47 protein-coding genes, 2 tRNA genes and 1 pseudogene are annotated in these 49,835 nt (G+C 66.5%); 23 read left to right on the top strand and 27 right to left on the bottom strand.

Going from position 1 to position 49,835, the window contains the following annotated elements:
* Positions 1 to 63: 63 nt before the first annotated feature.
* Positions 64 to 1,176, top strand: a pseudogene (larC, locus tag OQF71_RS02110) (nickel pincer cofactor biosynthesis protein LarC); the annotation flags it as partial.
* 36 nt (positions 1,177 to 1,212) lie between these two features.
* Here the strand turns inward: larC and OQF71_RS02105 are convergent.
* Positions 1,213 to 1,497, bottom strand: coding sequence for a hypothetical protein (locus OQF71_RS02105; RefSeq protein WP_280585493.1), 285 nt, complete (start codon positions 1,495 to 1,497; stop codon positions 1,213 to 1,215).
* Between the two features lie 573 nt (positions 1,498 to 2,070).
* Here OQF71_RS02105 and aspS point away from each other — a divergent pair.
* The 3 genes from aspS to OQF71_RS02090 all read left to right on the top strand — a co-directional run bounded on the left by aspS (position 2,071) and on the right by OQF71_RS02090 (position 4,629).
* Complete coding sequence (aspS, locus tag OQF71_RS02100; RefSeq protein ID WP_280585492.1) at positions 2,071 to 3,375, top strand: aspartate--tRNA(Asn) ligase; 1,305 nt, start codon at positions 2,071 to 2,073, stop codon at positions 3,373 to 3,375.
* Between the two features lie 200 nt (positions 3,376 to 3,575).
* A complete protein-coding gene (locus OQF71_RS02095) occupies positions 3,576 to 3,881 on the top strand; it encodes a hypothetical protein (RefSeq protein WP_280585490.1) in 306 nt (101 codons plus the stop codon).
* 1 nt (position 3,882) lies between these two features.
* Entirely contained in the window at positions 3,883 to 4,629 is a 747-nt protein-coding gene (locus OQF71_RS02090) for a DUF4382 domain-containing protein (RefSeq protein WP_280585489.1), read from the top strand.
* A gap of 430 nt (positions 4,630 to 5,059) precedes the next feature.
* Here the strand turns inward: OQF71_RS02090 and OQF71_RS02085 are convergent, their stop codons facing one another.
* Positions 5,060 to 5,737 (bottom strand): VTT domain-containing protein, encoded by a 678-nt coding sequence (locus OQF71_RS02085; protein ID WP_280585488.1) that lies wholly within the window; start codon positions 5,735 to 5,737, stop codon positions 5,060 to 5,062.
* Positions 5,738 to 5,803: 66 nt separating this feature from the next.
* On the bottom strand, positions 5,804 to 6,631 hold the full coding sequence (locus OQF71_RS02080; protein ID WP_280585487.1) for an NAD(+)/NADH kinase: 828 nt from the start codon (positions 6,629 to 6,631) through the stop codon (positions 5,804 to 5,806).
* Positions 6,632 to 6,752: 121 nt separating this feature from the next.
* Here OQF71_RS02080 and OQF71_RS02075 point away from each other — a divergent pair, with 121 nt between their 5' ends.
* Positions 6,753 to 8,192, top strand: a complete 1,440-nt coding sequence (locus OQF71_RS02075) for a KaiC domain-containing protein (protein ID WP_280585486.1) — start codon at positions 6,753 to 6,755, stop codon at positions 8,190 to 8,192.
* 77 nt (positions 8,193 to 8,269) lie between these two features.
* The gene (locus tag OQF71_RS02070) at positions 8,270 to 9,124 is read left to right on the top strand and encodes a mechanosensitive ion channel family protein (RefSeq protein WP_280585485.1); all 855 of its coding nucleotides are present in this window, start codon (positions 8,270 to 8,272) and stop codon (positions 9,122 to 9,124) included.
* A gap of 109 nt (positions 9,125 to 9,233) precedes the next feature.
* Here OQF71_RS02070 and OQF71_RS02065 read toward each other — a convergent pair.
* From OQF71_RS02065 to OQF71_RS02045, 5 genes are all read right to left on the bottom strand, one after another.
* Positions 9,234 to 9,304 (bottom strand) — tRNA-Gly (locus OQF71_RS02065).
* A 375-nt stretch (positions 9,305 to 9,679) separates the two neighbouring features.
* Positions 9,680 to 10,645, bottom strand: a complete 966-nt coding sequence (locus OQF71_RS02060) for a hypothetical protein (RefSeq protein WP_280585484.1) — start codon at positions 10,643 to 10,645, stop codon at positions 9,680 to 9,682.
* A complete protein-coding gene (locus OQF71_RS02055) occupies positions 10,646 to 10,987 on the bottom strand; it encodes a hypothetical protein (RefSeq protein ID WP_280585482.1) in 342 nt (113 codons plus the stop codon). It lies immediately after the preceding gene.
* A gap of 21 nt (positions 10,988 to 11,008) precedes the next feature.
* On the bottom strand, positions 11,009 to 11,497 hold the full coding sequence (locus tag OQF71_RS02050; protein WP_280585481.1) for a hypothetical protein: 489 nt from the start codon (positions 11,495 to 11,497) through the stop codon (positions 11,009 to 11,011).
* Between the two features lie 152 nt (positions 11,498 to 11,649).
* Entirely contained in the window at positions 11,650 to 12,792 is a 1,143-nt protein-coding gene (locus OQF71_RS02045) for a site-specific integrase (RefSeq protein WP_280585480.1), read from the bottom strand.
* Positions 12,793 to 13,105: 313 nt separating this feature from the next.
* Here OQF71_RS02045 and OQF71_RS02040 point away from each other — a divergent pair, with 313 nt between their 5' ends.
* Complete coding sequence (locus OQF71_RS02040) at positions 13,106 to 14,548, top strand: M28 family metallopeptidase (RefSeq protein ID WP_280585479.1); 1,443 nt, start codon at positions 13,106 to 13,108, stop codon at positions 14,546 to 14,548.
* Between the two features lie 31 nt (positions 14,549 to 14,579).
* On the opposite strand, the gene OQF71_RS02035 is transcribed toward OQF71_RS02040, so the two are convergent.
* Positions 14,580 to 15,548, bottom strand: a complete 969-nt coding sequence (locus tag OQF71_RS02035; RefSeq protein ID WP_280585478.1) for an NAD+ synthase — start codon at positions 15,546 to 15,548, stop codon at positions 14,580 to 14,582.
* Between the two features lie 418 nt (positions 15,549 to 15,966).
* Here OQF71_RS02035 and OQF71_RS02030 point away from each other — a divergent pair, with 418 nt between their 5' ends.
* Positions 15,967 to 16,533, top strand: a complete 567-nt coding sequence (locus OQF71_RS02030) for an Rrf2 family transcriptional regulator (protein ID WP_280585477.1) — start codon at positions 15,967 to 15,969, stop codon at positions 16,531 to 16,533.
* On the opposite strand, the gene truA is transcribed toward OQF71_RS02030, so the two are convergent.
* The 3 genes from truA to OQF71_RS02015 form a co-directional block, all read right to left on the bottom strand.
* On the bottom strand, positions 16,530 to 17,450 hold the full coding sequence (truA, locus tag OQF71_RS02025; protein WP_280585476.1) for a tRNA pseudouridine(38-40) synthase TruA: 921 nt from the start codon (positions 17,448 to 17,450) through the stop codon (positions 16,530 to 16,532). The two genes, OQF71_RS02030 and truA, sit on opposite strands and share 4 nt — an antisense overlap.
* Positions 17,447 to 17,959 (bottom strand): universal stress protein, encoded by a 513-nt coding sequence (locus tag OQF71_RS02020; protein ID WP_280585475.1) that lies wholly within the window; start codon positions 17,957 to 17,959, stop codon positions 17,447 to 17,449. The genes truA and OQF71_RS02020 overlap by 4 nt, the downstream gene beginning before the upstream one ends.
* A 226-nt stretch (positions 17,960 to 18,185) precedes the next feature.
* Positions 18,186 to 18,386, bottom strand: a complete 201-nt coding sequence (locus OQF71_RS02015) for a DUF1427 family protein (RefSeq protein WP_280585474.1) — start codon at positions 18,384 to 18,386, stop codon at positions 18,186 to 18,188.
* 115 nt (positions 18,387 to 18,501) lie between these two features.
* On the opposite strand from OQF71_RS02015, the gene OQF71_RS02010 reads away from it, so the two are divergent.
* The gene (locus OQF71_RS02010; protein WP_280585473.1) at positions 18,502 to 19,068 is read left to right on the top strand and encodes a peptidylprolyl isomerase; all 567 of its coding nucleotides are present in this window, start codon (positions 18,502 to 18,504) and stop codon (positions 19,066 to 19,068) included.
* Between the two features lie 44 nt (positions 19,069 to 19,112).
* Here OQF71_RS02010 and OQF71_RS02005 read toward each other — a convergent pair whose 3' ends face one another.
* From OQF71_RS02005 to OQF71_RS01995, 3 genes are all read right to left on the bottom strand, one after another.
* Positions 19,113 to 20,060 (bottom strand): D-2-hydroxyacid dehydrogenase, encoded by a 948-nt coding sequence (locus OQF71_RS02005; RefSeq protein WP_280585472.1) that lies wholly within the window; start codon positions 20,058 to 20,060, stop codon positions 19,113 to 19,115.
* Between the two features lie 93 nt (positions 20,061 to 20,153).
* Positions 20,154 to 21,329, bottom strand: coding sequence for a cystathionine gamma-synthase (locus OQF71_RS02000; RefSeq protein ID WP_280585471.1), 1,176 nt, complete (start codon positions 21,327 to 21,329; stop codon positions 20,154 to 20,156).
* A 93-nt stretch (positions 21,330 to 21,422) separates the two neighbouring features.
* Positions 21,423 to 21,533 (bottom strand) — tRNA-Glu (locus tag OQF71_RS01995).
* Positions 21,534 to 21,955: 422 nt separating this feature from the next.
* Here OQF71_RS01995 and OQF71_RS01990 point away from each other — a divergent pair.
* From OQF71_RS01990 to OQF71_RS01965, 6 genes are all read left to right on the top strand, one after another.
* Positions 21,956 to 22,954, top strand: coding sequence for a phosphate uptake regulator PhoU (locus OQF71_RS01990; protein ID WP_280585470.1), 999 nt, complete (start codon positions 21,956 to 21,958; stop codon positions 22,952 to 22,954).
* 126 nt (positions 22,955 to 23,080) lie between these two features.
* Positions 23,081 to 23,464, top strand: a complete 384-nt coding sequence (locus OQF71_RS01985) for a hypothetical protein (protein WP_280585469.1) — start codon at positions 23,081 to 23,083, stop codon at positions 23,462 to 23,464.
* A 96-nt stretch (positions 23,465 to 23,560) separates the two neighbouring features.
* Positions 23,561 to 23,842 (top strand): ubiquitin-like small modifier protein 1, encoded by a 282-nt coding sequence (locus OQF71_RS01980; RefSeq protein WP_280585468.1) that lies wholly within the window; start codon positions 23,561 to 23,563, stop codon positions 23,840 to 23,842.
* Positions 23,839 to 24,201 (top strand): hypothetical protein, encoded by a 363-nt coding sequence (locus OQF71_RS01975; RefSeq protein ID WP_280585467.1) that lies wholly within the window; start codon positions 23,839 to 23,841, stop codon positions 24,199 to 24,201. The genes OQF71_RS01980 and OQF71_RS01975 overlap by 4 nt, the downstream gene beginning before the upstream one ends.
* Positions 24,201 to 24,620: a hypothetical protein gene (locus OQF71_RS01970; RefSeq protein ID WP_280585466.1), complete on the top strand. Its 420-nt coding sequence runs from the start codon at positions 24,201 to 24,203 to the stop codon at positions 24,618 to 24,620. Before OQF71_RS01975 ends, OQF71_RS01970 begins: the two co-directional genes overlap by 1 nt.
* A gap of 74 nt (positions 24,621 to 24,694) precedes the next feature.
* Positions 24,695 to 25,414, top strand: coding sequence for a fumarylacetoacetate hydrolase family protein (locus tag OQF71_RS01965; protein WP_280585465.1), 720 nt, complete (start codon positions 24,695 to 24,697; stop codon positions 25,412 to 25,414).
* A gap of 420 nt (positions 25,415 to 25,834) precedes the next feature.
* On the opposite strand, the gene OQF71_RS01960 is transcribed toward OQF71_RS01965, so the two are convergent.
* The 4 genes from OQF71_RS01960 to OQF71_RS01945 form a co-directional block, all read right to left on the bottom strand.
* Positions 25,835 to 27,055: a DUF418 domain-containing protein gene (locus OQF71_RS01960; protein WP_280585464.1), complete on the bottom strand. Its 1,221-nt coding sequence runs from the start codon at positions 27,053 to 27,055 to the stop codon at positions 25,835 to 25,837.
* Positions 27,056 to 27,139: 84 nt separating this feature from the next.
* A complete protein-coding gene (locus tag OQF71_RS01955; protein WP_280585463.1) occupies positions 27,140 to 28,210 on the bottom strand; it encodes a Gfo/Idh/MocA family oxidoreductase in 1,071 nt (356 codons plus the stop codon).
* Positions 28,211 to 28,296: 86 nt separating this feature from the next.
* Positions 28,297 to 28,746, bottom strand: a complete 450-nt coding sequence (locus OQF71_RS01950; RefSeq protein WP_280585462.1) for a hypothetical protein — start codon at positions 28,744 to 28,746, stop codon at positions 28,297 to 28,299.
* A gap of 140 nt (positions 28,747 to 28,886) precedes the next feature.
* The gene (locus OQF71_RS01945; protein ID WP_280585461.1) at positions 28,887 to 30,632 is read right to left on the bottom strand and encodes a thiamine pyrophosphate-binding protein; all 1,746 of its coding nucleotides are present in this window, start codon (positions 30,630 to 30,632) and stop codon (positions 28,887 to 28,889) included.
* 154 nt (positions 30,633 to 30,786) lie between these two features.
* Between OQF71_RS01945 and OQF71_RS01940 the strand changes: the two genes are divergently transcribed.
* The 3 genes from OQF71_RS01940 (at position 30,787) to OQF71_RS01930 (ending at position 32,558) form a co-directional block, all read left to right on the top strand.
* Positions 30,787 to 31,551, top strand: a complete 765-nt coding sequence (locus OQF71_RS01940; protein WP_280585460.1) for a sugar phosphate isomerase/epimerase — start codon at positions 30,787 to 30,789, stop codon at positions 31,549 to 31,551.
* Between the two features lie 213 nt (positions 31,552 to 31,764).
* Entirely contained in the window at positions 31,765 to 32,004 is a 240-nt protein-coding gene (locus OQF71_RS01935; RefSeq protein WP_280585459.1) for a hypothetical protein, read from the top strand.
* Positions 32,004 to 32,558 (top strand): adenylate kinase, encoded by a 555-nt coding sequence (locus OQF71_RS01930; RefSeq protein ID WP_280585458.1) that lies wholly within the window; start codon positions 32,004 to 32,006, stop codon positions 32,556 to 32,558. The genes OQF71_RS01935 and OQF71_RS01930 overlap by 1 nt, the downstream gene beginning before the upstream one ends.
* Positions 32,559 to 32,634: 76 nt before the next feature.
* On the opposite strand, the gene OQF71_RS01925 is transcribed toward OQF71_RS01930, so the two are convergent.
* From OQF71_RS01925 to OQF71_RS01905, 5 genes are all read right to left on the bottom strand, one after another.
* Positions 32,635 to 34,524, bottom strand: a complete 1,890-nt coding sequence (locus OQF71_RS01925) for a DEAD/DEAH box helicase family protein (RefSeq protein WP_280585457.1) — start codon at positions 34,522 to 34,524, stop codon at positions 32,635 to 32,637.
* 96 nt (positions 34,525 to 34,620) lie between these two features.
* A complete protein-coding gene (locus OQF71_RS01920) occupies positions 34,621 to 35,340 on the bottom strand; it encodes a hypothetical protein (RefSeq protein ID WP_280585455.1) in 720 nt (239 codons plus the stop codon).
* A gap of 142 nt (positions 35,341 to 35,482) precedes the next feature.
* Positions 35,483 to 36,451 (bottom strand): aldo/keto reductase, encoded by a 969-nt coding sequence (locus OQF71_RS01915; protein WP_280585453.1) that lies wholly within the window; start codon positions 36,449 to 36,451, stop codon positions 35,483 to 35,485.
* A gap of 69 nt (positions 36,452 to 36,520) precedes the next feature.
* A complete protein-coding gene (locus OQF71_RS01910; RefSeq protein ID WP_280585452.1) occupies positions 36,521 to 37,573 on the bottom strand; it encodes a TrmB family transcriptional regulator in 1,053 nt (350 codons plus the stop codon).
* Between the two features lie 142 nt (positions 37,574 to 37,715).
* Positions 37,716 to 38,456 (bottom strand): PAC2 family protein, encoded by a 741-nt coding sequence (locus OQF71_RS01905; RefSeq protein WP_280585450.1) that lies wholly within the window; start codon positions 38,454 to 38,456, stop codon positions 37,716 to 37,718.
* A 125-nt stretch (positions 38,457 to 38,581) separates the two neighbouring features.
* Here OQF71_RS01905 and OQF71_RS01900 point away from each other — a divergent pair, with 125 nt between their 5' ends.
* A complete protein-coding gene (locus OQF71_RS01900) occupies positions 38,582 to 39,733 on the top strand; it encodes a mechanosensitive ion channel family protein (protein ID WP_280585449.1) in 1,152 nt (383 codons plus the stop codon).
* A gap of 67 nt (positions 39,734 to 39,800) precedes the next feature.
* Positions 39,801 to 41,438: an MATE family efflux transporter gene (locus tag OQF71_RS01895; RefSeq protein ID WP_280585448.1), complete on the top strand. Its 1,638-nt coding sequence runs from the start codon at positions 39,801 to 39,803 to the stop codon at positions 41,436 to 41,438.
* 27 nt (positions 41,439 to 41,465) lie between these two features.
* Here the strand turns inward: OQF71_RS01895 and OQF71_RS01890 are convergent, their stop codons facing one another.
* Together OQF71_RS01890 and OQF71_RS01885 are read right to left on the bottom strand one after the other, a co-directional pair.
* Entirely contained in the window at positions 41,466 to 41,693 is a 228-nt protein-coding gene (locus OQF71_RS01890; RefSeq protein WP_280585446.1) for a flagella cluster protein, read from the bottom strand.
* A gap of 89 nt (positions 41,694 to 41,782) precedes the next feature.
* Positions 41,783 to 42,604, bottom strand: a complete 822-nt coding sequence (locus tag OQF71_RS01885; protein WP_280585445.1) for a hypothetical protein — start codon at positions 42,602 to 42,604, stop codon at positions 41,783 to 41,785.
* A gap of 226 nt (positions 42,605 to 42,830) precedes the next feature.
* On the opposite strand from OQF71_RS01885, the gene OQF71_RS01880 reads away from it, so the two are divergent.
* From OQF71_RS01880 to OQF71_RS01870, 3 genes are all read left to right on the top strand, one after another.
* Positions 42,831 to 43,985: a hypothetical protein gene (locus OQF71_RS01880; protein WP_280585443.1), complete on the top strand. Its 1,155-nt coding sequence runs from the start codon at positions 42,831 to 42,833 to the stop codon at positions 43,983 to 43,985.
* A gap of 143 nt (positions 43,986 to 44,128) precedes the next feature.
* Entirely contained in the window at positions 44,129 to 46,381 is a 2,253-nt protein-coding gene (locus OQF71_RS01875; RefSeq protein WP_280585441.1) for an NADP-dependent malic enzyme, read from the top strand.
* A gap of 749 nt (positions 46,382 to 47,130) precedes the next feature.
* A complete protein-coding gene (locus OQF71_RS01870; RefSeq protein WP_280585438.1) occupies positions 47,131 to 48,333 on the top strand; it encodes an orc1/cdc6 family replication initiation protein in 1,203 nt (400 codons plus the stop codon).
* A 161-nt stretch (positions 48,334 to 48,494) separates the two neighbouring features.
* On the opposite strand, the gene OQF71_RS01865 is transcribed toward OQF71_RS01870, so the two are convergent.
* A complete protein-coding gene (locus tag OQF71_RS01865) occupies positions 48,495 to 49,055 on the bottom strand; it encodes a TATA-box-binding protein (protein ID WP_015910251.1) in 561 nt (186 codons plus the stop codon).
* Positions 49,056 to 49,835 lie beyond the last annotated feature (780 nt).

Below are 49,835 nucleotides of genomic sequence, written 5' to 3'. Positions count from 1 at the left end.
ATCCCCTCATTACATAAATAGATCTAACTCATATTTCTCATTTCCCTAGTCCTCTTCCTCTACCACGACCACAGCCACGATCACAGCCACAACCACGACCACAGCCATGACCACGCCGAGGGCGCGGGCGTCCATCGCAGCTACTCCGAGGTTGTCGCGCTCGTCGAGTCGATGGACCTCCCGGACGCCGTCGAGTCGCTGGCGCTCGACGCCTTCGAGCGCCTCGGCCGCGCCGAGGCGTCCGTTCACGGAACGGGACTCGACGAGACGCACTTCCACGAGGTCGGAGCGGACGACGCGATCGCCGACGTGGTGGGGGCGGCACTCCTGATAAACGACCTCGATCCCGACCGCGTCGTGACGACTCCCGTCGCCGCGGGCGGCGGCGAGGTCGAGATGAGCCACGGCGTCTACCCGGTCCCCGCGCCGGCGACGACCGAGATCGCGGCGGGCGCCGACTTCTCGACGGTCGGCGGCCCGGTCGACCGCGAGCTGCTCACGCCGACCGGGGCCGCGATCCTCGCCGCGGTCGCCGAGGGTGTCGGCCGCCTGCCCGCCCTCGACCTCGACGCCGCGGGCTACGGCGCCGGCAGTGCGACGTTCCCGGAGCACCCGAACGTGCTCCGCGTGCTCGTCGGCGACGGCGGTGACCCGGGCGGAGACGAGAGCGTCGCTGACGCCTCGAACGAGCCCTCCGGCGACGGTCTCGTCCGCGACGAGATCGTGGTCTTGGAGACGAACCTCGACGACGCCGCGCCTGAGGTGCTCGGCGGCCTTCAGGAAACGCTCGCACGCGCCGGCGCTCGCGACGTGACGATCGTCCCGACGACGATGAAGAAATCGCGGCCGGGGCACCTCGTGAAGGCCATCTGCAAGCCGTCAGACGCCGAGGCGGTCGCGGAGCGACTCGCCCGCGAGACGGGGACTCTCGGTGTCCGGCAGTCGAGCGCGAGCCACCGGTGGATCGCGGAGCGCGCCTTCGAGGCGGCGACGCTCGCGATCGGCGGCGACGACCACGAGGTCTCGGTGAAGGTGGCCTCGACCGCCGACGGCGACATCTACGACGTGAGCGCCGAGTACGACGACGCGGTCGCGGTCGCCGAGGCGACCGGGACCCCGATTCGAGACGTGCTTCGGCGGGCCGAGGCGCAGGTGCGCGAGGACATCGACGAGTAGCTCTCCGGGCCGGTCGCCGAACTCGTCGACTTCAGATCAGCCGCGATCCACCCGTTCGACGCGCCCCGGTTCCACGCCGAACCCGTCCGTCAGTCGTTCTCTGACCGGTCGATCGCCGTCGACGGAGAGGGTCGCGACCGCCTCGACCGTCGTGTCGTTGAGCCCCGGTTGGATGCCGGCGATAGCCAGTTCGTCGACGGACACGCCGTCGACCCGATCCAGCTGTCTGCGGGCGCCGGCGACGAGGTCCCCGCCGGCCGACTGTGAAACCCGGACTGTCACCGTCGCTTCCACCGTCTGCGTGCGGATGGCTGCTGCCATGAGCCCCTCGCCGCGAGTCGAACGCGGTGCGGCCTCGAACGCCCGACCTCGCCGTCGGCGCCCGCGGGGAACGGGCGACGGGCGCGGTCGGTGCTCGCGAGGGGAACACGGACGTGCCCGGACGATTCCGCGGTCGATACGGCGGCGGCTGGAGAGGACAGGGTGCGGTCCGTCCCGAGGGGGAATATCCCCAGCCGACGCGCGCTACGCGGTCGGCCGGACGGACCGTGTACCCGGAGTCCAGTAGCCGTTCCAGCCGCGAAACCCGTCGCCGTCGAGGGCGGCGGGCGTCGAGACGGTGGAACGGAGGCGGGTCATACGTGGGCTCCGGCGACGCGGGTGCGCCGTTAACAGACTGATATGTCGGACTGTTATTAAATCTATGGCGAGAGTGTGAGACAATTGTTCGCACGGACTCGGCGGTGGGGTCCGAGCGAGCGACCGCCCCGAATCCGATGCGAGCGACCGCCCCGAATCCGGGGCGAGACCGCCGCGCGCGACGGGTTCCGTCGACGCCGAGACGACAGGCCTATGCCGAACGCCCGACCAGATGCACCTAACACAGACACCGTCATGATCGAGCGAATCCACACGTCGGACGTCGAACCGGACGCGGACGAGGTCGCCATCGCCGGCCACGTCCACGAGATCCGCGACCTGGGAGGCCTCGTCTTCCTCATCGTGCGCGACCGCGAAGGCCTCATCCAGATCGTCTTCAAGGAGGAGCGCGAGCCGGAGCTGTTCGAGGCCGTCCAAGACGTCGGCGCCGAGGACGTGGTCCGCGTCGTCGGCGAGCCGCTGGAGAGCGACCAGGCCCCCGGGGGCGTCGAGATCGCGCCGACCGAGTACGAGGTCATCGACGAGGCCGACTCCCCGCTCCCGCTGGAGATCTCGAAGGACATCGAAGTCGACCTCTCGACCCGGCTCGACAACCGCGCGCTCGACCTCCGGAAGCCGGAGACGCTCGCCGTCTTCACCCTGCGTTCGAAGCTGATGACGGCGATGGAGGAGTGGTTCGACGACGAGGGGTTCGTCGATATCAAGACTCCGCTCATCTCGAAGGGCGGCGCCGAGGGCGGTGCCGAACTGTTCCCGATCCTCTACTACAACAAGGACGCGTTCCTCTCGCAGAGCCCCCAGCTGTACAAGCAGATGCTGATGGCGTCGGGCTACGAGGCGGTGTACGAGACGGGTACCGCGTTCCGCGCCGAGGACTTCGCGACCTCCCGTCACGTCTCCGAGATATCGATGTTCGACGTGGAGCTCGCGTACATCGACGACCACGACGACGTGATGGACGTCCAGGAGGAGTCGCTCCGGTACTCGCTTCGCGCGGCCGCCGAGAACGCCGAGCGCGAGCTCGATCTGCTCGACGTCGACCTCGACGTGCCCGAGGACGACTTCCCCCGGATCGCCTTCGAGGAGGCGCTCGACATCCTGGAGACCGAGTACGGCCACTTCCCGGACGACCCGACCGACCTCGACACGAAAGGCGAGAAACTGCTCGGCGAGCACTTCGAGGAGCAGGGCCACCCCGCCTTTTTCGTCGTCGGCTACCCAGACGAGAAGTTCTACTACATGCAAGACGTCGAGGGCGACGACATCGCCTCGCGGAAGTTCGACCTCATCTATAAGGGACAGGAGCTCTCTTCGGGCGGTCAGCGCGAGCACAACGTCGACCGCATGGTCGAGGTCATGGAGGAGGAGGGCGTCGAGACCGCCAACTTCGAGTTCTACATCGAGGCGCTCAGCTTCGGCACCCCTCCCCACGGCGGCTACGGGCTCGGCATCGACCGCCTCGTCCAGAAAGTCGCCGACCTCGACAACATCAAGGAGGCGATCATGTTCCCGCGCGACCCGAACCGGCTCGAGCCGTAAGCGGGTCGCCCGGTCCGCGGCCGCGTTCCCGACCGCAGTTCTCTCGCCGCTCTTTTATAAACTACTCTCTGTCTCCCCGTCCGAGACGGGGATCGAACTCGTCAAGCCGCGTACTTGCGATTAAGTGGAGTTAATTCGGACGCAACTGGACTGAACCGCCTGTATCGTTTAAATAGGTCTGGTGCCGAGTGGAAATCGTCATGAACGCGATCCGAACGACACTGATCGTGGCGCTCGCCACGGTGGTACTGATCGGTACCGGCGCGGCCGCCGGCGCCGTCGCGGCGACGCCCGGACCGGACGATACCTCGGGCGACGCGGGGCCGCCGAGCGACTTACCCGACCAGGTGCCGGACTTCGTCGGCGACATCCTGAGCAACGTGAACGACTTCCTGTCGGGCGGCGTCGACGACCTCGGCGAGACCGTGAGCGGTATCGCCGGTAACGGGGACGACGCCGAGACCCCCGACGCCGAGTCCGACGGGACCGCGTCCGGAGGCGCGTGACGTGACGGAGCGCACGCTCGACGCCGACGCGTCCGGTCCCGATACGATCTCTCGGCGGGCCTACCTGCAGGCGACCGGTGCCGCCGCGCTCGGGGCGACCGGCCTCGCCGGGTGCGTCGGCCGGGCGACCGGAACGCTCGCGACGCAGGTGACCGATCAGCCGGCCGACATCGCCGACTTCGAGTCGCTCGTGGTCACCGTCGAGGGGATCTGGCTCGGGCCCGAAGGCGCCGAGAGCGGCGCCGAGATGAACGGGACGGACGGCGGGAACGCGACCGATGAGGGGAAGGCGACCGACGGCGACGACGGCGGCGAGACCGACGAGGGAGGCGAGGAGGACGAACCAGCCGGCCGCGAGCACCACGAGTTCGACGAGCCGCAGGCGGCCGACCTCGTCCGGCTCCAGAACGGTGAGACGCAGCTGATCGACGAGCGAGAGCTGGCGGTCGGTACGTACCGGTTCCTCCAGCTCGACGTCTCGAACGTCGACGGCACCCTCGAAGGCGGCGACGAGGCCGAGGTCGACCTGCCGGGCAACGCGCCGCTCACGTTCAACGAGGCGTTCGAGGTCCGCGAGAGCACCCGAACGAGCTTCACCGCCGACTTCGCGCCTGTGCGGCGCGGGACCGGTGCGTACCTCCTGCGTCCGGTCCCGCAGGGGATCGAGGTCTCCTACGAGGGGAGTGACGGGAGCGAAGGCGGTGAGGGCGAGGGAAGCGACGGAGCCGGAGACGACGGCGACGCGTAGGCGGCCGCGATCGGACTGACGCAGCGCCCATTCCCCCGGTCCCCCGTTGAAGCCGCGTTCGGCCGACACCACCACGTCGGGCCGCCGCGGCTTCGGGGTTAGGGCTGGGACGGTCCCGGGAATCGGGGACCGGGGGAATGCACGCTCGCATCGGTCCTCACACAGGCACACGACTCGGGTCGACCGTTCGGAGGCATTCCGCGTCCGAGCGGTCGACAACGTCCCACGTACAGATAGCGATACGACCACGTACAGATAGCGATACGACCACGTACAGATAGCGATACGACCACGTACAGATCGCGGTCCGATCCGGGCCGCGCAGTCACGGTGACTGACTACCCCGTCGCGATCCGTCTTTCCCGCGGCCACGACGACCGACCGTTCTCCCGCGTCTGCCACCGACCGAGACCCTCTCTCACCGAGACGGTCACGCCGTCGACGCGGACCCTCCGTCGGAAAGCGTTCGATACAGCGGACCGGCGAGCAGCAGCCCCCCGGCGCCGGCCATCGCGATCAGCACGGTCGGATCGACCGCTGAGAGGTCGCCGGCCGCGAGCCGGTCGAGCGAGACGCCGGCGGCGACGCCGACGATCACCCACGGAAGCTCGCCGACCGCGGTCCCGAGGAGGAACGGTCGCGTGCGGATCCCCGCGGCCCCCGCCCCCACCGAAACCGCGTCCGAGGGGAGCGGGAGCAGCCGGGTGGCCGCCACGGCCCGGACGCTCCCGGCCGCCGTTGCCAAGCGCTCGCCCGCGTCGCAGAGGCGGTCCGCGGCCCGGAAGGCGCCGCGTGCGCGAATCCGGCCCGCCCGCGCGAGGCGATAGGGGAGGATCGCCGTCGCCACGAGGAGGGCGACGCCGAGCGGGACGCCGACCCAGCCGTACCCGAACCCGACGGCCACGGCGAGCAGCGTCGTCGGCCACGCTAAGAGGGGTCTGACTGCCGTCAGCGCGAGCAGCGCGACGCCGAACCGCACCGGGTCGGCGGCGAGAAGCGACAGCCGCGTGAGGACGGTCTCGGGCGACGCGAGCCAGGCGGCCGCCGACGCGACCGCGACGGCGACGCCCGCGGCGACGTATCCGAGCAGGACGGACCGGCGGTTCACGGCCGACGGTTCGCTCCGGGGGATAAACGCTTTGTGGACGCGCTCGACCGTGGCGGTGTCACTGACTCACGAGAGCTTCCCGAGCGCCTCGAAGAAGTCTGACGGCGGGCCGGCGATCCGCATCGGCGGCGTGGTCCGCTCGACGGTCACCTCGACCGGCGCGTCGAGGGTCGTCTTGTTCCGGCCGTCGCTGACGACGACCGCCTCCGCGACGCCCTCGACCGCCACCGTGACCGCGGCGTCGACGTCGACGACGAGCGGCGGCATCCCCGCATCGGCGGCCATCTCGTTCACGACGAGTCCGCTCACGCCCGGACCGACGAGGGGGCCCCGCTCGGAGAGGTTGTACGCCGTCGAGCCGGTGGGCGTCGCCACGAGCACGCCGTCGGCGTGCCCGCCGGAGTAGCGGCTCCCGTCGACGCGCACCTCGTAGTCGATGCCGGCGCCGGGGCCGCGGCGGTCGCTCTGGATCACGATTTCGTTCGCCGCCGGCACCGAGGTCCAGTCGTCCGCGTGCGCCGCGAGCCGCGGCGCCTCTCGAACGTCCAGTCCGCCGCGGGCGAACGCCTCGATCTCGGCGAGAACGGTCTTCTCGGCGTCCGCCGGGGAGACCGCGTTGAGGAATCCCACTTCGCCGAGGTTGACGCCGACGATCGGGGTGCCGCCGGCGTTGCGCGCGACGAAGAGGAACGTCCCGTCCCCGCCCACCGCGACGGCGAGGTCCGCCTCGACGAGAGCGTCGACCGAGCGTCCGCGGTCGCTCTCGCCGAGCGCGTCGGCCGTCTCCGCGTCGAGCCAGACGGACTCCCCGGCGGCGACGACCGCGTCGCGTAGGTCCGCCGCGAGGCTTACCGCGCCCTCGCTCCCCTTCCGTGCCACGATGCCGACCTCCATGCGCCACAGATTCTCGCCGCCGGACAAAAGGATGCGGACTTCGGCCCCGGATTCCGCAAAGTTTCAAGCCGACCGGCCGCGTTGCCCGACACATGTCGACCGCCCACGGCCGACTGGAACGATGAGCGAGGAGGACGACTGGTTCGAGCGCGCGCTGCGCGACATCGACGAGGAGTCCGATCGCTCGGTCGACGGCGAAACCACCGACGGTGAAACCACTGACGACGAAACCACTGACGACGAAACCACCGACGGCGAGGGCGACGAGGCCGAGGGCGACGAGGCAACGGAAACCGAAGGCGTCGATGATCCCGACGACGCCGCGAATGCGGCGGGCAGCGACGCCGGAACCACGGGGGAAGACCGCCCCGGGGTTGACGAGGACACCCCGTTCGGCGGCGTCCGCGACGAGACGGACGAGACCGAACCGGACGACGCCGCCGATGAGAGCGAGCCCTTCGGCGGGGGTTCGTTCGGTGACGCCGATCCGTTTGCCGGCGGAGCGGCCGGTGATGAGGGCTCGTCCGATGAGGCGGCCGGCGACGATTCCGGTACCGAGTTCGGCGACGGGGACTTCGATGCCCCGGAATCGCCCGTTCCGGACGAAGGCTCGGCGGATCCGTTCGGCGGAGCCGAGAGCGGCGGAGGCGGCGACCCGTTCGGCGGCGCCGGCGCCAGCGACTCCTTCGACGGCGGATCGTTCGGCGACGACGACCCCTTCGGCGGGTACCGCGGAAACGCCTCGGCGCAGTCGGACGAGCCCGGATTCGGCGAGTTCGGCGGAGGCGGCGGCCCCGGCGGCCCCGGCGGTGGCCCGCGGGGAGAAACGGGATTCGATGTCGATCCGGACGAGTTCGAGTCGTCGATAGCGCGCACCGATGTCGGAATACAGGGGCTCGACGACATGATCCTCGGCGGGGTTCCGCGACGCTCCCTGCTCTCCGTCATCGGCGGGGCGGGGACCGGGAAGACGACGTTCGCGCTCCAGTTTCTCAACGAGGCGCTCGAATCCGACGGGAAGGGCGTCTACATCACCCTCGAACAGACGCGCGAATCGATCTTCTCGACCGCCGAGGAGAAGGGGTGGGCGTTCCGCGAGGCCGCCGCCGGGGATCGGCTCGCCGTGGTCGCGATCGACCCCATCGAGATGGCGAACTCGCTCGCGTCGATCCGGAACGACCTCACCCGGCTCATCGCCGAGTTCGACGCCGACCGGCTGGTGCTCGACTCCGTCTCGCTCCTGGAGATGATGTACGACCACCCGGCGAAGCGGCGCTCGGAGGTGTTCGGGTTCACCCGATCGCTGAAGGAGGCGGGCGTGACGACGCTGCTCACCTCCGAGGCCAGCGAGGAGAACCCGTACGCCTCCCGCCACGGTATCGTCGAGTACCTCACCGACGCGGTGTTCGTGCTCCAGTACGTCCGCGGCTCGGACTTCCGCGAGACGCGGCTGGCCGTCGAGATCCAGAAGATCCGCGACGCGAACCACTCTCGGGAGACGAAGCCATACGAGATCACCGACACCGGCATCTCCGTCTACGGGCAGGCGAACATCTTCTAGCCGAGCTCACGCCGTCCCCCGCGCAGTCTCCCCTCTCACACGACAAGGTTCATTCCGCGCCCGCCGCTGTGTCAGCCATGGCCATGTCGCAGGTTGCCACCGAACTGGTTCCGAAGTACGTCGGGCTCTTCGGGCAGATCGCCGAGTTCCTCGTCGTCGCCGGCGCGCTGTACCTCCCCGGCCGGTACGTCGTCAACCCGATCGTCAGTTGGGTGGTCACCCGCCGAACGCTCGAACCGACCCTCGAACGAACGATAGAGAAGCTACTCGGCGTCGGCACCCTCGTCGCCGCGCTGGTCGTGGGGGCGTGGGCCGCGGGGTTCACCGGATTCCTCGGCGGCTCGGCGCTCATCGTCGCCGCGCTCACGCTGGCCGTCGGGTTCGCGGCCCAAGACGTGCTGTCGAACTTCGTCGCCGGCGTGTTCATCGTGCAGGACCGGAACTTCAATATCGACGACTGGATCGAGTGGAACGGCAACGCCGGCTTCATCGACGACATCGGGTTCCGGGTGACCCGTATCCGGACGTTCGACAACGAGACGATCACGGTGCCGAACACCGAGCTCGCGACGAACGCTGTGACGAACCGCATGAGCAACGACACGCTCCGCATCTCGGCGACCTTCGGTATCGGCTACGCCGACGACATCGACGAGACGACCCGGATCCTGTTGGACGCGGCCGCCGACCACGAGGAGGTCATCGACGATCCGGCTCCGTCGGTCCGCGTCGCCGGCCTCGCGGACACGGCGATCGATCTGCAGGCGCGCTTCTGGATCGCCGACCCGGATCGGGAGGAGTTCTCGGTGACGCGCTCGGCGTACATCCGGACCGTGACGGAGCGGTGTCGCGACGCCGGAATCGACCTCAGCACGACCAGTCAGCACGCGGTTTCGGGCGATCTCACGGTCGATGACGCGGGCGGTGTCTAAGCGGATCGCCGTCGCTCGGAGTCGCTATATCGCTCGCCGCAGATATGCACCGTCCGGGACCCCCGCGAGCTTGCGAGCGGGGGTACGGACGGTGCACGGACGAAGTGAGTGCACCGTCCGGGAATTGAACCCGGGCTATTAGCTTGGGAAGCTAATGTCCTACCACTGGACCAACGGTGCTGGTAATCAGCAACATTTTCCGGATGTTGCCTCTGTTCGATCTCGCATTTGGCTAAAACGCATCCTCTGTTATAAACTCATTCATTGTGCTACTTCGAGGGGCAGTACAGTATCTCGTGGGAACACAACATTTGCCCGCTCAAAGTATTGCTACTGTACAATCACTCTGTTGAGATCCACTCTACAAACATAGCAAAGTCTGTGTATGAGATTCTCTAAAAGCGCAAACTGATCGTATCCCGCTCAAAGAATGGCTTAGAATTTGTTTCAACAGGAGCAATGTAGCGGAAGCCTCTGGTTATGCCATACTGTGACAGGAGATCTCAGTAATCTAGTTCTGAATTTTCTCCTCAACGTATTGGAAGACAGCTGTAGTCACAATGCTAACCTCTCTTCTGATGCGAACACGTAGATACTCCTTATCAAGAGTGTAGCGCTGATCGCAGTATTGAGAGCAACTTCTGGGGAGGTATCCCACCGCTCAAGAACTTCAGTGTCATCTCCATGTGCCCCTCCCTTATTTCTAATCTCAGCTAAAGAAAACACTCGGCGCTTGTGGACTTTTCTTACTAGATCATCTCCCTGTAAATGATTCACCACTGGGATGATGCCGGAAGCACTCCCGTAGTCGCGGTCTTCGTTACCAAAGTCTGCTCCAATATGTCTAAGAAAGTCCTCAAATGCTCTTCCGACGGCACTTATCGCGTCACCCGGTGAGGTGGAGTGTTTCATGTACCCACTTGACAAATCCGACTTAGTATCTTCGTCTAAGAAATTCATCAGCTCCTCACCAAGAATCTCATCAAGATAAATACGAACCTCTAATTCGGAGTCTAACGCTTCTCTAAGCTTTTCTATCGACTGAGTTGAATCAGTAGGTATCTCTCGAACCTCAATGGACACCTCTCCGTCTTCTGTCAGTATGCCTGAATAAGATCCTAATCTCTGAAAATATCTTTGTACGTACTCGGCATCACTAGATAGATCAGTATTGGCAGCGAATACCATCTGTGTTGCCTGCTCAGATGAATATCCTCTCTTGAGATAGGTCGCATAATCAATAAATGGTTGATAACTCAGAAGTGCCCTCTCAATAATCGTGCCACGCTCAGATGGCGGTAATTGCTGAACAAGATCGTCGTATTCAATATCTAATGTAAGCGTATCATCACCAACTATTATATCTAATTCTCGGAGTATCCTTATTGACTCTCGTACTTTCCGAGTGGATTCGTCCACAAACTGCGCTACAGCACTCTGATCAGCATCATCATCCAGTTCTGAAAGGGCAAATAGTACCTCAGTAATATCTTCAGGTGGAACTACGTAGGCGGGAAACATCTATTCTGAAGCCGTTCCTTTTACCGATTCAATTACCGAGATCACTTCTTCACTATCCCAATCTTCTGAAGAGATCTCAATCTCTATTGTTAAATCCGCATTCCCATCTACTGTTCCCTCTGTCATTTCAATTTTTGCTGTCCCCTCGCTAGATTCTGGCGGATGGTTGTCTGATTCGCCATCCGGCTCAACAGATTCAGATTGTTCGGATTCAACAGAATCCTCAGTATCTGATTCGTCTTCATCAATGGGTAGTTCTTCCTGAGCTACCCCATCGTTTTTCGGTGGTTGTTCCTCCGTTGTCAGTCTAGAGAGGAACTCCGAATATTCTTCATTAATCACAAGACGGGTGGGATAGTCACCTTAACCCCGTGTGTAGTTCCCGACACCACACTGATCTAAGATCTGTAAGAATGTCCCTGCCGCCGATTTTAGAGTCCGATCACCAACTCCGAAATCAAAGTTAATCCCGATTTCACTCTGGACAATATCGCGCTCCAAGTACTGTTCACCATTGTTGCTTGTTAACTCTCCACCAACAATTTTCAACAATTCTCTGTAGAAACCGTATCCGCTAACCAAATCACGGAATAGCTCTTTTTCTTCTTCTGGAGCAAGCCTTCCGTACCCGATCTGCTTCCCCTCGGTTGTAGCCTGATATTCACCGTCCAGTTCCGAAAACAATCCAAGCCTAACAGCGGCTTCAAGAGTTCTGTCAAATGTAGATCCTCCCAGTTCGTCAGTCTGTTCTTCTAAATCATCTTTGTTCATCCCTGAAGCGTCACGTAACTCCTCACATAACAGACGAATGTTTTCAACTGTAGCGTCGTATGGAGGCTTTGAATAGCTCATGTTGAGCCAATGGCACACAATATGTAATAAATTGAGGTGTTCGGGGGAGCGCTTTCGAGGGAGAGTAATTATTGGGTCTGGTCTACTATCATTAAATTGGGTACGGAGTTGGTGTATGACCGTTTTATCAAGATTCTCATACTATTTCTACCCTACCACTTTGAGTCAGCCAATTTCTCTCGTTCTTCTGAACCAGAGTGGATATACCGCTCAGTTGTCTCAATTTGCTTGTGACGTAGCTGTTCCTTCGCATTGTGAATACCCTCTTCGTTGGCGCAAAGAGTAGCAACACCTCGACGGATCGAATACCAAGTGAGATCGCGATTCCGAGGTTCAATATTTGCCCGCTCAATGAGTTTGTTTAGCAAATTGTTCAGAGAACCAGAACTGTAGGGGTTCCCGTATTTTGTGAGCCAGATCGCATCGCTATCGTCGTATTTTTTCAGGGCATCACGCTCGTCCATCCAGTTACTCAGGGCGCGTGTTGCCTCACTTGACAGCACGACTTCCCACATTGAATCTCCCTTACTCGATTCCTTGGAGGGGATCACGAGTTCTTGATCGCGGAGGTTGATCCACTCTGTGTTCGACCGCTTGACCTCAATGGGTCGGAGTCCCGTGTCACAGCAGACTGCGATAATTGACGGGTACTTCCAAGAACCGGCTTCTTTGAAATCCTCCGGACCAATCTCGTCAACTTTCACCCCGTTCCGATCTGCAAGGTGATGAGACAACCGTTCCCGCTCAATCGGGGTCAGTGATTTGTTGTTATAACTGCGAAAATCAGATATTTCCAGCGCCGCTTCATACAATCGACCGAGTTCGTACTTTTTGAAGTAACTATGGCTCATTGATGAGCCACCCTTGCTGTTCAGGTATCCAGGGTCCCACTCGTAATCGCGACCCTTAGCACGATTGAAGTATTTAAACAGTCGCTTGATCGCCTTTTGGTACTTTGCTACCTCTGACTCGGGCTTTGTCGTTCGTGCGTTGAGTAGTTTGATCAGGTCGTCGGCATCATCAGGAGTGAAATCTGTCGTGATTCCATCTTTCTCCCATTTCCAGCGGTATGCGTGCTCAATGCGATAGTGTGTCTGCCGAACCGTCTCTATCGCATATCCATCTCCCTTATCTGGAGCTTTGCCAGTCCGGAGTAACCACTTGAGGAGGTCGGTTTTGAACCCCTTGTAGTTCTCTCGGTGTAGTGGAGGGTATTCTTCGAGGTCTTCTACGGTTGACTCTGCAACTGGTGAGACAGGCAATTCTACATCGTCGTCGTCAATCGTGTCGAACATGGCTGATTCATGTAGTAGCCCTGAGGGGTTGGCAAACCGCAGTACTGCGTGGGGATTGCCGGATTAGTGTTAGACCAGTACATTACTGACCTATTTTCACTACCAAATTCGGAGGAAAGTGGATATACCGCGCGTCTTAGCTCCCAACGCACCAGTACCCGATTGAACCGACGGGCTATTAGGTTGGGAAGCTAATGTCCTACCACTGGACCAACGGTGCTCAAACGGAAGTGCCCGACCGGCCCACTTCAACGTAGCGTTTCCGGTGCCGGGAGCCACACGTTTAACACGCTTCCGAGGCAGTCAGTGCTCTATGCACTCACAGCCGACCGAAGCCGACGCGTCCGCCACGTCCGAGGCCGTCGAGCGCGTCCGCGAGCGACGCGCCGCGCTCGCGCCGGCGCTCGCCCGAGCGTGGACCGACGACGAGCCGTGGCGCTTCCTCACCGATCTCACCGCGATCGGCAGCCGCATGGCCGGGGGCGACGGTGAGCGCCGGGCGGCGGGGATCGTCGCCGAGGCGTTCGAGCGCGCCGGCCTCGCCGACGTCGACACCGATCCCTTCGAGCTGGACGCGTGGGAACGCGAGCGCGCGGAGCTTCGGGTCCACGTCCCGGATCGGGTGGGAGAATCGGCGACCCGGGAGTTCGAGTCTATCGCGCTCCCGTACTCGCCCGGAGGCGCGGTCTCGGGCGCGCTCGTCGACGTGGGATACGGAACCCCCGCTGAGATCGACGACCGCGACGTCGAAGGGCGGATCGCCGTCGCCTCGACCACGACCCCGTCGGGCGGGCGGTTCGTCCACCGCATGGAGAAGTTCGGGTACGCGATCGACGCCGGCGCGGTCGGCTTCGTCTTCGTCAACCACCTCGACGGGCAGCTCCCGCCGACCGGCTCGCTGACGTTCGGCGGGGAGGCCGACGCGGTCGCCGTCGGCGTCTCCAAGGAGACCGGGGCGTGGCTCCGTGAGTACGCGATCGGTGAGGGACGAAGCGTCGACGATGCCGACGCGCCGGGGGCCGCCGAGGCCGAGCTCACGGTCGAGGCGACGACCGCCCGGGGCGAGAGCCGGAACGTCGTCGGCCGCGTGGGGCCCGACACGGACGACCGCCTCCTGCTGCTCGCCCACTACGACGGCCACGACATCGCGGAGGGGGCGCTCGACAACGGCTGCGGAATCGCGACCGTCGCGACCGCGGCGGGGATCCTGACCGAGGCCGCCCTCCCGATCGGCGTCGACGTCGTCGCGGTCGGCGCCGAGGAGGTCGGGCTGCTCGGGGCGGAACACTTGGCGGAGACGCTCGACCTCGACCGGGTACGGGGGGTGATCAACGTCGACGGCGCGGGGCGCCACCGGGACCTCGTCGCGCTCGCGCACGCCTCCGACGCCGCCGCGTCGATCGCGAAGTCGGTGTCGACGGCGACCCGCCAGCCGATCGCCGTGGACGCGGAGCCGCACCCGTTCTCCGACCAGTGGCCGTTCGTCCGGCGCGGGGTGCCGGCGCTTCAGCTCCACAGCGACTCCGGCGACCGCGGCCGGGGGTGGGGCCACACGCACGCCGACACGCGAGACAAAGTCGACGACCGTAATATCCGAGAGCACGCAATTCTGACGGCGCTGCTCGTCTGCGAGTTCGCCGCGCCCGAGCGGGACGTGCCCCGGCTCGATCGCGATACGCTCATCGCCGAGTTCCGCGACGCCGACTTCGAGACGGGAATGCGCGCGGCCGACCTCTGGCCCGCCGACTGGGAGTAGGCGGCTGGTCCGGACGGGACGGAGGGAGTGACTACCCCCCGCGTCCGGTCGGCACGTCCGGCGTCATGCGCTTGTGGGCCGTGGCCCGGTGTCGCGCGAGCAGGTCGGCGACGACCTCTTCGTCGATGTCGACCTCAACGTCGTCGCCTTCCGACAACTGCTCCGCGATCGTCGCGGCGTCGAGCCCGCGGTCGACGCCGAGCCAGAGCACGCGGTCGATGACCTCGTAGGGGGCGCCGAGGTCGTCGGCGTCGCGCTGTCCCGGGAGGAACCCCGCGGTCGGCGGCTTCTCGACGACGAACTCGGGGACGTCGAGCTCGGTCGCGAGCGCGCGGACCTCGGTCTTGTACAGGTGGCCGATCGGATGCATGTCGGCGCCGCCGTCGCCGTGTTTCGTGAAGTAGCCGAGCAGCAGCTCGCTCCGGTTGGCCGTCCCGCAGACGACGCGGTCCGTCGCGTTGGCGGCGAGGTACGCGAGCGTCATCCGGAACCGCGCGACCGCGTTGCCGGACAGCACCGGCTCGTCGTGGAGGTCGAAGCGGTCGGGCGCGACCGCGCCGAACTGCGCGAACAGCGAGTGGAGGTGGACCGTGTCGTGCTCGATCCCGAGCGCGTCCGCGAGCGCCTCCGCGTCGCGTGCGTGGTGCGCGCCGACCTTGTTACACGGGAGTATCAGGCCGTAGACGCGGTCCGCCCCGAGCGCCTCGACGGCGAGCGCCGCCGTCACCGTGGAGTCGAGCCCGCCGCTCATGTTGACCACGACCCCGTCCGCGTTGGCGGCCGCGACCGACGACTCGACGAACGACCGGACGCGCTCGCGCTCCTCGGCGGGGTCGCGCAGGTTCAGGTCGTGCGATCCGGACGGTTCCCCGAAAACCGCCCCGTCCGCGGCCGTTTCGTCGGTCGGGTCCGTCTCGTCGCCGGTCACCGACCGGACCGCGCTCGCGGCGCGATCGTCCAGCGAGTCGCCCTCGAAGGCGGGGGATCCGCGCTCGCTCATCGGTCGGCCCTCCGGTCGCTCGGGCCGTTGCTTCGCGATTCCGCCTGGGAGCTGCGACCCCGTACCGTGATTCGGCGGCGACGCGGCCGCGGTCGCCCCCCGGTTCGACGATTCATGTTCACCCGCCGCTTCCGAACGGACGAATAAATACTCACGGTGCCTGCTGTATAAGGTATTATGCGTATTTCACAGCAGACTACCGTATATCGGGTGTATCGTTGTCCATAAACCAATCATAATGGAACAAGAGCGCATGTTCGTTTTATTATGGCGCGAGTAAATATATTAAATATTGTTTCGTGGCTATTCTGTGGGGAATAGACTGTGTTCGTTTATTTATCGGCTATAAACAACCATATATAGAATATAAGGTGTGTAGAAGCAAACGTTTATTCATATCAAAATTCTCCGTTGGCGTATGTCCACGATACAGCTTACGTCAAGCCAGAAACGCGTGCTTACCGCGCTCGTAAACCTCGCGGAGAACGCCGACCGACCGGTGTCCGGGAGGAAGATCGCCGAGGCGATCGACCGGAACCCCGGCACGGTTCGGAACCGGATGCAGAGCCTCCGCGACCTCCGGTTGGTCGAGGGGGTCCCGGGTCCCTCCGGCGGATACGTCCCCACCGACGGCGCCTACGAGACCCTCGGCGTGGAGCGGATGGACGGCGCCGAGACCACGCCGGTCTCGGTCGACGGCGACTCGGTAGAGGGGGTGAACGTCGAGGAGATCGACCTCTCGAGCGTCGCTAACCCCGAGCTCTGTCGCGCGGAGCTCGTGATCCGCGGCTCGATCGAACCCATCGAAGCCGGCGACCACGTCACCGTGGGTCCGACGCCGGCAACCGGGCTTCGGCTTTCGGGGACCGTCGACGCCACGGAGGTCGACGGCAACACCCTCCTGTTGCGGGTCGACGGGATGGAGACGCCCGCCGCCGACGCGGCCGACACGGCCGACGCGGCCAACGCAAGCGCGGCCGATTAAGCGGCGTCGCCGTCGCGTCGATCCCCCGGCTCTCCCGACTCTTCCGTGTCTCCCGCGATCCGGTCCCGGATCGCGCCCGTCGCGGCGGCGACGTGGCGCGCCATCCGGTAGCGCTCGTCGAAGGCGACGCGGGCGCTCTCAGCGGCCTCCCGATCGACGTCGAAGGAGACCCCGTCGTACGCGACGTCCCACAGCACCAGCGGCTCGGGCGGCGCGGGGCCGACGCCGATCTCGCCCGGCACGGGCTCCGCGCCGAGCAGCCGGTCGATCCGCGACGGCTCGGTGTGTCCCCGGCCGACTGCCCGGACCGCGGCAACGAGACGCCGGACGAGCGAGCGCGCGAACCCGTCGGCGGCGACCTCGATCACGAGCAGGTCGCCGTCTCGCGTCGCCGCCGCGGTCAGGTCGCGAACGGTTCCCGCATCGTCGCTCGTCAGGTTGTGGAAGTCGTGGCGTCCCGAGAGCCGATCGAGGGCGTCGCGGACGCGGTCATCGTCCACGGTATGGGTCGGGTCCGTCGCGGAAGCTCCCGCCTCGGGCGCGTAGAGGTGATACCGGTACGTCCGCCGAACCGCGTCGTGGGTCGCGTGGAACCCCTCGCGAACGTCGGCGGCCGCCCAGACCCGCACCGATCCGGGGAGGTGCCCGTTGAACGCCCGCGGCGTGAGCCACGTCGGCGCCTCGAACGCGACCGTCTGGGCGAGGGCGGAGACCCCGGCGTCGGTTCGGCCCGCCGCGGCGTATCCCGGCGGCGTCGCGTGCGTCGGCCCGTCACCGCGGTCGAGAATCCCGTGTTCGGCGAGCGCCCGGAGGAGGGTCCCCTCGACGGTCGTCGCGTGCGGCTGGCGCTGGAAGCCGGCGAACTCCCGGCCGTCGTACGCGATCCGAAACGCACGGGTCGTCGCGGCGCCGGTCACGCCCCGTTTTCAGCCGACTCGTCGCGCTCATCGACTCCCGTCATCCCGCCTTCACCTTCCGACGCCGCGCCGCTCTCCTCTCGGTCCGTCATCGGCACGGTGACCACGGGGACGGGAGAGATCCGCACTATCTTCTCGGTGACGCTCCCGAGGAGGACCCGACGGATGCCGCTACGGGTGTGGCTCGGCATCACGACGATGTCGGCGCCGGTGTCGGCGATGGCGTTCTCGATGACGTCGATGGGCTCGCCTTGCCGGATGTCGCCGACGACGTCGACGCCGGCGGCCTCTAGCTCCGCCGTCACCGCCTCGACGCGCTCGTGTGCGGCGGCCTCGATACGCTTGGCGAACGCGCCGGCCTGCGGCCCGCGGAGCGTCTCCGCCAGCGTGTCGACCGCGGAGACGACGTGAACGGTGGCGCTGTAGCGATCGGCGAGGCTGGCCGCGTGCGGGACCGCGTCGTTCGCCTCGCCGCCCGGGGCGACCGGCAAGAGGATGTCGTCGTACATACGTAACACTGCTCGGGCCGGGTGCAAAACGATACCGGCCGTTCGGCCGAGACGGGTGGTTGACGCGTGAACGAGACGGAGCAGGCGGAGCGTGCGGGACGGAGCAGGCGGAGCGTGCGGGACGGTGTCGGGACGGAGTAGTCGGGGCGGAGCAGGTGAATCGGGCGGGACCGTATCGGGACGGAGTTGTCGGGGCGGGACGGAGTGGTCTGGTCGGGGTGAACCGTCAGAGCCCCAGCGCGTCGAGCAGGTCGAAGCCCACACCGACGTAGCCGACGAATTTGAAGCCGAGATAGATCCCGACGATCGCCATCACGCCCGGCAACTCCGGCGGGGCGGGAATCGGGACGCGGAGGAACGCGAACAGCGCGCCGACCGTCACCCCGACGAGAAGCGCGGCGGCGGTCAGGACGGAGGTCGAACTCATGTCGACGCGTCGGTGATGTCCGCTTAAAAACGCGATGTTCGCGGTCGTCGGTCCGACGGCGCGCGCGACGACGCGGATGGGTAGGGTTTTCCGGTGCGCGTCCGTTCTCAAAGACATGGCACGCGAGGTTTCCAATCCCGACAATCCGCAGGTGACACTCCAGACGAACCACGGCGACGTCGTCGTCGAGCTGTTCGCCGACCGCGCCCCGAAGACGGTCGAGAACTTCCTCGGGCTGGCGCGTCACGACCCCGCCGCGGACGCCGACCCCGCGCGCGACACGAACACGTGGGAGGACCCTGAGACCGGCGAGGTCCGCGGCGACTCGCTGTACGACGGGAACGTCTTCCACCGCGTCATCGAGGACTTCATGATCCAGGGCGGCGACCCGATGGAGAACGGTCGCGGCGGCCCCGGATACCAGTTCGACGACGAGTTCCACGACGACCTGACTCACGACGGCCCCGGGATCCTCTCGATGGCGAACTCCGGCCCGGACACCAACGGCTCGCAGTTCTTCGTCACGCTGGACGCGACGCCGCACCTCGACGGCAAGCACGCCGTCTTCGGCCAGGTCATCGACGGGATGGACGTCGTCGAGGAGATCGGTGCTATTCCGACCGACCGCCGCGACGAGCCCCGCGACACGGTCGAGATCGAAGGCGTCACCGTCGACGAGTGAGACGCGACGCGGTCGCCGTCTATTTATAAGGGAGCAACGGCCACTCAGATCACGCGGTTCTCCAGCTCCGCGCCGTCGTCGAGCCGGTCGAGGTTGCCGGCGAGGATGTCGGCGACCCGGTCGTAGTAGTGCGGCGTGTGGCCCGCGTTGTGCGGGGTGATGGTGACGTTCCCCAGGCCCCACAGGGGGTGGTCCTCGGGGAGCGGCTCGGGGTCGGTCACGTCGAGCGCGGCCCCACGGATCCGGCTGTTCCGGAGCGAGGAGACGAGCGCGTCGGTGTCGACGATCGGTCCGCGCGCGATGTTTATCAGGACGGCGTCGGAGCGCATCGTCTTGAGCGCCTCGGCGTCGACGAGCCCCCGCGTCGTCTCGGTGAGAGGGCACGCGAGCACCACGTACTCCGCGTCGGCGATCGCCTCGTGGAACGCGTCGAAGCCGTGGACTTCGTCGGCCGGCCCCCCCTTTTCGGGTGAGTACCGGACCCCGATCGTCTCGACGTCGAACGACTCCAGCCGGTCGAGAATCGCCTGTCCGATAGCCCCGAGTCCGACGACGGCGACCGTCGAGCCGTACACCTCGGTCGTCTCGTAGGTGCGCCACTCGCGCTTCGCCTTCTGACGCTGCGCGCGCGGCCACCCCCGAGCGTGCGTGATCATCGACCCGACGACGTACTCGGCGATGTTCGGCTTGTGGACCCCCGAGGCGTTCGTCACGGCGACGCCGCGGTCAGCGAGGGCGTCGCGCGGCAGGTGGCCGGTCCCCGCGAACACGCAGGCGAACAGCTCCAGATCCCCGGCGGCGGACAGCAGTTCCTCGTCTATGTGGAGCCCGACCGCGACGCGGGCGGTCGCGATCAGCTCGCGCTCCTCCGCGGGCGTTCGCGCCAACGCGATGTTGCGGTCCGGGAGTCGCTCGCGGAGCGACGCGACCAGATCCGTGGCGTCCGATCCGTGGATCGTCTGTCGCAACACGAGTACGTCTGGATCGCTCATGGCGGGTGACTCGGCGCGACCGATATAAAGGGTCCCCGTGCGGCGAAGGGTGCCGCCTTCGGGACGGGGCGGAGCCCGACGACTCGCGCTCGACTACTCCGGCGCCGCGTCGAACGCGGCCTGCAGGTCGGCCCGCATGTCCTCGATATGTTCCAAGCCGACGGAGACCCGGATGAGCCCGTCGGTGAGCCCGGCCGCGAGGCGCTCCTCGCGCGGGATCGCGGCGTGGGTCATCGCGGCCGGCTGCTCGATGAGGCTCTCGACGCCGCCGAGCGACTCCGCGAGGGTGAACACCTCGGTCTCGCTCACGACGGTCGACGCCCGATCGAGGCTCCCGTCGAACTCGAAGGAGAGCATGCCGCCGAACGCGTCCATCTGCTCGGCCGCGAGCCCGTGGTCCGGGTGGCTCTCCAGTCCGGGGTAGTACACGCGACTCACGTCGTCGTGATCCTCCAGCCACTCCGCGAGCGCCATCGCGTTCTCGCAGTGCCGGTCCATCCGCACCGGGAGCGTCTTGGTCCCGCGGAGCACGAGGAAGGAATCGAACGGGCCGGGCGTCGCGCCCACCGAGTTCTGGTAGAAGCCGATCCGCTCGTCGAGGTCGTCGTCGTCGACGATTAGCGCCCCGCCGATCGTGTCGGAGTGGCCGCCGAGATACTTCGTCAGCGACTGGCAGACGATGTCCGCCCCGTGTTCGAGCGGGCGCTGGAGGTACGGCGTCGCGAACGTGTTGTCGACAGCGCAGAGCGCGTCGTTCGCGTGGGCGATGCCGGCGAGCGCGCCGATGTCGTTGACGTTCATGAGTGGGTTCGTCGGCGTCTCGACCCACACGAGCTCCGTCTCATCGCGTATCGCGTCCCGGACCGCGTCGTGGTCGGTGGTGTCGACGAAGCTGGTGTCGACGTCGTACTCGTCGTACACCTGCGTGAGGATGCGGTGGGTGCCGCCGTACACGTCGTCGCCGGCGACGACGTGGTCGCCCGCCGACAGCAGGTTCAGGACGGTGTTAATCGCGCCCATCCCCGAGGAGAAGCAGCGCGCGTGACTCCCCGACTCCAGCGACGCGAGGTTCGCCTCCAAATCGGTCCGTGTCGGGTTCCCGGTCCGGCTGTACTCGTAGCCGCGGTGGTCGCCCGGCGCGTCCTGTTCGTAGGTGGAGTTCGCGTGGATCGGCGTCATCAGCGCGCCGGTCTCGGGATCGGGCTCCTGTCCCGCGTGGATCGCGCGGGTCTCGAAGCGCGGGCCGTCGCCTTCGGGGTCGTCGCTCATATCGGAGACTCGTCGGCGAGCGTGGTGATTCTTCCCCTTCGGAACGGCGGTGGCCGAACGACCCCGTCGCTGGCGACGCGGGTCCGTGAGAAATGCTCGGTCAGGGATTTGAACCCTGGTCGTCGGCTGACTTCCGAACCGGCGCGCCGTCGCGCCGCATCCGTCGAAAGGCCAACATGATTGGCCGGACTACACCAACCGAGCGCGAATGAGGATTGCGCCCCATGCGATTTAACTCTTCTCAACTTCTACCACCGTGGGACGGCGCGACAGGGGCTCGGTTACCGGGATCGACCGGATTAGAAACCCGCCGAACGCGTCGGTCGCCTCCTCCGTGATCCGTTGCTCGTGGGATACCGTCTGCCCGACGCTCGCGACTGGCTCCCCCGAACCGCGCCCGGGAGCCCCAAGCGTGAGATTCGCCCCCGAACTTCGTCGGACGAAACACCCGACATATATCTATATAGAACTATATAAAACAGGTGAAATCGCACGACCGCTACTTTTATGATAACCTAGTACCGGTGTAAAGCGGGCTAATTACCAGAATGGAGCCACCTTCGTACGACAACTGAGGAGTATATATTTCGGATAGATTTAAGGGAGATCGTGTGCGATACCGAGACATGGAAACGAGGAAGGTGCAGGTCACCGGCGGCTCGACGTACACGGTCTCGATCCCGAAGACGTGGGCGACCGACAACGACGTGGAGGCCGGCACCAAGATCGAGTTCTTCCCGGACGGCGACTCGCTGTTTCTCACGCCGCGGTCGGAGGAGGAGCGCACCCGCGGGACGCTTGACGTCACCGACCTCTCGGGACAGGCGCTCACGCGCGCGGTGACGACGATGTACGTCAGCGGGTTCGACGTGATCGAGCTGGAGGGCGCCGAGATCACCACGGAACAGCGCTCCAAGATCCGCGAGGCGGTCCAGAGCCTCGTCGGGTTAGAGGTGTTAGAGGAGACGCGCGACCGGGTCGTCATTCAGGATCTGCTCGACTCGTCCGAGCTGTCGATCCATAACGCCGTCACCCGAATGCGGCTGATCTCGCTGTCGATGCTGGAGGACGCGCTCGCCGCGCTCTCCGATCTCGACCACGACCTCGCACACGACGTGATCGGCCGCGACGACGACCTCGACCGCCTGTGGCTCGTCGTCTCCCGGATCTTCCGGGCGACGATGCGCACGCCGAAGGCGGCCGAGGAGGTCGGGCTCCCGCGCGAGGAGTGTTTCGACTACCACTCCAGCGCCCGTCAGTTGGAGCGGATCGGCGACCACGCCACGAAGATCGGTCACCTGACGCTCAGCATCGAGGAGCCGCTGCCCGACGAGGTCGTCGAGGCCGTCAGCGATCTCCACGCCGACGCCGTGGAAGTGATCGACACCGCGATGGACGCGTTGTTCGCCGACGAGAGCGAGGAGGCGACGCGGCTGGCGAACGACGCCCGGACCGGCGTCAGGGCGATAGACGAGCGGGTGCGGGCGATCGACGAGCTCCTCCGCGACCTGGACCCGGCCCGCGCCCAGCTGCTCGGCCTCGTCGTCGACTCCGTGCTCCGGTCGGCCGACTACGGCGGCAACATCGCGGAGACGGCCCTCCAGAAGGCCGCGCCGACGCCGTGAGCGAGGAGGGCGGTGGGTCGCCGACGGGGCGGTGGGTCGCCGACGGGATGGTACCGACGAGTCCGAGACGCCGAGCGGATCGCCGGGTGAGCGGGTTTTTTGAGCGTCGCCGCCGGAGTCTTCGACATGCCTGAAATAGAACTCGGCGTGCCGCGAGGGGTCGTCGAGTCGTTGCCCGAGGAGGACGGTACCGCGGCGCAGGACATGCGTCGCGCCATCGCCGGGATCCAGTCGCGGATCAACGAGGAGATAGCGGACGCCGAACCGGCCGAGGCGGCCGAGGTCGTCGCCGACGCGGTCGAGCGCATGGAGGGGCAAGCGAGCACCTATCACGAGTTCGTCCCCGAACTGCGCGCGTGGGGGCAGTCCCCGATCTACGCGATCGCGTGGCGTAACCTCTACGTGGAGCTGATCGGACAGCTGTACGAACACGAGTGGCTCGCCGACGAACTGGGGCGGGAGCGGAACTTTCGGCTCGTCGAGGACGGGATCCGGCTCTCGGACCTGTAGGCGTCCTCGCGCATTTCTCTCGGCGATCCGCCGGTCTGGCCCTCGGGGATCCCCGCGGCCGCCCGTTTTTAAGCCGCGGGGGCCCGATAGACGGGTATGGAACTGGAACTTCGGTTCTTCGCGACGTTTCGCGAGGCCGCCGGCGGGAAGATCGTCGAGGCGGAGTTCGCCGACGGATCGAGCGTCGGCGACGTGTTGCGGGAGCTCGAGGACGAGTACGACGGGATGGCCGGTCGCCTGATCGTCGACGGCGGCCTCGCTCCGCAGATAAACGTGCTGAAGAACGGTCGCGAGGTGCTCCACCTCGACGGCCTGGAGACGGCGCTGGAGGACGGCGATCGGCTCTCGGTGTTCCCGCCGGTGGCGGGCGGCGCATGACCACCGACGGCGACTCGACGACCGTCGGCGACGGAACCGCCCACGGCGAAGCCGGCGACGGCCTCCCGCCCGCCGAGGACGGCTGGGAGCGCGAGACGGTCGCGTACCGCGGGATATCGCGGCGACTCGCGGCCCACTACCTCGTCAACCTTGGGGGAGAGCTCGTCGGCACCGACGATCCGGCGGAGGCGACCCGCGTGGACGGCGACGGGTGGCGGGTCGCGCTCAGCGCCGAGAAGGTGACAGTCACGGCCGCGATCAAGCTCACCGAGGTGACCGCCGAGTTCGACGGTGACCCGGAAGCGCTCGCGGAGCTCCTCCCGAAGTACCGGCAGAAAGCGATGCGGGCCGGGGGCTGATGGCCGACGACGAGGATCCATCGGGAGCGGGATCGGCCTCGTCGACCGACGACTACCCGATCGACGGGAGCGCGCTGGTGAAGACGGCGGCGCTCGCCAGCGTTCCCGCCGAGCGGCTCCCCTCCCTCCTCGCCCGCGTGCAGGCGGACCTGAGCCCGCGGATCGATGAGTACAGGCGACGGTACGAGCGCATCGCGACCGAGCCTGACCGCGAGACGTTCCTCGTGGAGCCCGACCACTGGGAGGGCGTGGGGGAGCGGCTGGGACTCACTGACCGCGAGCGCGACGCCGTCGCCCGCGCCCACGAGACGGCGGTGGAGCGGGCGGGCTCGGGTCAGACGCGCCGCGAGGAGTTCGAGACCGCGCTGGAGATCCGGTCGGGCGTCGTGATCGGGACCGCGGACGAGGACGACGACTAACCGCGACCGAGCGCGCCAGACGCCTCCCGACCGCGACCGACGCCTTTTCGACGGCCCCGCGTGGACGTGCCGCCATGCGACTCGCACGCTTGCTCACGCCCGACGGACCGGTCTCCGGACGCTACGAGGACGGGACGATCGTCGCCGCCGACGGCCGCTACGAGGTCGGCCGCGACGGTCGGCTCCTCCCGCCCTGCGACCCGAGCGCGCTCTACTGCGTCGGGCGGAACTACGTCGAGACGCTCGACCAGATGGAGTACGAGCGCCCCGAGGAGCCCGACTTCTTCATCAAGCCGCCGGCGAGCCTGCTCGCGCACGGGGAGTCGATCGCGTACCCCGAGTGGACCGACGAGCTGACGTACGCGGGCGAGTTGGTTGCCGTCATCGACGAGCGCTGTCGGGACCTCGACCCCGAGGACGTTCCCGAGGTCGTCCGCGGCTACACGGTGATGAACGACGTCGACGCGCTCGACCAGCAGGGGCGGACCGCGCGGAAGGCGTTCGACGGCTCCGCGCCCCTCGGCCCGTGGATCGAGACCGACGTCGACCCGACGAACCTCGATATCTCGACGACGGTCGGCGGGGAGCAGCGGCAGGACGCGAACACCGAACTGATGCTGTTCGGTCCCCACGAGATCGTTTCCTATCTCTCGGAGCGGTTCACGTTCGAGCCCGGCGACTGCGTCGCCTTCGGGAGCCCGGCGAACCCGGGGCTCGTCGAGCCGGGCGAAGAAGTCGAGATCACCTACGAGGGCGTCGGGACGCTGTCGAACCGAGTAGTCGACGAGTCGTAACTGACGGCTTAGTTGTCCATGAGCGTGCGGTGGCGCGTGCCTGCGAGGCCGCTTCGCGGCCGAGCAGCACGCGCGAGGGAGTCGCTGGCTCCCGAAGCGAAGCGGAGGGTGCCAGCGACGAGGCTGGGGAGGTGTGAGGTGCGGTTGCGGTGCGGTGGGGCCGGGACTCAAAGGGGCAGCCGCGAGGGCGGCGCAGGCGATGTAAGCACCGCAGGGAGCGAACGAAGTGAGCGACCGAGGAGCGCAGCGAGCGTGCGCCGCCCTCGCGGCTGGGGCTTTGGAGGTGGTCTCCGAGGATCCGCAGTCAACTACTTATAAGCGAGCGGCTGGGGCTTTGGAGGTGGTTACCGCGTCGCTGGCGGCAACAGAACACGAACGGAACGCGGGTCGATGGACGAAGAGCGAACGTTCGTAGTCCGATTACTCCGGATTTCGCATCGGCTGCCGCTCCCCGTACGTCAGCGTCCGCCAGACCCACTCGACGGGACCGAACCGATAGCGCTTGAGCCAGAGCACCGACAGCGTCACCTGCACGACCCAGATCGCGAGGACGATCCCGTACTGCTCGACGCGGCTCACGGAGCCGAACAGGCCGAGGCCGTGGCCGTAGAAGATCGTGGTCGCGAGCACGGTCTGGAGCAGGTAGTTCGTGAAGGCGGTCCGCCCGACCGCGGCGAAGGTCCGCGTCACGGGGCCGTCCGGGCGCCGCTTCGCGTACAGCATGACGAGCCCGAGGTAGCCGCCGGCGACGAGGAGGCTTCCGACGTAGTTGAACTGGCGCCAGTACAGCGCCGCGCCCGCGCTCCAGTCGTTGGCCTCGATGTAGGCGACGCCGGCGACGACGACTGCGACGCCGACGACCCCGCCGGTGACGAGCCGCTTATAAAACCGCGCCGAGCGCTCACCGGTCAACGCGCCCCAGCGGTACAGCGCCATCCCGAGCAGCATCACGCCGCCGACGCGCCAGAAACTGGAGCCGATGAAGCCGGTCGTCTGTCGCTGGAACGAGGCGGAGACGCGGTGGTCCATCTGTTCGATCCAGCCGCTCCGGTAGGTCGCCACCTCCTGGCGAAGCGCGGCCTCGCTCGGCGCCCACTGGGACGCGATGGCGTCGCCGCCGATGCTGACCGCGGCGAACAGCTCCGTCACGGGGACGAACAGCAGGAAGAGCCCGCCGAGCGCCGCGAGCTGTTTGGCCTCCAGATCGCGGAGCGTGATCAGGAACAGCCCCGTGAACCCGTACGCGACGAGGATGTCGCCGTACCACAGGAGGTACGCGTGCAACATGCCGATCGCGATGAGGACCGCGGTCCGCCGGTAATGGAGCCTGACCGCGGGCTGGCCCTTCTCCTCTTTGCTCTCGACGAACAGCAGGACCCCGGCGCCGAACAGCGCCGAGAACAGCGTGATGAGCTTCGACTGCGCGAACACGTGGCCGGCGAACCACGCCCAGTAGTTCGCGCCCGTGAAGTCGCCGTAGACGGTGGAATCGGCGTAGACGGTGGGGTTCAACAGCGACGCCTCGGGCATCGCGAACACCCAGACGTTGATGAGTAAGATTCCGAGCAGAGCGAACCCTCTGAGCGCGTCGAGGCTGACGATGCGTTCGGAGGGCGGGGTCGGGCCGGCGTCGCGTGTCACGAGTTGACTCTGCGGAGGGACCGCAGGACCGAATAGGTTCGGATAGCGCGAGCGCTCGACGCGCCGAACCGGCCGGCGATTCGCTCAGTCCAGCCGAACGGCCTCGCCGCGCTCCGAGGATCGGTAGATCGCGTCGATGACGCGCTGGACGGAGAGCGCCTCGTCGACCGTGTTGATCGAGGGCGCCTCGCCCGCCGCGACCGCGTCGAGGAAGGCGGCCTGTTCGGCGGCGTGGCTGTCGCTCTCGCGCGTCTCGACCTCGGTGTCGGAGAAGTGGTGCTGCTCGTCGTCGAACGCTCTCGCCTCGTGGATCGTGAGGTCGTCGCTGCCGCGGTCGAACGTCGCGCCCGCCTCCGTCCCTCGGATCACGAACTCGTCGTTCGTCGGGCGGTTCGTCGCCCACGCGACCTCCAGCGACACGGTGTTGCCGTCGGCGTCGCGGATGAACGCCGACGCGGAGTCCTCCACGTCGAACCCGTCGGCCCCGTTGTCGTCGCCCCACATGTGGACGAACGCGTAGTCGTCGCGGTCGCCGAACTCGGTGCGCGTCTCGCCCGACACCTCGACGACCTCCGGGTGACCGAGGAAGTACAGCGCCAAGTCGATGGCGTGGACGCCGATGTCGATGAGCGCGCCGCCGCCGGCGACGTCGCCCGACGTGAACCACGAGCCGCGGCCGGGGACGCCCCGGCGCCGGACGTAGTTCGCCTCGACGTGGGTCGTCTCGCCGAACCGCCCTTCGTCCTGGTACCCCTTGATCACTTGGACCGGCTCCGCGAACCGGTTGTTGAACCCGACCATGCAGAATCCCTCGGCGTCGCGGGCGGCCGCGGCGATGCGCTCCGCGCTCTCGACGGTGTGCGCGAGCGGCTTCTCCAAGAGCACGTCGAGGCCGGCCTCCAGCGCCGAGACGGCGTACTCCTCGTGGAAGCGGTTCGGCGTCGTGATCAGGACGGCGTCGCACACCTCGTAGAGCTCCGTCTCGTTCTCGTAGGCGTGGACGCCGAACCTCTCGTGGAACGCGGCCCGCGCGTCGGCGTCGATGTCCATGCCGCCGACGAGGTTCGCGCCGCGATCGGTCAGCTTCGTCGCGTGGTGGGTGCCGATCCCGCCGAGCCCGACGATGCCGACGGCGACGTCGTTCGCGTGAGTCATGGCCGGAATTCACAACGAGAGTTGTTAAGGCTCACGCTCTGGGCACAACCCGCCTCTCGACGCTGAAATCCTCTATTCCGGGCGTGTTAGAGGATGGAGAGGAGCGCCTCGAGCAGTTCTACCAAGCCGTTGACCGACCCCGCGTCGGTACCGAGGCCTTCCGCGCCGGCTCCGAGGCCTCCGTCGCCCAGCAGGAGTCGTTCGATCCGCTCGGACTCGCGGCTCCACACGAACCTGCCGAGCAGCCAGCTACTGGCGAGAAACGCCGTCGCCGCGAGCAGCCGCGATATCGCGAGTAACCGCAGAATGAGGGGCGACAGGAGCACCAACGTCGTCCCGGCCACGACGAACGTGACGGCCGATCGCAACGAGCCCGGGAGCGCCGGTTCGACCGCCCCGGTCCCGATGAGAACCGCGGACCCGCCGACGCCGAGCAACAGCGTTCCCCACACGAACGCCCCCAGTAGCCGGACTTTCCCGCCGTACCCGGAGCCGACTCCAGCCGACATGTCGTCGTGGACCCACGGATTGCGCATACGGAGGGTCGTGACCCGACCGTCATATATCTCGCTTCAGATACCCGAAACGCGAGGGGTGAAACCTTCTGGCGCGGAGTCCGTCGTCGCGAGCGGCCACGCTCGTGGTCACGGGGTCTACTCCCCTCGCAGGGGCACGGCTACTGATCCTCGCCGGCAGCGGGGTCTCGCGTCATCCACTCGCTCGCCTGCGGCTCCGCCGGGTCCGTGACGACTTCGACGAGCGCGGGGCCGTCGCGGTGCCGGGCCGCGTCGACCGCGTCGCCGACCGCGTCCACGTCTGTCACGCGCTCAGCCGAGACGCCCATCCCGGACGCGACGGCGACGAGGTCGAGGCCCGCGTCTGCCCAGCCGTACGTTCCCTCGGGGAAGCCGTACGAGCGCGACGCCTCCTCGCTGATGATCGCGTAGTCGTCGTTGTTGAGCGCGACGACGGTCACGTCGGTCCCTTCCGCGGCGAGCGTATGCAGCTCGTGCACGCACATCATGAGCCCGCCGTCACCGGTCAGCGCGACGACGTCGCGGTCGGGGTTCGCGAGCTTGGCGCCGATCGCCGACGGCAGCCCGGTCCCCATCGTCGCCCACGACCCGGGGTTGACGTACGATCGGGGGCCCGTCGCCGGGAAGGAGACGAGCGTCCAGAGCCGGAAGCCGCCGGCGTCCGCCGTGACGATCGTTTCTTCGGGGAGCGCCTCGCGGACCTCGCGGAGGACCTCGACCGACCGCGGAGGGTCACCCGGGGCGCGCTCGTCCGCGAGCGCCGCGAACCGCTCCTCGTCGGCCGACCTGACTGCTCCGGCGCGCTCGGCTCCGGATCGCGCCGCTGCCCCGTCGGCACTCGGCTCGCCGTCCGCGTCGAGTCGTTCGCCGAGCGCACGGAGGAACGCGTCCGCGTCGGCGACGACTCCGATTTCCGTCTCGTAGCCGAATCCGATGTCGTCGCCGTCGAGGGTGACGTGAACGATCCGGTCCGGCATCGAGGCCGACCACGATGCGGTCGCGACCGCGTCGAGGTCGGACCCAACGACGAGCCCGACGTCGGCCGCGCCGAGCAGCTCCCGGAGGGCCGTGCTCGACCCGCCGCAGAGCACGCCGGCGGAGAGCGGGTGAGTCTCCGGAAACGTTCCCTTCCCCTTGTACGTGGTCGCGACGGGCGCGTCGAGCGCCTCCGCGGCAGACCGGAGCGCGTCGCTCGCGCCGGCGCGTCGCACGCCGCCGCCAGCGAGGATCGCCGGGGCGTCGGCGCCGACGAGGAGTTCCGCGGCGCGGTCGACGGCCTCGGACGGCGGAGCCGGCGACGCGCTCGGCTCTCGCGTCCCGACCGCGGGCTGGGGCGTCCGGCTCGCGAGCACGTCCTTCGGGATGCCGACGCGGACCGGCCCCTGCGGGTGCTCGCGGGCGGTGGAGATCGCGTCGGCGACGGCCGGGACCGCGCCCGCGGGGGAGTCGACGAGGACGTTCTCCTTGACGACCGTATCGTACGTCTCCGGCGGCGTCTCGTGGATCCCGTCGCCGCCGCGGACCTCGCGCTCGGTCTCGACGGCGAGGTGGAGGAGCGGGACGCAGTCGTTCAGGGCGTTTTTCAGGCCGTTCATCGCGTTCATGTCGCCCGGGCCGGGGACGACGACCGTCGCCGCCATCGTCCCGGTCTCGCCCGTCTCGGCGTACCCCCACGCCTGGTGGGTGACGGCGGTCTCGTGGCGCGCGACGACGAACCGCGCGTCGCGGTCAGCGAGCGCGCGGTTGAGCGGGAGCGTCTGCTTCCCGGGGATCCCGAAGGCGACGTCGACCCCGCGGTCGAGCATGTGGTCGATGACCGCCTCGCCGACGGTCGGGGCGCCGACCGCGCTCGGATCCGTGTCGCTGGGGGCGTCGTTCGTGTCCATACCGCGAGGTCGACGGAGCGGGTGTTCAAAGCTTCGACGGCGGGGGCTCTGACCAGAGCCTCGGGCCGGTAAGGACGGGTATCCCCGGGCGGTCGCCACCGCCGCCCCCGAGAGGCACCCGAACCGATACGTTACTGGCCGAGAGACGACGGCTATGGTCGACATCGCGGTTCAGCTGTACCTGCTTCGCTCGCTCGACGAGTCGCTCCCGGAGCTGCTCGACCGAGTGGGTGCGGCCGGCTACGACGGCGTGGAGTTCGCCTACCGGGTGCGCGAGTCGCCGACCGAGGAGGTACTCGCGGCCCTCGACCGAAACGATCTGGACGCCGCGTCCGCGCACGTTCCGATCGAGGCGTTAGAGGACGTTCCGGAGGACTGGTTAGAAGGGGGGTTCGACGAGACGCTCGACTTATACGATCGGCTCGGCGTCGACACGCTCGTCGTCCCGTGGCTCGACGCGGCGCACTTCGAGGACACGGCGGCTGTCGACGCGGTCGCGACGCGGCTGGACGACCTCGCGGAGGCCCTCGGCGCGGAGGGCGTTCGGCTCGCGTACCATAACCACGATCAGGAGTTCGCGACCGTCGACGGCGACTCGGCTATCGAGCGACTGATCGACCGGACCGACGACCGGGTCGGGTTCGAGATCGACGCCGGCTGGGCGCTCGTCGGCGGGACCGATCCGGCCGGGCTGATCGATCGACACGCCGGCCGGATCACGCACGTCCACGCCAGCGACGTCGACGTCGATAGCGACGAGTCGGTCGCGCTCGGCGAGGGCGACGTGGACCTCGACGCGGTCGTCGCGAGCGCGCGGAACGCCGGCGCCGAGTGGCTCGTCTACGAGCACGACGATCCCGCCGACCCGATCTCGTCGATCGAGCGCGGGGCGGACGCGCTCCGAGAGGTGCTTCGCTGAGCGCGATGGTCCCCGGGGAGACAGCTCGGCGGGGATCCGATCACGCGCCGTTCGCCCTCGCGCCTGAACGCGTGGGAACCGGGGAGAACTCCCCGAGGAGGTTGTCTTGTGGACGGGGACCACACACGTAGCTACTTTACTACTCAGTGTCATATGGTTTGTATGCGCTTACCAGAGACCCGCGATCTGTTCGCACGGAAACTCCAGTTTCCAGTGTCACGGGAAACGGTGTTAGAGACGGTAGGGAGCACGGAGCTGTCCCCCCCGGACGGAGAGGTCACGACGATCCGAACGGTCATCGAACGGTCCGAGGTGGAGGAGTTCGATTCGGCCGACGACCTCTACGACACGTTGATGACGCTCGTCGGAGCGCGGTTCATCGGACGCAGATACTACGACGACCGCGGCGGGATGCCGCAACAGACGGACGACGAGAGCGAGGTGAGTTTCTGATGGTGGTCACGCTGGTGTCTGGAGTCACCGGTGTCGGGCTCTCCAGCGTCTGTCAGGCGGTTCGACGTGGACTCGGAGGGGAGTACAAGCTGATAAATTTCGGAGACGTGATGCTCGAACAGGCTGCGACGACCGGTATCACGACTGAACGGAAAGGCCTCGCTGAGCTCTCCCAAACGCAGACGCGCCGCCTCCAGCGTCGTGCGGGAGAGTTCATCGCTGACGAGGCGCGGACCGCGGATATTCTCCTCTCGACACACTTGGCGGTCGAAACGTCGGCCGGGTACATTCAGGGGCTACCTGCCGAAGTGCTCCACGACGTTTCGCCGACCGCGTTCGTCCTCGTGGAGGCGGACCCGGAGACGATCCTCGAACGCCGACGGGAAAGCGACCGCGAGACGCGGGAGGCCACCGAGCGCAAGATCTCCTTCGAACAGGATCTCAACCGGTCCGCCGCGCTCCAGTACGCGCGCGACCAGAACGCTCCCGTTCGGTTTATCGAGAACGAGGGCGGTATCGAAGAGGCCGCCCAGCGCATGGCTGAGACGCTGTAAGCGGGGGATATCGGTCGGTTCCCCTCACGGGACCGGACGGTTCGCTCGCCGAACGACTCCGTCACGTCGCACCGGACTACTCCGCGACGTTCGTCTCCCGAACGCGGACGCCCTTGCGCGCGAGGTGCCGCATCTGCCGCTGGGCGAACTCCTCCTCGCTGGAGCCGCGCGTCGCGAGCACGTAGACGAGCGCGGAGCCGGCGGGCCGCATCGTTCGCCCCGCGCGCTGAGACCCCTGGCGGCGGGAGCCGCCGAGCCCGCTGGCGACGATCGCGACCTCGGCGTTCGGGAGGTCGATCCCCTCGTCGCCGACGCGGGAGACGACGAGGGTGTCGAGGCCGTCGCCGTCCGAACCGGGTCTCCCTTTCTCGCCGTCGCCGCTCCCTCCGCCCTCGCGGAACCGCCGGAACAGCTCGGCGCGCTCGCGGTGCGGGGTCTCACCGCTGATGAACGGCACGCCGAGCGCGTCGGCGATCGCCTCGCCCTGATCGAGGAACTCGATGAAGACGAGCGCCTGCTTGTCGCGGTGGGCCGCGAGCAGGTATCGGATCTCCTCGATCTTCGCGGGGTTCTCGGCGGCGAGCCGGCGTCGCCCGCGGCCGTCGGCGCTGGCGTACTCGTTTTGCGCCATCTCGTCGCGCCACGGGACGTACCGGATCTCGACCTCCGGCTCCTGGACGAACCCCGCCTCGAACAGCTCGTCCCAGTCGGCGCCGATCGGCTGACCGATCAGGGTGTATATCTCCTCTTCGCTGCCGGTCTCGCGGACCGGAGTGGCCGAGAGGCCGAGGCGGTGTTTGCTCTGGAGCTCCGCCGTGCGGCTGTAGACCGGGGCGGTAACGTGGTGACATTCGTCGAAGCATATCAGCCCCCACTTCCGGGAGTCGAACAGGGAGCGGTGGCGGTCCATTCCGGCGATCTGGTAGGTTGCGATCGTGATCGGGCGGATCTCCTTTTGCCCGCCGTGGTACAGTCCGATGTCGGCCGAGTCGATCGTGGAGTGTTCGAGCAGTTCCTCTCGCCACTGCCCGGCGAGTTCGCGGGAGGGGACGAGGATGAGCGTCTCGCCCCCGACCGCCGCGATGGTCGCGATGGCGGCGACGGTCTTCCCGGAGCCCGGCGGGCCGACGTACACCCCGGAGCGGCGTTCGAGGAACGTCTCGACCCACGTCTCTTGGTACGGGCGGAGGTCGGTCGTCAGGTCGATATCGACCGGGTCGCCCACGTCGAGGTCCCGGTCGTCCTCGACCGGGTAGCCCGCGTCGTAGAGGGCGCGCTTCACTTCGGCGACGGCGCCCTCGTTCACCCACGCCTCCGTCTCCGAGATGGGTGCCCGAAGGTGGTCGTCGTCGAGGTGCTGGTCGGCGACGTTGCCCATCAGGCTCTCGGAGGCGGCCGCGAGGACGACGTAGTCGTCGTCGTGGGTATATAAGCGGAAGCGGTGCGCGCGGCGCCACTGGTCGCGGATCCACTCCTCGAGGTGCTCGAATCTGCGCGGGAGGACAGTGCGAAGGCTCGCGATGAGGTCGGCGGCGTCGTCGAACGGCGCGGCCCACACGTCCTCCTGTCGGATCCGGTAGAGGTACCCGCGGGTTCCGGGCTCCGTCCCGGTTGTGTCGACGAGGTGCGCGAACTGCGAGAGTCTCGCGCGGGTGTACTGCGTCGGGCGGTCGACGACGATCTCGCGGCGGTTCGGGAACGCGACGACGCGCTCGCGGGTCGCAAGCCGGCCCCAGTCCGTCGGGTAGAAGACGACCGGGTCGCTCTCGACGTCGAGCCGGTCCACGACGCCGCGGTCGACGAGCGCGGCCAGCGCGTCTCGGGCGGTCGACTGCGTCGTGCCGAGTCGCCGAGCGACCTCGCTGGCGGTCGCGATCGGGCGCTCCTCCGCTTCGAGCGCCTCGTGGAAGCGATCCAGCGAGAGGTCGTCGGGCCCGGATGCGTCGTCGCCGGCGTCGTCGGTCATTGGATCCGATTCGGCCGCGACGCTGAAAGGGGTAGCGTCCGCGGTCGACGACCGGCTACGGGTCGGCAGCCGACGGTGACCGGTTCGGATCGGCCGTCACCGACCAGAGCGCCCGTGACAGCCACGGGAGGTGATCGCGTCCTTCGAGCGGAACCGGCAGCCGCAGTCGGCGCACCGGACGTACGGCTCGCCGGGTTCGGTCTTCAGCCGGTGGTCGCCGACGACGAACGGCCGGGTCACCGTGCGAGGCCGGATCCGGTCCGGAATGGGCGCCGACGCCGATTCGCTGAGCGCCGCTCGCACGGTGATGGTGTCGACGTCGACGGGGTCCCACCGGCGCGCGTCGAGGGCCGCCTCGCGGTCGGCCACCTCCGTCCAGCCGGTGACGACGACGGGGGAGTTCGTCTCCGTATCACCGACGACGACGACGAATCGGACCCCGCCCTCGACGAGGGCGAACCGCCAGCCGTCGGTCCGGTTCCAGCGGAGCTGCCCTCGGCGGATCGCGTCGCTCACGGTCCGAGTCGACACGTAGCGACCGGGCTGTTCGAGGCGCTTGCGGAAGTGATCGGTGAGCGCGTAGCGCCCGGGGTCGCGAATCGGCGGGTCCTCCGCGGTTCGCGCGGCTCCGGACCGGCGATCAGACGCGGACCCGCGTCTCCGCGGATCGGTCGTCTCCGGCTCGGCGGGAAAAGGGTTTGAGCGCGCCGCGCGCCGTTCGGCCCCAGCCGGCGCGGTCGTGGACGCGGTCCGACGTTCCGTCGATCCGGGACGGGATGACTCCGCGTCTCCCGGCCCGCCTTGTCGGGATGCCACTGAGTCACCTTACAGAGCGGTCTCTTAAGTGTGTTACGCCGACACAGGGGTGCGGTCATGGGATCGGCGTCGGACGTACACGCGAAGGGCGCCCGAGCCCCCCTCAGTCCCTCCGAGCGGATCCCTCTCCGGCGGCGGCGCGCTACTCGTGGCCGGAGACCCGGACCGGCTCGTACGGCTCTTCGAGCCACTCCACGTCCGACGCCGATAGATCGACGTCGAGCGCTTCGACCGCGTCTTCCAAGTGTTCGACGCTCGACGTGCCGACGATCGGCGCGTCGACGACGTCCTTGCCGGCCACCCACCGGAGCGCGATCTGGGCCATCTTCACGCCCTTCTCCTCGGCCAGCTCCTGCACGCGGCGGTTGATCTCCTCGCCGCCGCCCTCGCGGTACGGCCGGCCGAGCGCGGTCTCGTGTTCGCCGCGGGCCGTGGCGTCGTCTTGCTCGTAGGGGCGCGCGAGGTAGCCGGCGCCGACCGGGCTCCACGGGATCATGCCGATCCCCTCTCTCTCGCATAGCGGGACCATCTCGCGCTCTTCCTCGCGATACGCGAGGTTGTAGAGGTTCTGCATCGTGACGAACCGCTCGTACCCCTCGCGGTCACTCGTGTGGAGCGCCTCGGCGAACTGGTGGGCCCACATCGAGGAGGCGCCGACGTATCGTACGTCGCCGCGGCGGACGGCGTCGTCGAGCGCGGAAAGCGTCTCCTCGATCGGCGTGTCGTCGTCCCAGCGGTGGATCTGATAGAGGTCGACCGTGTCCATCCCGAGCCGGTCGAGGCTGTTCGACAGCTCCTGTTCGATCGCCTTCCGCGAGAGCCCGCTCGAATTCGGGTTCGACTCGTCCATCTCGCCGTACACCTTCGTGGCGACGACGAAGCGGTCGCGGTCGTACTCGGTGAGCACGTCGCCGAGGATCTCTTCGCTCTCGCCGTTCGAGTAGACGTTCGCGGTGTCGAAGAAGGTGATCCCGAGCTCGATCGCGCGCTCGACGAGCTCGCGGCCTTCCTCCTCGTCGAGCATCCACTCGTGCTCGCTTCCGAAGCTCATGCAGCCGAGCGCGAGCTCGCTGACGGTCGTGCCCGTGTCACCGAGCGTCGTGTGCTCCATACTGATCGGGCGGCGGCCCGCATAATAAATCGGGGCGACTGCGCGGTCGGCGTGGAAACGAGACCCGCCTTACAGCGCCGGCGGCTCGTCGCGGCCGATGACGATCTCCTGTCCCTCGACGTCCTCCAAAGCGGCGACGCGCCCGCCGATCTCGACGCGCCCGGACGCGGTCTCGACCACCAGCGACGCAACCTCCTCGGTGTCCTCGAACGCGAGGTCGACGACGCGGCCGCGGACGGTGACCGGCTCGCCCGTCTCGATGTCGCGTCCCTCGACGGTCGCGTAGAACTCCTTGTCGGCGAACTCCCTGATGTCCTTGACGGCCCGGCGGATCGACGCGTAGCGGCGCGGGAACGGGCGCTCAGACCCGTTCGTGGCGAGCGTCTCGGCCGTCGTCCACAGCACGGTGCCGAAGAAGCCGGAGACGAGGAAGCCGAGCGCTGAGCGGTTGAAGATGACGCCGTAGCGCTCGCGGTCGTCGCGGAGCGCGTCCTGCGTGGCGTAGACGGAGTATTCTCCGTCGGCGACCGCAAGGACTGGCGTCGTGATGCCTCGTCGCGCGCGAGCGATGGTCGACACCTCAAGGTAGTCGAACTCGTCCGGGTCCGGCGCCTTCGACGCGGGGGTGACGAGCAGTTCGACGCTGACGCCCTCGGCCACCTTCTCAGCGAGGTCGTCACGGAAGCGACGGAGCAGGCCGGGAGTCAGAGAGACGGCGAGCTCGTACTCCGCGCCGGCGATGATCTCCTCTAGGTACCGGAGGATCGTCGAGCGCGACTTCACCAGCGACACCGCCTCGGTCTCTCGGGTCGGCGCGGTGTACCGGGCCTCTAGCTCGTCGACCATCTCCGTGAACGACGACCGGAGGTCACCGAACGCGTCGTCCGGGTCGACGGCGACGATCTTCATCGGCCGCGACTCGCGCAGCTCCACGAGTCCGCGGTCCGAGAGGCTTCGCACCGTGTCGTACACGCGCGGCTGCGGGATGTCGGTCCGGTCGGCGATGTCGCTCGCCGTCAGTTCGCCGTGCTCCAACACCGCGAGGTAGGCGTCGATCTCGTACTCGCCGAGGTTGAACCGGTCCCCGACGTGATCGAGTGTGTCGCGAAGATCGTCGGTCATACCCGAGACGACGCGTTCAATGGATATAGGTTTTTACTATGAGTCGAGTTGTACGCGTTTTCAGATTCAGATCCTATCGCGGGTCGTCGGTCCGTGGGGGACGGCTCCGCGTAGGGGGCCGCCCCGTCCGGAGGGCGATACGTCACATGTACATCCGGTCGTACCCGCGTTCCGGCTCGCGCTCCTCCATCCGTTCGGCGAGCCCCTCGTAGTGCATGCGGATCTCCTCCGCGAACGACGTCAGCGGCTCGGAGTCCGCTCCGAGGTCGTAGGTCTCGTTCACCGTGTCCACGAGCCGTACCGCGGCCTCCACGTCCGGGGCCTGCGCGTGGACCGGCGTGATGAACACGCCGACGCCGAGCGGCGAGTCCATCCCTCGTTCGAGCAGCGAGGCGCTCGTCCCGTCGAGGAAGCCCGCCTCCATCGGCGGGACCGTCTCGTCCGCGAGGCGCGCATCGCGGTAGTCGTCCGTCGCGACGTAGAAGGTGCGGTGAGCGTCCGGGCCGTGCGGGATCGGTACCCCGGCCAACACCGCGATCTCCGAGACTTCGGCGCCCTCGGTCCAGTCGAGGATCGCCGTCGAGAGCAGCTTCCCGAGCGCGGGCGGAACGAACTGCTCGGCCACGAGCACGGTGACGTCGACGTCGTCCGCGGAGTACAGTCGGACCGGATGGCGCGGTCGCCCCTTCGCGAACGGGGTGATCGACGGCAGCCCCTCGATCCGGACGTGCCCGGTCTCCTCGAGGTCGAGGTCGTCGACTAGGTAGTCCACGGCGGTCAGTCCGGCGAGCCCGAACGACGAGAAGCCGGCCACGAGGACGTCGCTCGGCGCGGAGTCGTGGGTGACGCTGAAAGACGGCTGGACGGGCGGAGTCTCCGACATGATACGGGATTCGCCTGGCGGGGTGTTAGTGGTTACTCAGTCCGCGTTCGTGCGTTCACCGGCCGCCCCGCTCCCCCCGTCCTCGGGGAGAAACCCTTTTTCGGATGGGCGATAGCGAGTTGGCTATGGCACAGCCCGCGGGCGCGGCGCCGATATCGGGGACGCTCTTCGATCCGGCGCCGGGGCAGATCCTCGGTCCGGCACCGGGGCAGATCCTCGATCCGGTGGCGAACGCCGTCTCGCGGCTGGCGTCGCTCCCCGGATCCGGGATACTGTTGGTCGTCCTGTCGGTGGCGGTCGGCGTCGTCCTCTCGAAGTTCCTCGTCCGACTCATCGGGCGCCCGGTGGCCAGGCGGGTGTCGAGGCAGAGCGTCGCGCAGACGATCGTCCGCGGGGTCCGGGTCGGGACGATCGTCATGGCGTTCCTGTTCGGGCTCAGAGCCGCCGGGTTCCAGTTTACCGATCTGCTCGTCGGGACGGCGGTGTTCTCGGCCGTGATCGGTATCATTCTCGCCCCGCTCGTCGGGAACTTCATCAATGGTGTGTTCATTCTCGCGGACCAGCCGTTCGAAATCGGTGACATGATAGAACTGGAGAACGGGACTACGGGGTTCGTCGAGGACATCACGATCCGGTACACGAAGATATTCACGCTCGACAACACCTTCCTCGTCGTTCCGAACGGGTCGATGCGGGAGCGCGACGTGACCAACTTCTCGGCGGAAGACGAGCGAACGCGGCGGACAATCGACGTGCTCGTCACCTACGAGAGCGACATCTCAGAGGGTCGTCGGTTGATCGAGCGGGCGGCCCGGGACTGCGAGGCGGTGATCAACGGCGGCCCCGACATCCGGGTCGGCGTCGCGCGCTACGTCGCCAGCCCGGACTGCCGGATCCACGAGTTCGGCGACGACGGCGTGCTGCTTCGCCTCCGGTACTGGGTGAAGAAGCCGTACAAGCTCGCCAAGGTACAGTCCGACGTGAACACCCGGATCCGGGAGCGGCTCACGGACGCGGACGTCGAGATGGCGTACCCGCACCGGCACCTCGTCTTCGACGACACCTCCGGGGTCGCGCGGGTCGGCGGCCCGGACGACGGGCGACCGCCGGGGCAACGGGCGGGCGACAAGCCCGACGACGACGGGACGCGAGGCGCTCGGGCGGCCGCCGCCGACTCGCCGGTCGGTGACGAGTTCGATGGCGTGAATTTGGATGACGAGGAGTCCGCCGAGGGATCTCTCGGTCGAGACGATGTCGCGGATAGCGACGGAAACTGAGAGGGCCACAACACGCGGGCCGCCGGAACCGGAAGCCTGATTGACGGAGCCACCTATTTATAAGCCAGTGAGCGACGAGCCCTCTAAAGATCGAACAGATATCCCCCCAGAAGGCGGTGAGAGTGCCCCTGACAGTGACTCCGACCGAGCTGACGGTGACTCCGACCGGCCTGGTGATGGCTCCGACGGCGACGGCGGCGAGCGCGTTCCCGAGGAGTCGATCACCGAGGGGAGCCTGGTCAGGCCGCTGTTTCAGCTGGCGTGGCCCATCGTCGTCATCCAGCTGTTACAGGTGACCTACAACGTCGTCGACACGCTCTACCTCGGTCGGCTGTCTGCGGAGGCAGTCGGAGCGATCAGCCTCGCGTTCCCGCTCATTTTCCTGCTTATCGCCGTCGCCGGCGGATTCACCACCGCGGGCGCCATCCTCGTGGCGCAGTACACGGGGGCCGACGGCGACCGGTCGGCCGGGCTGGTCGCGGGCCAGACCATCTTCACCGTCTCCGTGCTGTCGGTGCTCATCGGGGTCGCGGGGTACTTCTACACGCGCCCGGCCTTGGAGCTCCTCCCGAGCGACCCCGACACCGCGGCGACGGTGATCCCCCTCGCGGCCGACTACATGGAGGTCATCTTCGCCGGCATCCCGCTGATGTTCGGGTTCTTCGTCTTCTCCGCGCTGATGCGCGGCTACGGCGACACCCGGACGCCGATGGCGGTGATGCTCGTCTCAGTGGTTCTGAACGTGTTCCTCGACCCGTTCCTTGTTTTCGGGTTCGCCGAGAACCCGCTGTTCGCGTGGCTCGCCGGCCTCCCGGTCGCCGCCGCCTTCGATCCGGTCGCGCTGGAGAGTTCGCTGTTCGCGGTTACCGGCTTCACCGGCTACGGGATCGAGGGGGCGGCGATAGCGACGATCTTCTCGCGGGGGGTCGCCACCGCCATCGGCATCTGGCTGCTGTTCGGCACCGGGCTGGGGCCGGCCGTCACGGTGAGTCACCTTGTGCCAGACCTGGGGTTCATCCGCGACATCTTTCGGCTGGGGCTCCCCTCCAGCGTCGAGCAGACGACCAGCGCGCTCGCGATGATCACCCTCACGGCGATGGTGGTCACGTTCTCGCCGCCGGTCGTGGCGGCGTACGGGCTCGGGAACCGCCTCATCTCGCTCGTCTTCCTCCCCGCGATGGGGCTCGGACGCGCGATCGATACGATGGTGGGACAGAACCTCGGCGCGGACCGGGCGGACCGCGCGGCGCGGTCGGTCAAACTCGCCGCCGGGACCGGGGCGGGCGTGATGTTCCTCGTCGCCGTCGTCGCGGTGGCGTTCACGGAGCCGATCGTCGGCGCCTTCCTCGGCGACGTGCCGGACGCGCCCGCCACCGTCTCGTACGCGGTCGAGTACGTTCGGGTCCGATCGGTGGAGTTCGCCTTCATCGGCGTCTCGCAGGTGATTCTCGGCGCGTTCCGCGGCGCCGGCAACACGAAGACGGCGATGGTGATCTCGATACTCACCCTCTGGGTCGGCCGCGTCGCAAGCGTGGGCTACTTGGTCTTCGTCGCCGGGTGGGGCGAGACCGGCGTCTGGGTCGGGATGGCGCTCGGGAACATCCTCGGTGCGATTATCGGCGTCGCGTGGTTCGCCCGAGGAACGTGGACCGAGCGGTACATCGGCGACCCGGAGCCCGACGTCGACGCGGCCGTCGGCGACTGAGCGATCAGATCGCTGGCGGGTGTACGATCAGTGCCGAAACAGGTGGATCGCGTCGTCGTCGCGGAGGAGACAGAACCTCGCCCCGTCGCTTTCGGGGAACGTCGTCCCCGTCTCGCGCGTGGTGAACAGCCGGTCGAAGGGGGCGTCACAGACCGGGCACGGGACATCCTTCCGATTCTCCCAGAGGCTCGTCGATCCCGTGTCCTTGAGCTGCTTCAGCGCGTGACGGTGGTCGTGGACGTCGAACCGCGGCATGGGCGTGGATCGGTGAGGGGAGAGTTGAATGTACTCCCGCGGATATCGCGTGTGATTACGCCGTGTTCGTGCTCGATGCGTTCGCGGCGTCAGGCGCTCTGGTCCGGCAGTCGGGCGCGAGCCCGTTCGATCGCTGCGTCGCCGCCGGTTCGCACGTACTCGCCGAGCGCGTCCGCAGCGTCGAGGAGCGCATCGGCGTCCGCCGCGGGAACGTCGCCGTTGAGCGCCTCGACGCGCTTTGCGCGGTCTCGGAGTCGTTCGAGGAGCTCTCTTGCCGGGGCGATTCGCGACCGCGGATCGTCGCCGGTGACTGACACCGTCGCCGTGTCCGCTTTGGCGTCGTCTCGGATCGTATCGTCCTCCGAACCCGTTCCGCTGTCTGTGTCGAGTTCGTCGAGAAACGCGAGGAGGTCACTCCGGTACTCGTCGACCGCGCGGGCTGCCGCCATCCCGCGCGCCTCGCGGAGTCGCTCGGGGACGTTCTCCGTCGCGGGGCGGTCGCCGTCGTCGGCGCCGGCCAGCAGGTCGATGAGGTACTCGCGGTCCGCATCGGCTGGGTTGCGGAGCCGGTCGTAGCAGTCGATCGCCTCCAGTAGCTCCCGAGCCGCGAGGTACGTGTCGTCGAGCGGGAGCAGCTCTCCGCCGCGGATGAATCCGCGCTTGCGGACGTACTCGCGGAGATCTGACTTGAGTTCGTCGACGCCCTCCGTCGGGAGCGTCCCCTCTGCGTCACCGAACCGAGCGCGGTGCGTCCCGAGGTTGAGCGCGGCGAGCGCGTCGGTGTGAGCCGTGCGGTCGTCGACGCCCACGCTCCGGAGACCCCCGCAATCCGGGCACTCGACGCTTCCCGTCTCGTAGTACGACCACCGGGCGCCGCACTCCTGACACTCCCGTTCGCCGCGGACCTTCATACTCGGGTGCTCGCACCGTTCGGCGTAAAGGGCTGCGGTCAGAGTGGTGAGAAATTGTGGTCGGAGCGTGGAGAAGGTGCGGTCAGAGTGGTGAGAAATTGTGGTCGAAGTGGGGAGAGATGGTGCTCGGAGCGAGGGGAATCGAGACGAAGTAGGCGGGACGGCCCGGGCTTCCGGAGCCGCTCTCCCAACATATTATATAAGCGATCCGTGAGAAGCGACGGATATGAGTTGGCACGCCGTCGGCGCCCTCGACCACGCGGTCGACGCCACGCGCCGGTTCCTGTTTCCGTTCAGCCTCGTTCGCTGGGCGAAGCTCTCCCTCCTCGTGCTCCTAATGGGCGGCGGTGGCGCAGGTGTGAACGCGTCCGTCTCCGCCGTCTCCGACGCGGGTATGACGCCGCCTCAGGGGATCGATCCGGGGTTCGGGACCGTCGATGGTCGCTTGATGATTCCCGCCGAGCTCGCGGAAGTGGTGGACCCGAGGGTACTGGCGGTCGTCGCCGTCGGAATCGTCCTGTTGGTCGCCGCGGTTTCCGTGGCGTCGCTGTCGCTGCGACTGGTCTTTTACGACGCGCTCCGAACGAACGAGGTCCGGATCTGGCGACCGTTTCTCGGGCGACTCCGCCAGTCGCTCGGCCTGTTCCTGTTCACCGCGGTACTGAGCACCGCGGCGGCGACGCCCGTCGCACTCGTTGTCCTCGTCGCGGTCGCCGCGGACACCCCGATCGGGTGGGCGCCGGTCGACTCGTTCGCCACGACGCTCGCGTCGCTGTCGGTCGGGTCGGCGGTCGCTCTCAGTGTTCTCGGAGCGGTGTTCGTCGCGGTCGCCACGCTCGCGCTCCGCTTCACCTACGAGTTCGTCGTGCCGACGATGATCGTCGAGGGGACCGGCGTGATCGGGGGATGGCGTCGGTTCTGGACGACTTTACGCGCCGAGTGGACGGAGCTTTTGATCTACCTCCTCGTCCACGTCGTCGTCTCGCTGGGACTGTCGGTCGTCGAGGGGCTCGCGGCCGTGTTCGCTTTCGCCCTCGTGGCCACGGTCGCCGGTCTCGCGCTCCTCCTCGTGGCCGTCGCGCTGGGCGGGCTTGGCGCGTTGGTCGGGACCACGGCGGGGGTGTCGGCGCTCGCGTTCGTGGCACTCGCAGGGATCGCGGTCCTCGTGGTGCTCGTGTTGCCCGTGCAGGTCGTTACGCGCTCCTACCGCGTCGCCTACGAAGTCTCGACGCTCGGCGGGATCGACCCGGCGCTCGCGTTGCTCCATGCCGATCTCGATTCGGGTTTCGACTCCGATTCCGGTTCCGACTTCGGTTCCGGTTCCGACTCCGAAGTCGGCGGACGGTCGGGAGCGAAGGGCGACGACTACAACGACCGCTGAGCAGTCGGTGTCGACATCGAACGTGACACCGATACCCGAGCGGTCGGACGATTCTCCGATTTCGACGGAGAAACGTCGAACGTCGAACCACTCTTTCGACGGGTTCACATACCTTTTTACTCCGTTCCCGAATTGAGGACCACATGGGATTGGATGACGACGCGCGGGAATACCACCGTCAAGAGCCGCCGGGAAAGATCGCGATCGAGACCACGAAGCCGACGAACACGCAGCGGGACCTTTCGTTGGCGTACTCGCCCGGCGTCGCGGCGCCCTGTCGCGATATCGCCGCGGATCCCGAGTCGGTCTTCGAGTACACCGCCAAGGGGAATCTCGTCGCGGTCGTCTCGAACGGCTCTGCCGTCTTGGGACTCGGCGATATCGGAGCGTCGGCGTCGAAGCCGGTCATGGAAGGGAAGGGTGTGCTTTTCAAGCGCTTCGCCGACATCGACGTCTTCGACATCGAACTCGACATCGACGCGGTCGATCCGTTCTGCGAAGCGGTCTCCGCGATGGAGCCGACGTTCGGTGGCGTGAACCTCGAGGACATCAAGGCGCCGGAGTGCTTCGAGATCGAGGAGCGCCTCCGCGACGAGATGGACGTCCCCGTGTTCCACGACGACCAGCACGGGACCGCGATCATCTCCGGCGCCGCCCTGACGAACGCGGTCGAAATCTCCGGGAAGGACATCTCCGAGATCGAGATCGTCTTCTCCGGCGCGGGCGCGTCCGCGATCGCGTCCGCAAAGTTCTACGTCTCGCTCGGCGCCCGCAAAGAGAACATCACAATGTGTGACTCCTCCGGGATCATTACGGCCGAACGCGCCGCCAACGGCGGGGTCAACGAGTACAAGAGCCAGTTTGCCAGCGAGGGCCCCGACGGGGACCTCGCGGACGCGATAGATGGTGCCGACGTCTTTGTCGGACTCTCAGTCGGCGGGATCGTCTCGCAGGAGATGGTGCAGTCGATGGGCGACAACCCCATCATCTTCGCGATGGCGAACCCCGACCCGGAGATCACCTACGAGGACGCGAAAGCCGCCCGCGACGACACGGTTATCATGGCCACCGGACGGTCGGACTACCCGAACATGGTGAACAACGTCCTCGGGTTCCCGTTCCTCTTCCGCGGCGCGCTCGACGTGCGCGCGACGGAGATCAACGAGGAAATGAAGCGGGCCGCCGCGGAGGCGCTCGCGGAGCTGGCACGGAAAGACGTCCCGGACGCAGTCGTGAAGGCGTACGGCGACGACCCGCTCCAGTTCGGCCCGGACTACGTGATCCCGAAGCCGCTCGACCCGCGCGTCCTCTTCGAGGTCGCGCCGAGCGTCGCCGAGGCGGCGATGGAGTCGGGCGCCGCGCGTACCGAGATCGACCTCGAACGGTACCGAGAAGAACTCGAAGCGCGGCTCGGGAAATCCCGCGAGATGATGCGTGTCGTCCTCAACAAGGCGAAGAGCGACCCGAAGCGCATCGCACTCGCGGAGGGGACCGACGAGAAGATGATCCGCGCGGCCTATCAGCTCTCGGAGCAGGGTATCGCGGATCCCGTGCTGCTCGGTGACACCGACGAGATCAGTCGAACGGCCGATCGGCTCGGACTCTCGTTCCAGCCGGAGACCGTCGATCCGGAACACCGCGACGTGTCGGCGTACGGCGACCGGCTTCACGAGATCCGGAAACGCAAGGGGATCACCCGCCGGGAGGCGAACGAGCTCGTCCGGCGTGACACGAACTACCTCGGGAGCGTCATGGTGAAAGCGGGCGACGTGGACGCCATGCTCACCGGCCTGACGCATCACTATCCCTCGGCGCTCCGGCCGCCGCTACAGGTGATCGGGTCCGACGACGAGACCGACACGATCGCCGGCGTGTACATGCTCACGTTCAAGAACCGGGTGATATTCTGTGCCGACACCACAGTGAACCAGGACCCGGACGCGGAGACGCTTGCGGAGGTCACTCGTCACACCGCGGAGCTCGCGCGGCGGTTCAACGTCGAACCGCGCGCGGCGATGCTGTCGTACTCCAACTTCGGCAGCGTCGACAACCAGGGAACGCGGAAGCCCCGGGAGGCGGTCGACATTCTCCACGGCGACGATACGGTCGACTTCCCCGTCGACGGCGAGATGCAGGCCGATACGGCGGTCGTCGACGAGATCCTCAACGGGACCTACGAGTTTTCGGAGCTCGACGAGGCGGCGAACGTGCTCGTCTTCCCGAATCTCGAAGCGGGCAACATCGGATACAAACTGCTCCAGCGTCTCGGCGGAGCGGAGGCCATCGGCCCGATGCTGGTCGGCATGGATCAGCCCGTCCACGTCCTCCAGCGCGGTGACGAGGTAAAAGACATCGTCAACTTGGCGAGCGTGGCGGTTGTCGACGCCCAAGAGTAGCGGATCTCCGGTCGATTAACCCTTCTGAGTCGTTTTGAAGGAGCCTTTCGTCATTTTGTGATTCTCGCCTGCATTTGTGGTTCTCGCCCGCTTTAGTAGTTCTCGCTCGCTTTAGTAGTTCTCGCTCGCTTTAGTAGTTCTCGCCCGCAGTTCAATCCCCACGGTCGCATTCGTTCTCGTACAGCGGAGTAACATATGGAGATAGGTGTGAGAGGACGGGAGTGAGAGGACGGGAGTATGAGGACGGGAGTATGAGGACGGAGTGACACACCGGGTTTCCGGTGAAATGGGGGAGCGTGGCAGGTGCGGTCGGGTCGGATTTCTATATTTCCGGTGGATCACTGATTTCAACTTCAGCTTTTTCATAAAGAGTTATACCTTGGTTTAGAGTATATCCCAATAAGCTACCTAGTAGAGAGACTTCTCTCTCGGTAGTAGAGAGGGTTTTCATCGGAAACGGGAGCGGCTAATCAGGTTTTTATGGGCTTGAAACCCTCGTCTCTGGTGTGAGAGGTCGTGGAATGGACACCGTATTTCCGGTGAATTGGAGGGCGTAATGGATTCTGTCATTCCGTATCGTCTCTGCTCGACCCGCATTGCGTCCCCGTTCTCGGTTTCCTTCTCAGTTACCCCATAGAACACCACCCCCCACAGTGCCCATTTCACCGGAAACCCGGTGTGTGTCTCGATCCTCCTTCCGCGCACGATCGAAACGGAACGCATTTCACCGGAAACCCGGTGTCGATCCCATGGACGCAGCGGACGACCTCTTCACTCGGGAGGACCCGATATTCACGAACAAGGAACTCCTTGAGATCAGTCATCTCCCCGGAGAAGGTCGGATCGTCGGTCGCGACGACGAGATCGCCGATCTCGCGAACGCGGTCAATCCGGCCATTTTCGGCCAGAGTCCGAGTAACGTCCTCATTTACGGGAAGACGGGGACCGGGAAGTCCCTCTGTGCAAAGTACGTCTCGAAGCGACTCGTCTCGACCGCCGGCGAGGAGGGCGTCAACGCCACCTTCGCGTACGTCGACTGCGCGCAGGATACGACCGAGACGCAGGCCGTACAGACCATCGCTGACGGCGTGAACGACCCCGACGCAACCGGGATCAACGTCCCGGACAAGGGGCTCTCGACGTCGACGTACTACAAGCGGCTCTGGCGCATCCTCGACCAGCGGTACGACGTCGTCCTCATCATCCTCGACGAGATCGACAAACTCGACGACGACGCGATCCTGATGCAGCTCTCCCGGGCGGGCGAGGCCGGGAAGATCACCGACTGTAAGCTCGGCGTCGTCGGGATCAGCAATAAGATCCAGTATAAGGACCGAATGGACGAGCGGGTCAAGTCCAGCCTCTGTGAACGCGAGTTCGTGTTCCCGCCGTACGACGCGAACCAACTCCGAGAGATCATGCAGGCGCGGGCGGACGCGTTCCACGACGACGTCCTCGACCCGTCCACCATTCCGCGCGCCGCGGCGCTCGCGGCCCGGGAACACGGGGACGCACGGAAGGCTATCGACATCCTCAGGTACGCCGGCGAAATCGCACAGGGAAACGACGAACCGACGGTCCGAGAGGAGTTCGTTACGCAGGCTCGCCAGCGCGCCGAAACGGACCGGTTCCGCGAGCTCATCCGTGGATCGACGCCACACTCCCGGTACGTCCTTCAGGCGCTCGCGCTGCTATCGCTCTCGAACGGACGTCAGGATGGCTTCCGGACCAGTCGCGTGTACGAGATTTACGAGAACATCTGCCGACAGGAGGGATCTGACAGCCTCTCGCTCCGTCGCGTCCGTGACCTCCTCAAGGAACACGCGTTCCTCGACATCATCGAGCAGTCGAAACACAGCGGTGGGAGCGCAGAGGGCAGTTACACGAAACACCAGCTACTGGAGGACCCGAGCGTCGTCAAGGACGTACTAACCGAAGACGGTAACACCTAGCCGCTCCGGCGAGACCGCTCTTTGACCCGTTTCTTCTCGCCCGAGTGTCTCCTCCGCGGTCGGTCTCGCGGAAACGGCTCCCCGAGGACCGTGCGCTGCCGGTTCGACGCCCCGTAACCGACTGAACCGATCCGATCGAGCCGATACAAGCGACTGAACGCCTAGCCGAGCAGGCCGAGTCCCTCGATCCGCTCGACGATCTCCTCAACTGCCTCCTCGGCGTCGTCGGTGCGTTTCCCACCGGTGATGACGATCTTTCCGCTACCGAACAACAGAATGACGACCTCCGGCTCGTCCATGCGGTAGACGAGCCCGGGGAACTGCTCCGGCTCGTACTCGACATCCTCCAAGCCGAGCCCGATCGCCAGCGCGTTCAGGTTGAGGTTGTGGCCGAGATCCGCGCTCGACACAATGTTCTGTACGGTTATCTCCGGGTCCTCCTCGACCGGGATCTGTAGCCCGCGGAGCTTCTCGAAGATGATCCCGAGAGCCTCGTGGACGTCGTCGATGCTCTTCGCGCCTGTACAGACGATCTTTCCCGACCGGAAAATAAGGGCGGCCGCCTTCGGCTCTTGGGTCCGGTAGACGAGCCCGGGGAAGTTGTCCGGGTTAAAATCGGCGCCCGGAAGGTCCTCGGCGAGCGCCTCCAAGTCGAGCTCTTGGCCGATCCCGGTCGATGCAACGACATTCTGGATCTCGATCGAATCAGCAGGGTTCGTCATCGTTCGCTTTTATATGCGTTCCCCTCCCTTATAAACGCCCGTGGTATAAACGACCGCTCGCTCGCCGCGTGTTTCTCATCGTCTCGTTGTCATCCGCTTGCTGGGCCATCTCCTCCAGCGGCGTTCTTTCTTCTCCAACGACGTTGTTTTCTCTTCGTTGTTTCCGTGCGCGCGCGAATGAGGCGAGGGGCTTTCATCCCGGGAGTGAGCAGATCCGCTAGGCCGGTATTCGCTGTACTCCGACTAAAGAGCGTTCGACACGTGTAGAGGACGAGTCGATCGCCGCAATCTCACAGCGATATCTCGACCAATTTAGTGACAAAATCCATATAAATTAGCGCCGATCGGCGTCGACGGCTCGACCGAACGGCTCTTAATCGAGAGCATCCACACGGCTTCGAGCCTCGACCCGTCGTGGCAACCGCTCTCATTGAAACCGCATGACGTGGCGGCGATGGTTCGACGGGGTTAAGTACAAGCCGGGGTTCGTATTGAATGCGAAGGTCCCCCGGCGTGGGGGAGAGCGGCCGGCCGCACCGCGGCCGGTCGAAGCGTTCCGACGTGCTTAAGTGTATAAGCCCGTTCAGATGAAACGCGAAGAACGCACCGCGGATTCGGGACGTTCAACTCGGCCCGGTTTCGCAGAGTCGGCTTGGCCGACTCACCGATATGAGGATTTCGCCCCCTGCGCTCCGGCGTAAGAGGAAATCTGATGTGAGCCGTGGTAGTTCGGTGTCATCCAGGTCGCTGGCTGACTCGGACACCACATAGACCATGCAA

The sequence above is a fragment of the Halorubrum sp. Boch-26 genome (assembly GCF_029889805.1).
Lineage (GTDB): Archaea > Halobacteriota > Halobacteria > Halobacteriales > Haloferacaceae > Halorubrum.
This window is presented reverse-complemented; position numbering and strand designations above follow the sequence as displayed.

Excerpts from the sequence above, each read along its gene's own strand:
- OQF71_RS02105 (WP_280585493.1), bottom strand. The coding sequence starts at position 1,497 with ATGGCAGCAGCCATCCGCACGCAGACGGTGGAAGCGACGGTGACAGTC.
- aspS (WP_280585492.1), top strand. The coding sequence starts at position 2,071 with ATGATCGAGCGAATCCACACGTCGGACGTCGAACCGGACGCGGACGAG.
- OQF71_RS01965 (WP_280585465.1), top strand. The coding sequence starts at position 24,695 with ATGCGACTCGCACGCTTGCTCACGCCCGACGGACCGGTCTCCGGACGC.
- OQF71_RS01980 (WP_280585468.1), top strand. The coding sequence starts at position 23,561 with ATGGAACTGGAACTTCGGTTCTTCGCGACGTTTCGCGAGGCCGCCGGC.
- OQF71_RS02095 (WP_280585490.1), top strand. The coding sequence starts at position 3,576 with ATGAACGCGATCCGAACGACACTGATCGTGGCGCTCGCCACGGTGGTA.
- OQF71_RS02015 (WP_280585474.1), bottom strand. The coding sequence starts at position 18,386 with ATGAGTTCGACCTCCGTCCTGACCGCCGCCGCGCTTCTCGTCGGGGTG.
- OQF71_RS01940 (WP_280585460.1), top strand. The coding sequence starts at position 30,787 with ATGGTCGACATCGCGGTTCAGCTGTACCTGCTTCGCTCGCTCGACGAG.
- OQF71_RS02035 (WP_280585478.1), bottom strand. The coding sequence starts at position 15,548 with ATGAGCGAGCGCGGATCCCCCGCCTTCGAGGGCGACTCGCTGGACGAT.
- OQF71_RS02045 (WP_280585480.1), bottom strand. The coding sequence starts at position 12,792 with ATGTTCGACACGATTGACGACGACGATGTAGAATTGCCTGTCTCACCA.
- OQF71_RS01925 (WP_280585457.1), bottom strand. The coding sequence starts at position 34,524 with ATGACCGACGACGCCGGCGACGACGCATCCGGGCCCGACGACCTCTCG.
- OQF71_RS01975 (WP_280585467.1), top strand. The coding sequence starts at position 23,839 with ATGACCACCGACGGCGACTCGACGACCGTCGGCGACGGAACCGCCCAC.
- OQF71_RS01945 (WP_280585461.1), bottom strand. The coding sequence starts at position 30,632 with ATGGACACGAACGACGCCCCCAGCGACACGGATCCGAGCGCGGTCGGC.
- OQF71_RS01950 (WP_280585462.1), bottom strand. The coding sequence starts at position 28,746 with ATGCGCAATCCGTGGGTCCACGACGACATGTCGGCTGGAGTCGGCTCC.
- OQF71_RS02010 (WP_280585473.1), top strand. The coding sequence starts at position 18,502 with ATGGCACGCGAGGTTTCCAATCCCGACAATCCGCAGGTGACACTCCAG.
- OQF71_RS02000 (WP_280585471.1), bottom strand. The coding sequence starts at position 21,329 with ATGAGCGACGACCCCGAAGGCGACGGCCCGCGCTTCGAGACCCGCGCG.
- OQF71_RS02060 (WP_280585484.1), bottom strand. The coding sequence starts at position 10,645 with ATGTTTCCCGCCTACGTAGTTCCACCTGAAGATATTACTGAGGTACTA.
- OQF71_RS02075 (WP_280585486.1), top strand. The coding sequence starts at position 6,753 with ATGAGCGAGGAGGACGACTGGTTCGAGCGCGCGCTGCGCGACATCGAC.
- OQF71_RS01890 (WP_280585446.1), bottom strand. The coding sequence starts at position 41,693 with ATGCCGCGGTTCGACGTCCACGACCACCGTCACGCGCTGAAGCAGCTC.
- OQF71_RS01985 (WP_280585469.1), top strand. The coding sequence starts at position 23,081 with ATGCCTGAAATAGAACTCGGCGTGCCGCGAGGGGTCGTCGAGTCGTTG.
- OQF71_RS01930 (WP_280585458.1), top strand. The coding sequence starts at position 32,004 with ATGGTGGTCACGCTGGTGTCTGGAGTCACCGGTGTCGGGCTCTCCAGC.
- OQF71_RS01970 (WP_280585466.1), top strand. The coding sequence starts at position 24,201 with ATGGCCGACGACGAGGATCCATCGGGAGCGGGATCGGCCTCGTCGACC.
- OQF71_RS01900 (WP_280585449.1), top strand. The coding sequence starts at position 38,582 with ATGGCACAGCCCGCGGGCGCGGCGCCGATATCGGGGACGCTCTTCGAT.
- OQF71_RS01905 (WP_280585450.1), bottom strand. The coding sequence starts at position 38,456 with ATGTCGGAGACTCCGCCCGTCCAGCCGTCTTTCAGCGTCACCCACGAC.
- OQF71_RS01885 (WP_280585445.1), bottom strand. The coding sequence starts at position 42,604 with ATGAAGGTCCGCGGCGAACGGGAGTGTCAGGAGTGCGGCGCCCGGTGG.
- OQF71_RS02030 (WP_280585477.1), top strand. The coding sequence starts at position 15,967 with ATGTCCACGATACAGCTTACGTCAAGCCAGAAACGCGTGCTTACCGCG.
- OQF71_RS01990 (WP_280585470.1), top strand. The coding sequence starts at position 21,956 with ATGGAAACGAGGAAGGTGCAGGTCACCGGCGGCTCGACGTACACGGTC.
- OQF71_RS02050 (WP_280585481.1), bottom strand. The coding sequence starts at position 11,497 with ATGAGCTATTCAAAGCCTCCATACGACGCTACAGTTGAAAACATTCGT.
- OQF71_RS02080 (WP_280585487.1), bottom strand. The coding sequence starts at position 6,631 with ATGGAGGTCGGCATCGTGGCACGGAAGGGGAGCGAGGGCGCGGTAAGC.
- OQF71_RS02020 (WP_280585475.1), bottom strand. The coding sequence starts at position 17,959 with ATGTACGACGACATCCTCTTGCCGGTCGCCCCGGGCGGCGAGGCGAAC.
- OQF71_RS02005 (WP_280585472.1), bottom strand. The coding sequence starts at position 20,060 with ATGAGCGATCCAGACGTACTCGTGTTGCGACAGACGATCCACGGATCG.
- OQF71_RS01915 (WP_280585453.1), bottom strand. The coding sequence starts at position 36,451 with ATGGAGCACACGACGCTCGGTGACACGGGCACGACCGTCAGCGAGCTC.
- OQF71_RS01955 (WP_280585463.1), bottom strand. The coding sequence starts at position 28,210 with ATGACTCACGCGAACGACGTCGCCGTCGGCATCGTCGGGCTCGGCGGG.
- OQF71_RS01910 (WP_280585452.1), bottom strand. The coding sequence starts at position 37,573 with ATGACCGACGATCTTCGCGACACACTCGATCACGTCGGGGACCGGTTC.
- OQF71_RS01875 (WP_280585441.1), top strand. The coding sequence starts at position 44,129 with ATGGGATTGGATGACGACGCGCGGGAATACCACCGTCAAGAGCCGCCG.
- OQF71_RS01870 (WP_280585438.1), top strand. The coding sequence starts at position 47,131 with ATGGACGCAGCGGACGACCTCTTCACTCGGGAGGACCCGATATTCACG.
- OQF71_RS01880 (WP_280585443.1), top strand. The coding sequence starts at position 42,831 with ATGAGTTGGCACGCCGTCGGCGCCCTCGACCACGCGGTCGACGCCACG.
- OQF71_RS01865 (WP_015910251.1), bottom strand. The coding sequence starts at position 49,055 with ATGACGAACCCTGCTGATTCGATCGAGATCCAGAATGTCGTTGCATCG.
- OQF71_RS02070 (WP_280585485.1), top strand. The coding sequence starts at position 8,270 with ATGGCCATGTCGCAGGTTGCCACCGAACTGGTTCCGAAGTACGTCGGG.
- OQF71_RS02040 (WP_280585479.1), top strand. The coding sequence starts at position 13,106 with ATGCACTCACAGCCGACCGAAGCCGACGCGTCCGCCACGTCCGAGGCC.